The following is a 56,049-nucleotide window of genomic DNA, read 5'->3' as shown; positions in this document are numbered from 1 at the left end:
TCGTCCGCCTGCTGCCGGAGGGCAGGCCCGTCTACGGGCTCGAACGGATCGACGAAGAAGACACGGTCGAGGACAAGGCCGACTGCTATCTCGAGCTGATCCGGGAGATCCAGCCGCGGGGCCCGTACCGGCTGGGTGGCTGGTCGTTCGGCGGCTGCCTCGCCTACGAGACCGCCCGGCGGCTGACGGCGGCGGGGGAGCGGGTCGACCTCGTGTTCATGATCGACAGCATCCTGCCGCTGCCCGCGCCGGGGATACCGGCGCAGGAGATCCTGCTGGACCGGTTCGACCGCTTCGCCGAACATGTCGAGCGGACCTACGGTGTCCCGCTGGACATCCCGCGTGAAGACCTCGTCCGGCTCGGCGACGACGAACAGATCCGGCTGGTGATCAGTACGCTCGCCGCGAAGGTGCCCGGGATGGGGCACGGCGTGCTGCGGCACCAGTACGAGTCCTATGTGGACGCGCGGGTGGCCGAACGCTACCAGCCGGAGCCGTATGCCGGGCCGGTGCTGCTGCTGCGCGCGCAGGACCCGCATCCGCTGACCACCACGCTCGACCCTCGGTATCTGCGCACCGACGAAACGCTGGGCTGGGACGCCTTCTGCACGGATCTGGAGGTGGTGCGGGTGCCGGGCGATCACCTGTCGATGATCGACCCGCCGCACGTCGAAGTGGTCGCCGAGGCGCTCGCGTCCCGGCTCGGCGCGCCCAAGGCGGCGCGGCCATGACCGACACGACGGCGTTCCGGATCGCCGATCTCGCTGCCCGGCGGGAAGATCTCCGTACCGCCGAGAAACGGGCCGTCGACCGGCAGCACGCCAAAGGCAAGCTGACCGCGCGCGAACGGGTCGAGCTGCTGCTGGACGAGGGTTCCTTCGTCGAACTCGACCAGTTCGCCCGGCACCGGTGCGCCGAGTTCGGGATGGACGCCAACCGGCCCTACGGCGACGGTGTGGTGACCGGGCACGGCACCGTCGACGGCAGGCAGATCTGCGTGTTCTCCCAGGATTTCACCGTGTTCGGCGGCAGCATGGGCGAGGTCTTCGGCGAGAAGGTCCTCAAGGTGATGGACCTGGCGATGACGCTGGGCTGTCCCGTGGTCGGCATCAACGACTCCGGCGGCGCCCGGATCCAGGAAGGCGTCGTCTCGCTGGCCTACTACGCCGAACTCGGCAGGCGCAACGCGCTCGCGTCCGGCGTCATCCCGCAGATCTCGCTGATCATGGGACCGTGCGCGGGCGGGGCGGTGTACTCGCCGGCGATCACCGATTTCACCGTGATGGTGGACGAGACCGCGCATATGTTCGTCACCGGCCCGGACGTCGTGCACGCCGTCAGCGGCGAGCGGGTCACCGCCCAGCGGCTCGGCGGCGCCGCGGTGAACAGCGAGGTCTCCGGGAACGCCCACCACCGGGCCGCCGATGAGCACGACGCCATCGACTGGGTGCAGACCTTGCTCGGCTATCTGCCGTCCAACAACCTCGACGCCGCGCCGGAGTACGCCGACGAGACCGATCCCGAGCTCACCGCGGCCGATCTCGAACTCGACCGGCTGGTGCCCGATTCGCTGAACCAGGCCTACGACATGACCGAGGTGATCTCGCGGCTCGTCGACGACGGCGAGTTCACCGAGATCCACAGTGCCTTCGCGCCGAACATGATCTGCGCGTTCGGCCGGGTGCGGGGCCGCACGGTCGGCGTCGTGGCGAACCAGCCACGCCACCAGGCGGGCGTGATCGACATCGACGCCTCGGAGAAGGCGGCGCGCTTCGTCCGGTTCTGCGACGCCTTCGGCATCCCGATCCTCACCCTCGCCGACGTCCCCGGCTACCTGCCCGGTGAGGCGCAGGAACGGCACGGGATCATCCGGCGTGGCGCCAAACTGATCTACGCGTACGCCGAGGCGACCGTGCCGAAGGTGACCGTGGTGATCCGCAAGGCCTACGGCGGCGGCTACGCGGTGATGGGGTCGAAACACCTCGGCGCGGACGTCAATCTGGCGTGGCCCACCGCCGAGATCGCGGTGATGGGCGCCGAGGGCGCGGTGCGGGTGTTGCATCGGAACGAACTCGCCGCGCTGCCACCGGAACAGCGGACCGCCGAACGAAAGCGGCTCACCGAGGCGTACCGCGAACGGCATTCGAACCCTTACCTGGCGGCGGAACGCGGCTACGTCGATCAGGTCATCGCGCCGTCGCAGACCCGCCTTCAGGTGGCGAGGGCCCTGCACGCGCTGCGGACCAAACGGCAGACCCTCCCGGCCAAGAAACACGGAAACATCCCGTTGTGAGCGAGGAGAAGTGATGAAGCGAAGGAGGCGGTGGGGTCTGCTGGCGCTGGCCATGGTGGCCCTGCTCGGAAGCCCGGTCCCCGCGAGCGCGGCACCCGCGCCGGTCTCCGCCGACAACGGGGCGAAGGTCGTCGAAGAGACCTGGCTGGACGCGCGCACGGTCGACCTCAAGATCAGTTCGCCCGCGCTCGGCACCACCGGCATGGTCCGGCTGCTGGTGCCGGCCGGCTGGGCCGCGCAACCCACACGGACCTGGCCGACGCTGTACCTGCTGCACGGCTGCTGCGAACCGGTCGACTACCGGTCGTGGGATCAGTTCACCGACGTCAAGGCGTTCACCGCCGACAAGGACGCCCTCGTCGTCATGCCGACGGGCGGCCCGGCCGGCATGTACACGAAGTGGTGGAACTTCGGGCTCAGGAGCACTCCCGACTGGGATACCTTCCACACGCTGGAGGTGCGGCAGATCGTCGAACGCGGTTACCGGGCGGGCACCCGCCGGGCGGTCGCCGGGCTGTCGATCGGCGGCTACGGCGCGCTCGCGTATTCGTACAAGCACAAGGGGATGTTCGCCGCGGCGGCGTCCTACAGCGGGGTACCGAACACCCTTAACCAGGGAGCGCCGCTGTTCATCCAGGGGATCCTGGCCCGCGCGGGGATCTTCAACTACCTCGAACTCTGGGGCGACAGCTGGGGTATGCGGCCGATCTGGACGGCGAACAACCCGTACGACAACATCGACGGCCTGCGCGGCACGGCGTTGTACATCTCCTGCGGTAACGGGAAGACCGGCCCCCTCGACCCGCCGGGCCAGTCCGACATCTTCGAACCCCAGGCGCTGGCCTCGTCGGTCACCTTCACGGACCGCTTGAAGGCCAAAGGAATCCCGGCGACCGTCGACTACTACGGCGACGGTACGCACAGCTGGCCCTACTGGCAGCGGGCCCTGCGGAACTCGTGGCCGGTGCTGGCCGGCGGCCTAGGCCTGTGATTGCAGGCGGAACTCGCGTGATCAAAGCCGGATCTCGCGTGCTTGGCGGCGTAACTCGCGTGATCAGACACGGCACAGCGAGTCCCGCCTCCAATCACGTGAGTTACGCCTGCAATCACGCGAGTTCGGCGTCTGATCACGCGAGTCACGCGTTCGGCCCTCGCCGAGGCGTTGCGAAAGCCACTTTCGCAACCTTCAACGTTCCGAAAGTGGCTTTCGCGACACCAGCACCGTGGGTCCTTCACGGCCTGCCGCATTTAGAGGACGAAATGCGGAGAGGTCAGCCGGCGATCAGTTCGGCGAAGCGTTCCGGGCTGACGTTCCCGCCGCTGATGATCACCCCGACCCGGCCAGAGGCGGAGACCTGACCGCTGAGCAGCGCGGCGAGACCGGTGGCCCCGCTCGGCTCCATGACGAGCTTCAGCCGCTCGAACGCGAACCGCATCGCGTCCCGGATCTGCTCGTCGGTGACCAGCGCGACGTCGTCCACGAGCCGTCGGTTGATCGAGAACGTCAGTTCGCCGGGGATGGAAGCGGCCTGGCCGTCGGCGATGGTCCGCGGCACCGGGATCGACACGCGTTCCCCGGCCTCAAGCGAGCGTTTGGTGTCGTCGCCCGCGGCGGGTTCGACGCCGACCACCCGGATGCCGGGCCGCAGGGCCTTCGCGGCGGTCGAGCTGCCCGCGATCAGGCCACCACCGCCGATCGGGACGACGAGGGTGTCCAGGGAATCGGTGTCTTCCAGCAGTTCCAGCGCCGCGGTGCCCTGGCCGGCGATCACGTGCGGGTGCTCGTAGGGCGGGATGAGCGCGAGACCGCGGTCGGCCGCCAGTGCCTCGCCGATGGCGACGCGGTCACCGGTGTAGCGGTCGTAGGTGACGATCTCGGCGCCATAGCCCGCGGTGGCGTCCTTTTTGGACTGAGGGGTGTCCTCCGGGATCAGGATGACCGCGCCGCTCCCGAGTTCGCGCGCGGCGAGCGCGACGGCCTGCGCGTGGTTGCCGGAGGAGTACGCGGCGATGCCCTTGGCCAGCTGCTCCGGCGAGAGCCGGGAAGCGGCGTTGTACGCGCCGCGGAACTTGAACGCCCCGACGCGCTGGAGGTTCTCGCACTTGAGGAAGACCTCGGCGCCGACGAGGTCGTCGAGGGTGCGGGAACGCACGACCGGGGTCCGGTGCGCGACCCCGGCCAGGCGGGCGGCCGCGTCGCGGATGTCGTCGATGGTCACGGGGGCGGTCATGATGCTCCTTGCTCACGGATTTCGGCGAGATAGTTGTAGGCGGAGGCGCGGGAGATCCCGATCCGCGCCGCGACCTGGGGCACGGCCCGCCGCACGGCGAACACGCCACGCGCGTGCAGGCTGCGGAACAGGTCGAGACGTTCTTCGCGGCTGAGGGCGGTCCACGGTTTGTTCAGCCGGAGTTGATGCTCGTCGACGATCGCGTCGACCACGGCGTCGACGTCGTCGCCGAAGGTGGTGGTCGGCGTTTCGGTGGCGGTGCCGACATCGGCGAGCTCGCCGACCAGCGTCCGCAGCTGGCCCAGCGCGGTGACGTCGAGGTTCACGCACAGCGCGCCGAACACCGAGCCGCCGCTGTCGCGCAGCAGCATGGTCGAAGACTTCACGAGTTTCCCGGACGCCGTCCTCGTGACGTAGTTCAGCTGGTCTTCGGCGTCGTCACCGCGGGCGAGCAGGCCCATGCCGATCTCGCTCATCGACCCGCCAACGGATCGGTCGGTGACCGATCCGGCGATCGCGACCACCGACTTCTCGGGGCGGCGGAAGTCGTGGACCACGACCTCGCAGAAGGAGCCGAGCGTGGCCGCGATGCCGTCGGCGACCGGGGCGAGCGCGTCGAGGATCGCGTCCTGCTCAGACATCGCGTACTCGGGCGAGCGCCTCGACTTCGACGACCCCGCCGTAGGGAAGGGACGCGACCCCGACACAAGTACGGGCGGGCCTTGGCTCGGAGAAGAACTCCTCGTAGACCCGGTTGAGGCCGTCGCGGTCGGCGATGTCGGTCAGGTAGACGACGACCTTCACCACGTCCGCCCGTGTCGCGCCCACCGAACGCAGTGCGGCGTCGAGGTTGGCGAAGGCCTGCGGGCATTCGGCGTCGAATCCGCCGGGTGCCAGTCGCCCGGTGCCGGTCACGCCGAGCCGCCCGGACACGGAAACCAGGTCGCCGCTGCGGAAAGCGGGCGGATACGGATGCTCGTTGGTCACGAGACCGACTGTATAAGCGTTGGACGGAATGTCCAACCGAATTAGAAGTGACCTACCGCTCAGGCGCGACATCGGTGATTGATATACCGTATACAGACAGGAGGGTCCGTATGACCATGAGTTCCGTGCAGGACGAGGACGGCCGGATCGTCGCGCCGCCGAGCATGGCCGATCTGGCCACCCAGGCACTGCGCGCGATGATACTTTCCGGCGAACTCCCGCCCGGTACGCGTTTGGTCGAGGCCAAGCTCACCGAGCGGCTCGGGGTGTCCCGCCCGCCGCTGCGCGAAGCGTTGCAGGTCTTGGCCTTCGAGGGGCTCGTCGTGCCCCATCCGCGGCGCGGCGTCATCGTCCGCCCGCTGACCCGCCACGACGTCTACGAGATCGTCACCCTGCGCGAAGAACTCGAAGCCTTCGCCGTCCGGATCGGGATCCCGGTCCGTTCGCCGGAGCGGTTGCAGGCGTGCCGGGACGCTCTCGTGGCCTTCGAGCAGGCGGGCCGCGATGGCGACGAAGGTGTGTTCACGCAACGGAAGTACGACTTCCATCAGTCGATCGTCGCGCTGGCCGGGCACGAGCGGGTGACCGAGGCCTATCGCGCGCTTTCCCTGCAGATGCAGCTGTGCATGGCGCTCAACCGCAGCGCCCGCCGCGACACTGAATCGCTGATGCAGAACGTCGAGCGGCACCGCGAGCTGCTCGCGATCATCGAGGGCGGAGACCCCGAAGCGGTGCTGCGGGCGCTGACCGATCACGGGCATGGCAGCTTCCTCGACGCGGTGGTGGACCAGCTCGACGGCGGCACCCCGGATTCGGAACGCTGGCTGGCCGAACGCCGGAGCCGGTGAAGGGAGCTTTCCCCCGCGTGTGACGCGAGGAAAGCTCCCTTCACCGCGTGAGATGCGGCGAAAGCTCCTTTCAGCCCCAGCCGGGCAGGATGAACAGCAGCCAGGTCGCGATCGGCGCGATCGCGCACATGCTGAACCCCCAGATCATCAAGCCCCGGAACACCTTGTCGTTCTGGCCGGCGGGCGCGTTGGCCACGACCAGCGCGCCGCTGGTGGAGAACGGCGACGAGTCGACGACCGAAGACGAGATCGCCAGCGCGACGATCATCCCGACCGCGCCGACCTCGCCCGCCAGCAGGAACGGCACCGCGAGCGGGATGAGCGCGCCGAGGATCCCGGTCGTCGACGCGAACGCCGAGACCACGGCGCCGATCGCGCAGATCAGGATCGCGGCCAGCAGCGGTGAACCGATCCGCGTCACCAGGTTGCCGAGCCAGTCGATCGTGCCGACCCGCTCCATCAGCGAGACGAACGTGACGATCCCGCAGATCAACAGCACCGTCGGCCACGCCACCTCGCCGATGGCCGCCTTGGCCGAACCCGGCGAGACCAGTGACAGCACCGTCGCCACGGTCAGCGCGGTGAAACCGACGTCGAGTTTGAACACCAGCGCGCCCACCGCGAGTGCCGCCAGCCCGATCAACGTGAACACGTGGTCGCGAGTGAGCGGAAGTCGTTCTTCGGGCTCTTCGGTGCCACCGCTGGAAGGTGTGCTGGTCAACGTGGTCACCCCCGAGGAACCGCTGTGCGCGAGCGCGGCGACCTTGGCTTTGGCCGACGACCGGCGGATCAGTTCTCGGCCGCCGAAGAGGAGGAACACCACGACACTCAGCACCAGGTTGAAGGCGAAGGAAGACGCGAACAGCAGTCCCGGATCGCTCGGCAGGTTGTCGCGGGCGACGACGCCGTTGACGATGCTGCCGAAGATGCTGATGGGGGAGAAGCCGCCCGCGCTGGCGCCGTTGATGATCAGCAGGCCCATCAGCATCGGGTTGATCGAATAGCGGCGGGCGAATCCCATGCCGATCGGCGCGATGATCGCCACCGCCGCCGGTACCACCGCGCCGACCGCGGTCAGGGCGGCGGTGACCACGAACATCACCCACGGGATCAGGGCGATCCGCCCGCCGACGGCTCGTACCACCAGGTGTACGAGCCGGTCGACGGTGCCGTTGCCTTTGGCGATCGCGAACAGCAGCGTCACCCCGACCAGGATGACGAAGAGATCGCCGGGAAAGCCCGAGACGATGTCGTCGGTGCTCTCTCCGGCGAAGGCGGTGCCGATCACGAAGGCGGCGACGAACGCCAACGCTCCCATGTGGACGGGAAGCACGGTCGCGATCAGGAAGACCAGGGCGAGCGCCACGACTGTGACGAGTTGTATGGACATCGGAATCCTCTGCGGTCGGCGCTGACACATTCAGGGAATCGGGTCGAAGTTCCGGGTACCCCCTCGACGGAGTTCGGTACACGGTATACCGTTCAACCGGCGAGACCAAGGTTTCGCCCGTGGAACATTTCGAAGCCGAGCGTGGAGGCGCATATGACGTACGCGGCCGGACGGCATTTCCTGCAGATCCCGGGTCCGACGAACGTGCCCGACGTGGTGCTCCGGGCGATGTCGGCGGCGACCATCGACCACCGCGGCCCGGAGTTCCAGGACCTGGCGACGCGGCTGCTGCGCGACATCAAGCCCGTGTTCGGCACCACGAACCCGGTCGTCATCTACCCCGCCACCGGGACCGGCGCGTGGGAGGCGGCGCTGACCAACACGCTCAGCCCCGGCGACACCGTCCTGGCCTTCGAGACCGGGCATTTCGCCACGCTGTGGCAGGAAATGGCGCGAGGGCTGGGCTTGCACGTCGACTTCGTGCCGGGCGACTGGCGGCACGGAGCCGACCCCGAGGCGGTCGCCGACAGGCTCTCCGCCGACACCGCGCGCCGGATCAAGGCCGTCTGCGTGGTCCACAACGAGACCTCCACCGGTGTCACCAGCCGAATCCCGGAAATCCGGGCCGCGATCGACGCCGCCGGACATCCCGCGCTGCTGCTGGTCGACACCATCTCGTCGCTGGGTTCGATCGACTATCGGCATGACGAATGGGGCGTCGACGTCACCGTCGCGGGCTCGCAGAAGGGCCTCATGCTCCCGCCCGGCATGAGTTTCAACGCGATCAGCGACAAGGCCCTCGACGCCGCCAAAACCGCGAGCCTGCCGAAGATCTTCTGGGACTGGGGCCCGATGCTCACCGCGAACGAACGCGGATTCTTCCCGTATACCCCCAATACCAACCTCATGTACGGCCTGCGGGAGGCTCTCCGGTTGCTCTACGAAGAGGGCCTCGAGAACGTCTTCGCGCGCCACGCCCGGCACGCCGCCGCCACGCGTGCCGCCGTTCGCGGCTGGGGCCTGGAGGTCCTGTGCCAGGACGAGCGCGAGCATTCCGGCGCGCTGACCGCGGTCCTGATGCCCGAAGGGATCGACGCCGACAAGGTCCGCGCGATCATCCTCGACCGGTTCGACATGTCCTTGGGCGCGGGATTGGGCAAACTCGCCGGGAAGATCTTCCGGATCGGGCATCTCGGCGCGTTCAACGATCTCACCCTCGCCGGCACCCTCGCGGGAGTCCAAATGGGACTGACGCTCGCCGGCGCCCCCGCCGATCCACGCGGGCTGCAGGACGCCCTCGACGTGCTGCGGAACGACTGAGGGCCCGGCGATGACCAGTCTTCTCGAAGAAGCGTTGCGCACGCGGCTCAAGGGGGACGTCGCCTTCGACGACTACACGCGCCACCTGTTCTCCCGCGACGCGAGCATGTACTCGATCATGCCGCGCGGGGTCGTGTTCCCGGTCGACCACGAAGACGTCGCCGCCGCCGTCGCCACCGCGGCGGAGTTCGGCATTCCCGTCGTCCCGCGCGGTGCGGGCACCAGCCTGGCCGGGCAGACCGTCGGCCCCGGTCTGGTACTCGACCTGTCGCGGCAGCTGAACCGGATCATCGCACTCGATCCCGTCGCGCGGACCGCCGTCGTCGAACCCGGTGTCGTCCAGGACCAGCTGAACAAGGCGGCGGCCGCGCACGGGCTGATGTTCGGGCCCGACACCTCCACCAGCAACCGCGCCACGATCGGTGGCATGGTCGGCAACAACTCGGCGGGTTCCGGGTCGCTGACCTTCGGGATGACCATCGATCACGTCCGCGCGCTGGACGTCGTCCTCGCCGACGGCTCCACCGCCCGGCTGGAGCCGGTGAGCGAGACCGAACGCTCGCGGCGTGCCGAGGCGGACACCCTGGAGGGGCGTATCTACCGCGACCTCCCCGCACTCGTCACCGCACACGAGGAGGCCATCGCCAAGGGCATGCCGGTGTTCTGGCGGCGCGCTTGCGGTTACCGGCTCGACCGCCTCGCCGGATATGGCGACGGCAAACCCTTCGACCTGGCCAAGTTCGTCGTCGGCGCGGAGGGCACGCTCGTGCTGGCCACCAGGATCGAAGTCGATCTGGTACCCAAGCCGGAGAAGACCGTCTACGCGGTCGGGCATTTCGCGACGACGCACGGCGCGATCTCGGCGACGCTCGACGCGCTCAGCTGTGAGCCGCATCAGGTCGAGATGATGGACAAGACGATCCTCGATCTGTCGCGGCGGAAGATCGAGTACGCCGATCTCGGCGACCATCTCGTCGGTGATCCGGAAGCGCTGCTGTTCGTGTCCTTTTCCGGCGACGACGAGACTCGGCTCGCGGGCAAACTCGACGAGGTCGCCGCGCTCTGGCAGCGCAACGGCCACGGCTATCACACGCTCAAGCTCGTCACGGCCGCCGAACAGGCGGCGCTGCTCAAGGTGCGCAAGTCCAGTCTCGGGCTGCTGATGGCGGCAGGGGAGGGGACCAAGCGGCCGCTGGCGTTCATCGAGGACACCGCCGTCGCTCCCGAGCACCTCGCCGAATACACCGCGCGGTTCAAGGAAATCCTCGACGAGCACCGCCTGGAAGCCGGGTTCTACGGCCATTGTTCGGTCGGCTGCCTGCACATCCGGCCGTTCGTCGACCTCACCGACCCCGCCCAGGTCGACACGATGCGCGCGGTCGCGGAGAAGATCAAGGATCTCGTGGCCGAATTCGGTGGCGTGAACTCCTCCGAGCACGGCGACGGCCTCGCCCGTTCGGAGTTCAACCGGGAGATCTTCGGCGACGAACTCTACGAGGCCATGCGCCAGGTCAAGAAACTCTTCGATCCCGCGGGCACGATGAATCCCGGCAAGATCGTCGACGCGCCCCCGATGACCGAGAACCTGCGCGACCGTGACGCCCTGCCGCCCGCGCCGCCGCTGCGGACGATGCTGTCGTTCGAGGTCGTCGGCGGGATGCGCGGCGCCGCCGACCGCTGCATGAACATCGGGCTGTGCCGCAAGACCACCGGCGGCGTGATGTGCCCGTCGTACCAGGTCACGCTGCAGGAGGAGCATTCCACGCGCGGCCGGGCCAACGCGCTGGTCAAGGCTCTTTCCGAGCCGGACCCGAAGGCCGCGCTCGGCGGGGAACGTCTGCACGAGATCCTCGATCTGTGCCTGATGTGCAAGGCGTGCAAGAGCGAATGCCCGATGAGTGTCGACATGGCCTCGCTCAAGGCCGAAACCCTGCACCAGCACCACGAGGAGCACGGCACGCCGTTGCGGTCGCGGATCTTCGGCTCGATCCGGTTCCTCAACCGGCTCGGCTCGGCTACCGCGCCACTGTCCAATGTGCCCGGACGGATCCGGCCGCTCCGCAAGCTCATGGAACGGACCGTCGGCATCGAGGCCGAACGTCCGCTGCCGAAGTTCGTGCGGGACAACCTCGTGCGCTGGAACCGCCGCCGGGTGACGGCGCCGGGGACGGCGGGCACGGTGAACTGGCTCGCGGACTCCTTCACCACCTTCACCGAACCGCGGATCGGCAAGGCGGCCATCGAGCTGCTTGAAAGCGCGGGCTGGGCGGTGGAACTCGCGTCCGGGGGCTGCTGCGGACGGTCGAGCCTGTCCAAAGGACTGCTGGCCGACGCCAAGAAGAAGGCAGCCGGACTGGTCACGGCCTTGGCACGCGACACCGAACCGGGATCGCCGATCGTCGGCTGTGAGCCGTCCTGCGTGTTCACCCTGCGCGACGAGACTTTGGCGCTGCTACCGGATCTTCCCGAAGCACGGCAGGTCAAGGACCGCGTCCGTCAGGTGGAGGAGCTGCTCGTCGAGGCCATCGACGACGGCAGGCTGAACCTTCCGGAACGCTCGTGGCTGAGCGGGCGGCGGGTGGTCTTCCACGGCCACTGCCACCAGAAGGCGGAGGTCGGCACCGCCGCCACGATGGCGCTCTTGCGCCGAATCCCGGGCCTGGAGGTCGCCGAGATCGACTCCGGATGCTGTGGGATGGCGGGCTCGTTCGGTTTCGAGGCCGAGCACTACGAGACGTCGATGGCCGTCGGGCGCGACCGTCTTTTCCCCGCGCTGGAACAGGAACCGGCGGGCACGCTGGTCGCCGCCACCGGGGTTTCGTGCCGTCAGCAGATCTTCCACGGTGCGGGCCGCACGGCGTGGCATCCGCTCGAACTGGTCCGTGAGGCGCTCGGCGGTCCGGCATGAGGCTGATCCGCTTCGACGCCGGCGGAACCGCTCGGACCGGGTGCGTGGACGGCGATCTCGTATTCGCTTACGACCCGGCCGCCGGCGCGGGTGAGGTCGTCGGCCCGCTCGCCGGGGTCCGACTACTCGCGCCGTGCGAGCCGCGCACGATCGTCTGCGTCGGCAGCAACTATCCCAGCCAGCTGAAGGAAAAAGGCCGCCCTTGGCCGGAGCGGCCCGCCCTGTTCCTCAAGGCGCCCAACGCCGTCACCGGCCCGGGACAGCCGATCCTGCATCCACCCGAGGTCGAACGCCTGGAGTACGAGGGAGAACTGGCCGTCGTCATCGGCAGGACCGCACGGAACCTGACCGTCGAGAACGCTTTGGTGCATGTACTGGGCTATACCTGCGCCAACGACGTCACCGCGCACGACTGGCGGGCCGACGGCCAATGGGCGCGGGCCAAGAGTGCCGACACGTTCCTGCCGCTCGGGCCCTGGATCACCACCGGCATCGAGAACGGAGACCTCGAAGTGACCACGCGGATCAACGATCGGCTCGTCCAGCGGGCCGACATCCGGGAGATGATCTTCGGGGTGCCGGAGATCCTCGCTTGGGTGACCCGCTGGTTCACCCTGAGCCCCGGCGACGTCGTGCTCACCGGCAGCCCGGCCGGGGTCGGGCCGATGGAGCCGGGGGACGAGGTCACCGTCGCGATCGAGGGCGTCGGGGAGCTGACCAACCCCGTCCGGTCTCGTGAGTGGTAAGGACGGTTAGAACCGTCCTTACCACTCACGAGCGGGGCACCTGCCGCACCGCCGTCAGACCACCTCGAAATTCGCCATCATCGCCATGTCCTCGTGTTCGGCGTTGTGGCAATGGAAGACGTAGCGGCCGCGGTAGCCGTCGAAGCGCGCGATCACCTCGGCCGACTCGCCCGGGGCCAGATCGACGGTGTCCTTGATACCGCCGTCGAACGGCCCCGGCGGCCGCCCGCCGCGCGACAGGATCCGGAATCCCACCAGATGCAGATGCACGGGATGGTGGATGTCGGCGACGAACCGCCAGATCTCGGTGTCGCCGAGGCGCGGGCTCGCCGACATCAGATCCGGTGAGAACGGTTCCCCGCCGATCACCCAGCCCGCGCGACCGTGGACGGTGCCCGCGCGGAACGAGAAGTCGCGCGTGGTCGTGGCCTGCTCGCGGGCGAGCGGCGGGATTTCGCTCAGCTTCGCGGGAACACGGCTGTCGTCCGCCGCGCGGCGCGCGACGACGAACCGCATGACCCGGGCGGTCGAGCCGGTGCCGAGCCGGTTCACGAGGGTGACTTCGGTGCCGACCGGATACCGGCCGAAGTCGACGACGACGTCGTACCGTTCCGCCGGTGCGATGGGGAGGTGGTCGTGTGCGCGCGGGGCGTCGAGCAGGCCCTGGTCGGCGCCGATCTGCACGAAACCGCCGCCGCCGGGTGGTGGCGGGTCGAACGCCAGGTCGTAGCGACGGGCGTTGGAGCCGTTGAGGAAGCGCAGCCGGTACCGCGCGGCCGCGACTTCGTGCACCGGCCACGGCGCGCCGTTGACGAGGATCACGTCACCGAAAACACCCTCCACGTAAGCACTTTCGACGCCCGGCGTGGTCCGCAGCGTCCGGTCGAGGGAGGGATAGGCGAACTCGCCGTGCTCGTCGAAGGAACGGTCGGCGATCATCAACGGCAGTTCACGTTCCCCGGACGGGAGCCCCAGCGCGTCTTCCTCGTCGTCGCGGATCAGCTGGAATCCGGCGAGGCCCCGGTACACGGCCGGACCGGTGAAGTCCATGCGGTGGTCGTGGTACCACAGGGTCGCGGCCCGTTGCCGCAGCGGGAAGACGTAGTCGCGCTCCCCGTTCGAGATCCGGGCGCGGGCGTCGACCATGCCGTGCCCGGTGTGCGCGCCGCTCCAGCCGGACCGCGGCAGGACGAGATCGGTCGGGTAGCCGTCGGATTCGGCGGGGGTGTGCCCGCCGTGCAGGTGGACGACGGTCGGCACGGGAAGTTCGTTGCGATGGTGTGCCACCACCGTCCGATCCCGTCGGGATTCGATCGTCGGACCGGGGAATATCCCGTCGTAGCCCCAGATCGGCGTCCGGACACCGGGCAGGATCTCGGCCGTCGCCGCCCGCTGGGTGATCGTGTAGTGATCGGCGTCGGCGGTCCTTTGTGGACGCAGGACCGGCGGGATCGGCAACGGCACCCGGAAGGGTTCCGGCAAGGGGAGCCCGCTGCGCAGCAACTCACCGGTCCCCGGCGCGCCTTGCGCCAGCAGACGGGGTGCCGCGATCCCGGCGGCGGCGAGGACACCGGCCCCGCCGGCGAGCCCGAGAAAGGTCCTGCGGGGAAGGCGGCGGCTCATCGGCCCGCCCGCCAGGTCTGCGGCCGCCAGACGGCGATTGTCGTCAGCACCGCACCGGTGACCAGCGCGACGCCGAGGGGGATGTGCAGATCGAGCGCTCCCGCCATCCCGGCGAGGTACTGCGCGGTCTCGCCCGCCGCGAGCAGCAGGCTGATCCAGAGCAGCCAGCGCGGTCCGCGGACCAGCCAGAGGACCAACGCCGCCAGGATCTGCGCGTACGCCAGGTACGACACCGCGTCGGCGCCCCAGCGGTGCAGCCACAGCATGTCGTAATCGCCGCCGAGATAGCCGCCGGCGAACACCGGCTGGCCGATGATCGCGACGGCGTGGGCGCTCACCAGCACCCGGTTCACCACCAGCGTCCCGTTCGCCTTCCGGCTCGGGCTGGTCAGGGTTTCACTCACGCGATCGAACGTAAGAGCCGAGGCCTTATGCTGTCCAAGACAAGATCGGTTATCTGTTCATAACAGGCGAGGTATCAGCAGTGGATCTTCTGGCCCTCCGGTACTTCCAGACCGTCGCCCGGCTCGAACACGTCGGCCGCGCGGCCGAGAAGCTAAGGGTCGCGCAACCCTCGCTCAGCCGGACCCTGGCCAGGCTCGAAGCCGATCTCGGCGTACCGCTGTTCGACCGGCACGGCCGTCGGATCAGGCTCAACCGGTTCGGCACCGCGTTCCTCCGCCGTGTCGACCGGGCGCTGGCCGAACTCGACGACGCCCGGCAGGAGCTGGACGACGCCGCCGGGCTGGAACGCGGCACCGTCACCGTCGCGGCCGAAAGCCTGCTCGCCCTCACCGAGCCGCTTCGCACCTTCGTTCCCGAGCACCCGTTGGTGGACGTGCGGCTGTCCCAGGCGTCGGCGGAGGGGATGGCGGAGAAGCTGCGATCCGGCGACGTCGACCTGTGCGTCACATCGCAGCCCTTGGCGGGCGACGACATCCGCAGCCGCGTGCTGCTCGACGAACAGGTGTTCCTCTGCGTGCCCTCCGGGCACCGGCTGGCCGGGCGTGGCCGCGTCGGCCTGGCGGACCTCGAAGGCGAGCCCTTTCTCACCACGCGCCCCGGATACTGGCAGCGCGCCCTCGCCGAGCGCCTGTTCGCGAAGGCCGGGCTCGAACTCCGCATCGTCTGCGAGGGTGACGAGGCCGCGGTGCTCTTCCAGCTCATCGACGCGGGCCTCGGGCTCGCGTTCGTGCCTTCGCTCGGACTGCGGCCGGAAACGAGCCGGACGGTGGTCTGGCTCGACGTCGACGATCCCGATTGCCGCCGCGTGCTCAGCGTCGCGTGGCGCGAGGACACCTATCTTTCCGCCGCGGCACGGCGGTTCCGTGATCACGCCGTCGAGCACTTCCACGCACAGGCCGGGCCCCGGTCGCGGTGACCGGGGCCCGGGAGGTGCCTACGGGTTGAGCGTGACGCTGTAGGCGCTCAGCGCTTCGCCGATCGGCTGGAAGTACGAGGTGCCGCTGCCCTTGCCGGAGGTGATGCCCAGTCCGACGCTGCCGGAGAACAGGCAGCCGCCCGAGTCGCCGGGGTTGACCAGCGCGTTGGTCTGGATCAGCTGGTACACCGAGCCTTCGGCGTAGTTCACCGTGACGTTGAGCCGCTGCACCGAACCCGAGGTGAGCCGGGTGGTGCTGCCGCTCTTGCTGATCCGCTGCCCGACGGTCGCCGAACCGGCGGACGCGATCCGCTGGGTGGAGCCGTTCCACAGGGTGACCGCACCGGGCGCGCTGCCGGTGGTGTTGCGGATCAGGCCGTAGTCGTTGGTCGGGAAGCTGGCGCCCTGCGACGGCCCGACGTTCCACTGCGACACCGCGCGGGTGCAGTGGCCGGCGTCGAGGATGTAGTTCTGGCCGCCGCGGTTGGTGTTGAACCCGGCCGAGCAGCGGGTGCCGCCGCCGGTGATGGCCTCGCCGTTGTAGATCGCGGTGTGCATCTCGCCGGTGGTCCGCTCCACGCGGACCCGGTCGCCGAGCGCTTCCGCGGCCTTCACGAGGGCCTCGGAGCCCTTCGCGGCGTCGGAGATGGTCAGCACGACCTGGTTGGCCTTGGGGTCGAGCCCGATCGAGGTGTGCGCGACCGTGGGCAACGCCTGCAGGGCGTTCTGCGCGCTCGCGAGTGCCGCGCTGGAGTGCTTGACCACTCGGGCCCGCGCGCCGGTCGCGGTCACCTGGTCGGCGGCGGCCTGGTCGAGCACGTTCACCACCGGTTTGGCGGCGTCGTCGAGGTAACCGTCGGCGGCACGGGAGCCGAGCGACGCGGTGACCTTCCGCAGCGTTTCGACGCTGGCCGTCTGCGTCCGGAGGAACTCGACCGCGGCGGCCTGGCTGATCCCGGCTTCGGCGGCGAGGGACGTCACGGCCTCGTGCTGCACCGTGGGGGAGTAGCCCGCGATGGTGGTGGCGGTGGCCGTGGACGGGGCGAGGAAGCCGACGGCCGCGGCCGCGGCCACCAGTGTGGTGGCGGTACGGGCCAAGGGGGTTGTGCGCATACCGGTGACTCACTTTCGCGAGGGAGGATCCAGCGCGAGGGGTGGCCGCACTGGACACAGTGGGGTCGCCGGGCACGGCCAAGGCGACCCGGCACCGGTGATCCGGTGCCGATCATGGTGATCCGCCGCACCGGTGGCGGATACCGACTTTCGTTGGACAGGAAGAAAAATAGGTACCCGCAAACGGGGCTACCGAGGTATACGCGCACAGTAACCGATGGGGCTCGTGAGTGGTAAGGACGGTTCTAACCGTCCTTACCACTCACGAGGCGTCGAAAGCCAAGCGGGCGAAGCGTTCCCCGATGAGCCGGTGCGTGGCCGCGTCCGGATGGAGGTGGTCGGGAAGCGGGAGCTCGGCGTGGTCGGCCTCGCCGTAGAGTTCGAGGCCGTCGAGGTAACGAAGGTGGGGATCGTTCGCGCTCCGTTCCTTGACGATGCGGGCGAGTTCGTCGCGGATCACGGTGAGCGTGAGCTTTCCCGCGGCGGTCTCCTGAGGATCACCGGTCGCCCTGAACCGCACTTTTCCTTCCCGCAAGGCGTCCGGGTCGAACTCGCCGGGCCCCGGCGTGTGCTCGTGGATGGGGCAATAGAGCGGCGAAACGACCAGCAACGGCGTGGCGGGATGGCCTTCCCTGATGGTGTCGAGGAAACCGTGCACTGCCGGGCCGAACGCGCGCAGCCGCATCAGATCCGCGTTGACGACGTTGATCCCGATCTTGAGACTGACGAAGTCGGCGGGCGTGTCCCGCATCGCGCGGGCGGTGAACGGGTCGAGCAACGCGCTGCCGCCGAAACCGAGATTGACCAGCTCCACGCCGGCGATGGCCGCGGCACTGGCGGGCCAGATCCCGGTCGGGGTCGCCGCGTTGGACCCCTGGCTGATGGAACTGCCGTGGTGCAGCCAGGTCTTGCGATCGGATGACTGGACACTGTGGACGGTCGCGTCGGTGCGCAGGGCGACGAGCCGTGTCGTTTCGTTGTGCGGCAGCCAGATCTCGACGGTCTTCTCGTGCGCGGGCAGCCCGTCGAACCGCAGGGTCCGGACGGGGCCGGGCTGGTGCCGCGCGGTGCCGGTGGCCAGGTCGACGGTGATCGTGTCGCCCTCGGTCACGCTCGCGTGCCCGGCGAGCACGCCGTCGACGTACAGCTCGTAGACGCCGTCGGGCCGGGGCGGTATGCCGGCGAAGACCCGTTTGGTGGCAAGGACGTCCAGTTCGATGAGCGACGCCGTGCTGCGGAAGACCAGCCGCACGCCGGACGGCTGCGCTTCCGCCATGGCCAGCTGGCCGTCGGGGATCTGCTGCCTGGCCCTGGCGGGCAGCCGGTGGGGGAGCACGCCGCGCTCGGTGTACTCGAGGTCCAGCGCGCCGCGGACGAGGTCGGCGGTGATCGGGGTGGTGGGCATTCTTCCGTTCATTTCGTTCGTGGCCAAGCGCGCAGCAGGACGTCGAGCGCGTCGAGGATCTCGGTCCAGCTCTCCTGTGAGCCGGGGGTGCTGTGGCTGAAACCTCCGGCGGCCTCCAGGCCGACGAAGCCGCTGAACACACTGCCCAGCAGCCGGATCGCGTGCGTCCGGTGCGGCTCGGCCAGGTCGTAGCCACGCAGGATCGCCCGCATCAGCTCGGCGTGCCGGACACCGGCGCTGGTGGACGCCTGTTCCGGGGCGAGCCGGAATCTCGCGGCGGCGAACCTGCCGGGGTGTTCGAGCGCGTAGTCACGGTGGACGTTCGCCAAGGCGATCAGCGCGTCCTTGCCCGCCAGTCCCGCCACCGCGGCGGCGGCGAGATCGGCGAGTTCGGCCAAGGCCAGCAGGGCGATCTCGGTCTTCAGCTCGTGGGCGTTCCGCACGTGCGAATACAGGCTCGCCGTCTTGACGCCGCACCGCTTCGCGAGCTCCGTGGGGGTCACGTGCTCGAAGCCGATCTCGTCGGCGAGCTCCGCACCCGCTCGGACCACACGTTCCGTGGTCAGTCCCGCTCTCGCCATGACAGCCACCGTACCATAGTCCATTCTGGATTTGCCTAATGAGATTAGGAAGTCGAAACCTGGGTTCGGTAGCGCCAGGTACGCCCAAGACTGACCGGACCCGTCCCGGAAGTCTGGAGTCACGCCCATGCCGCTCGCCCTCGCCCGCGGATTCCTGACCGGGATCATCGCCGGGACGACCCTGTGCGCGTTCATCGTGGGGATCGTCATCGAGTACGTGCCACTGATGATCACGGGCGTCGGACTCCCCATCGCCTACGGAATCCTGCTCCATCTCGCCGGAGCGCCACGGCGTGCTCGTGAGGCGAGGGTCGCGCCGGTGATCGCGCTCGCGAAGATCGAGGGCCTCCGCGCGGGCGGCACCGAGACGGGCGACATCCCGGTCTACTTCGACCTCACCGTCGCCCCCGACGGCCAGGCGGCCTACCGTTCGAAGGTCACTCACAGCATCAACCTGGTCGACCTCCCGGATTACCGGCCGGGCGACGTCCTCGTCGTGCGGTACCAGCCGGACCGGCCGTGGAAGGCGGAGGTCGTCGAGCGGCTGTCACCGGAGTGGGAACGCCGCGTGGCCGAAGCGGTGATCGAATCCGCCCCCGAATCCAGCCTGGTGAAGGAACCGGAGGAGGGCTGCGCGTTCGGCGCGCTCGCGGTCCTCGGGTTCGCCCTCGGCGCGGCGCTCGTGCTGTTCCTGTTCCGCGCGGAGCTGTTCGCGCCGGAAGCGCCCGCCCGGGCGGAGGAAACCCAGTCGAGCACGACCACGTCCTCCTCGGGATCCGCGACCGTGAACGTCGACAGGTCGCTTCTCGGCGAAGGGGAGTTGCGCCGGGCGATCGACTCGCTGGCGCTGGCAACGGATGTTTCCCGAGTGATCACCGCGGTGGTCGAGGACCGGCGGCTGACCGTGGTCTTCGCCCCGACGGACGCCCAGGTGCCGCGGTTCGACCTCCGAGAGCTGGCGGTCGACCGCGTCCCTGCCCTGGTCCAGCGGGCGAACGCGACCATCCACGTCGGGGAGCCGCGGACGTGGCAGGTCACGATCATCCCGTTCGGGACCGCGGTGAGCAGCCGGGTGATCGTGACCGGCCCCGATGGCAGCGGCTCACTCGCGGACGGTGGCTGACGCCGTGGTCAGGCTCCGTGCTTTCCCGGCGCGGCGCTGCCGGAGTACTCGCCGAGGTCGGAGATCAGCCGGGTCAGCTCGGCATCGTTGTCGTAGCGGCGCTGGTGCAGTTCGGCGATCTTCGCACCCATCTCCGGATCCGGGTCGTCGGTGACGTCGAAGGACGCGAACCGGTCGACCAGCGGGAGGCCGACCCGGTCGGTGTTCCGGTGCGCCGGGTGCATGAGGTACTCCCAGTACCCGTCGAGGTCTTCGATCGCGAAAACCGCACCCCATTCGTAGTCGCCGCCGAAATCGCGGCCGACGACGAAGGACTTCACCGCCGGGATGACCCGGCCCTGGTTACGCAGGCTCTCCAAGGCCTCCTCGACCTGCTCCGGGGAGGCATCGGACCGCAGGGTGAAACGGTTGCCGTGGTAGATCATCGTGTTTCCTTTCCGTTGTTCCGGTTCGAGAGAAGAGCGGCGAGTGCCGCTCCGGTCCCCAGGGCGACGCCGGTCCAGGTGAACGCGCCGGCGATGCCGATGCCCTCGACGAGTGGCTGGACGACGAGCGGGGACAGGAACTGGCCGAGGAAGATCCCGGCGACCAGTCCGCTGAGCACCCGGCCGCGCCGCGCGGGATCGGCGAACCCGGCCAGGCGCAGGTTCAGGTTCGGGACCACGAAACCGACGCCGAGCCCGCCCACGAGCAGTCCCGCCACGACCTGGGCGACGGTGCCCGCGGTACCGATCACCAGCCAGCCCGCGCCCATGAGCGCGACGCTGACGGTGGTGATCGCCGCCGGGCCCATACGCCCACGCAGCCGGGGGAAGGCCAGCGCGCCGGCGGCGCCGGTCAAGGTGCTCCCGGCGACCACGACGCCGGTGACGACCGGCCCGCTGCCGAATCCCGCCAACAGGAACGGCAACTGTGTCGGCGCCATGTAGAAGACCAGCGTCACCACCAACGCCAGGACGTACACGCCGAAAATGCGAGCGGGCAGCCGCGCCCGGCTCTCGTCCCTGACCGAGGGGCTGTCCCGCACCGGTTCGCGCAGGGACACGATCGCGAAGACCGCCACGATCGCCGAAACCGAGTAGATCCAGAACGGCGCCTGCCAGCTCACCGTGGCCAGCAGCCCGGCCAGCGGCAGGAAGACGACGCCGCCAAGGCTCGCGAAAGCCTGCTGCAGACCGAGGAACGAGGCACGGCGTTCGACGGTGAACCAGTCGGTGATCAGGGTGCTGACCGCGGTCATGATCCCGCCGACGGCCAGCCCGAGCCCCGCCCTGGTGATCAGCAGCAGGTGGAGGTCGTCCACGAAGAACCCGGCCGTACCGGAAACTGCGTAGAGCACCAGCCCCGACAAGAGCAGCGGACGGCGTCCGACACGATCCGCGACGAGCCCGGAGAGGGGCGCGCTGATCGCGATCGCGAGCGAGGTCACGGTCAGCGCCAACCGGACGAGAAGCCCCGAACCGGGCGTATCGGCGAAGTCCTCCCGCATCGCGGGCAGGCTGGGCGCGATGATCGCCGCGGCCATGATGGTCAGCGTCGCCGCGGCCAGCACGGTGCCGCGGGCCTGCCGCGTCGGTGCCAAGGTGTCCGTCACGCCACCAACCTCGCAGCAGGACGCCGGGGTTCGCGTCGGTGAAAATCGCCTATGTGCGCCCACGCTCGGTAGCGTGCGATCATGACCGACGAGATCCTGCCCGCCATCGCCGGAGAGATCCTCACCGGAGAAGCCGCCTTGTCCGTCGCCGGCAAGGACTGGGGGAATCTGATCCATGCGAGGCCCGGCCTGGTGGTGAGGCCCGCTTCGGCGACCGATGTGGCGGTCGTGCTCAGGTTCGCCGCCGCGCGAGGACTTCCGGTCGCCGCCCGGGGCGCCGGGCATTCGCCGTACGGGCAGGGGCAGGTCGACGGCGGGATCGTGCTGGACATGACCTCGCTGCCGCCGCGCCGGGTGGTCACCGGTGATCTGGTGTCGGTGGACGCCGGTGCCCGCTGGCGGGAGGTACTGGAAACGACGTTGCCGCACGGGCTGGCACCGCCGGTGCTCACCGACTATCTCGAGCTGACCGTCGCGGGCACGCTGGTGGTCGGCGGGATCGGCGGCGCGACCCACCACCACGGCACGCAGACCGACGGCGTGGCGGAACTGGAGGTCGTCACCGGCACCGGCGAGGTGCGCACCTGCTCCCGCGACACGAACGCGGATCTGTTCGACGCCGTCCTCGCCGGTCTCGGGCAATGCGGGGTGATCACCCGCGTGACACTGCGGCTGACCCCGGCCCCGGCCCGCGCCCGCCGGTGGAAGCTCTACTACGACACGCTTCCGGCGTTCCTTGCCGATCAACGCGCCGTGGTCCGTGACGGTCGTTTCGACTACGTGGAGGGGCAGCTGATCCCGGTCGAGGGCGGCTGGCGGTACATGCTGGAGGCGGTCGCCTACTACACACCGCCCGCCGAGCCGGACGAGTCCGCGTTGCTGGACTCGCTCGACTTCGACGAATCCGAAGACGAGGACACGGCCTATTTCGATTTCCTGAACCGGATGGCCGACGGGGAGGCGGCGCTCCGGGCGGTGGGAAGCTGGTTCCATCCGCATCCGTGGCTGAACGTGTTCCTCACCGACGACACGGTCGAGCGGTTCGTCGCCGAAACCCTCGCCGCCACCGGCGAACCCGAACTGGGCGCCACCGGCCTGATCCTCCTTTACCCGGTGCGGAACGACCGGTTGAAGACCGCCCTGTTCAGCGTGCCGCCGGGTGAGGTCTCGTGGCTCTTTTCCCCGCTGCGGGTCGGTTCTCCCGAGGATCCGCTGCACAACGCGCGCCTGCTGGAGCTCAATGTGGACCTCTACCGGAAGGCGCGCGGCCTTGGCGGAAAGGTCTATCCGTCGAACGCGCTGCCGATGTCCACAGAGGACTGGCGCGCGCATTTCGGCGACGCCTGGCCGAAACTCGCCGAAGCCAAGGCCCGGTACGCGCCGGGGAACCTGCTCAACCCGGGCCAGGGCCTGCACTGGTAGAAATGTCCGATGCGGGATTTCTTCAAGGGTATCGGGATGTTCGGGCGAGGCCTCGGCATCCTGGCGCGGTCGCCGAGGCTGCTGCTGATCGGCGCGCTGCCCGCGTTGCTGACCACGGTGCTGCTGATCGGCGGGATCGTCGCGCTCGCGTTCTGGATCGACGATCTCTCGCTGCTGATCACGCCGTTCGCCGACGACTGGTCACCGGGCTGGCAGACGACGGTCCGGGTGGCGGTAGGCGTCGCCGTGTTCGGGGCGGTGCTGGCGATCGCCATGATCGGTTTCACGGCGATCACCCTCGCCGTCGGAGGGCCGTTCTACGAGCACATCGCCGAGAAGGTCGAGGACGACCTAGGCGGCGTGCCCGGCGCGGTGGACCTGTCGTGGTGGCGGTTGCTGGTGATGGGGCTGAAGGACGGCCTGGCGCTGGTGCTGCGTTCGCTGATGTTCACCATCCCGCTGCTGATCGCGGGCTTCGTCCCCGTGGTGGGGCAGACCGTGGTGCCGGTACTGCTGGCCTTGGTGACGGCGTGGTTCCTGGCGCTGGAACTGATCGCCGTGCCGTTCTACCGGCGCGGGATGGGTCTGAAGCAGCGTCGTCCGCTGCTGCGGCGGCACCGCGCGCTCGCCATCGGGCTGGGGCTTCCCGTGTCACTGCTGTGCCTGATCCCGTTCGCCGCGCTGATCGTGATGCCGGCCGGTTTCGTCGGCGGCGTGCTCGTCGCGCGCGATGTCCTGGCGGCGGAGGCGGCAACTCCGTGAAGGCCTCCTTGAGGGACCCAGGGTCCCTCAAGGAGGCCTTCACGGACAGTGCCGAAGCTAGGCGATGGGTTCGATCCAGATGTTGCGGAACCGCGGGTTCTCACCCGGATCCCCGTGGTCCTGCAGGCGGATCGCGCCCGGTGCCGCGCTCTCCGGGATGCTGTCGCCCGTACCGCCGTCGATCGCGACGTCGTTGTGGACCACGACGCCGTTCCACACCACGGTCACGCGGGCGTTGTCGGTCTTGTTCCCGGCACCGTCGAACCGGGCGGCACGGAAGGTGACGTCGTAGGTCTGCCAGGTCCCCGGCGCCGTCGCCATGTTCCGGTCAGGTGCCTTCTTCGAGTAGATCGCGCCAGCTTCGTTGTTCGCGAGCGTGGTGTCCCCGAAGGATTCGAGCACCTGCAGTTCATAGCGTTCCTGGAGGTAGACCCCGCTGTTGCCCCTCTGCTGCCCGGCGACCTCCGGCGGATAGTCCGGCTCGTTCCACTCGACGTGCAGCCGGAAATCGCCGAACTGCTGCTTCGTGCGGATGTCCCCGCCGAGCGACTCCATCGCACCGCCGGACACCGGCCAGGTCGCGGCGCCGCCCGCACGTTTCTCCCACGCGTTCAGATCGGTGCCCTTGAACAACTGGATGCGCCGGGATTCGGTCAGCGTCAGGCTGTCCAGATTGACGTTGCCCGCGTCACCCGCATCGTAGCGATAGGAGATCGTGTTCGACCCGGCTTTGAGGTTCAGCGTCTCGGGCTGGGTGTTCCAAGTGTCCCAGTTGCCGGTGCTCGCGAGCCTGACCTGTTTCACCTTCGTCCCGTTGACGTAGACGGTCACCGATTTGGTCCCCGGCGCCGGATCCGGGCCGTTCGAGTAGCGCAAGGCCGCGTTGTAGGCGCCGGACTTCGGCGCGTTCACGGTGAACGTCGTCGCGGCCCCCTGGTTCCAGTAGCCGTCGACGAACCCGGTGCCCGTGTAGCCGGCGTGGTTCGTGTTCGTCCCCGCCCCACCGCTCAGCGCGGCCCGCTCCGCCTCGTAGGTCGTGCTCGCCGGAGGACCGCCGACCAGGGAGTTGAGCGTGTACCAGGCTTCGGTGCTCCACAGCGCCGCACCGGACTCCGAGGCGAACGGACGCGGCGACCGCAGGTGCACCACGTGCCCGGCCTTCAGCCCGGCCACCTGCAGCGTGACCTTCTTGCGGTCGGCCGACAGGCTCGCGGAGGTGACGGACAGGGTCTGTTCGTCGATCTTCGGGCCGCCGTAGGCCGGCGTGGGCTGGTAGCGCCACTGCTGTGCCTGGTACTTCGCCGCGAGGTTCTGCGCGGTCTCGGCCGACAGCGGCTGGGTGTACTCGAGTTCGAATCCGCCCGCGACGGCCCGCATCGCCCGGATGTCGAAGGCGTTCGTGCCGTTGGGCGTCACCTTCTGCAGGCCGTAGGCGAGTTTGCCGGGCTGGCCCCAGTTCCCGCCGCCGTCGATGCCGCCGGTGTAGATCGCGCCGTCGGGGCCGAGGCTGATCCGGCTGACGCCCGACTCGAGCCCTTGCGTCATACGGAACACCGCGCCCTGATACTCGCCGTTGACCTTCTCCAGGAACGCTCGCTGCAGCCCGCCGTAGGTCACGTCGCCGTACACCATCTGCCCGGCGAACGGGCCGTTCGGCAGCATGACCATGTTGCTCGGTGAGTTCGCGATCTCGTTGTGCGGCAACCACAACACCGGCGCGGTCACCGGCTTCGCGTCGAACGGTCCCGCGGGATTGGTGTAGTGGTTGAAGAAACGATCCTGTTTGACCCGTACGAGCTTGTTCGCCGGAAGCCAGCCGCCCTGGTTGTCGGTGACGAAGACGTCGCCTTCCGGTCCCCAGCCGATGCCGTGCGGAGTGCGCAGCCCACCGGCGATGTAGGAAACCTTGCCGGTGGCCTTCTCGACCTTGATCGTCGTGCCGCGGTTGGGCGCGGGCTGCGGGTTGGTCGTGGCGCCGCCGTAGTTGATGGACACGGAAAGGTTGGCGTAGAAGAAGCCGTCCTTGTACAGCAGGCCGAACGCGAACTCGTGGAAGTTGCCGCCGAACGGCCAGGTGGCGACCGTGCGGTAGTCGTCGGTCACGCCGTCGCCGTCGGTGTCGTTCAGTTCGACCAGGCGCGTCTTCTCCGAGACGTACAGCTTGCCGTCGACGTACTTGACGCCCATCGGTTCCTTGAGCCCGCTGGCGACGCGCTTCGTGCGGACCTTGCTCGGGTCGGTGTTCCCGCTGACGTTGCTCAGCAGGTGGACCTCGCCGAGGACCTTGTCGGAGCCGCCCCAGGTGGCGATGGCGAGCCGCCCGTCCGGCAGCCAGTCCATGCCGGTGACCTGCGGCTGGAATCCCTCGGGACGCAGATTCGTCAGCGTGAAGCCGGGATGGACGCCGTTCAGCGGCAGGCCGTCACCGGGGGAGTCCGTGGCGCCCTCGCATTCCTTGCGCCCCGGCGAGGTCACCCGCACGACGTCGGCGTCGGTGCTGAGCACCGAATTCGGCACGAGCGCGAAATCCGCCGCGCCCGGCGGCCGCCATTCGAGGGTGACCTGCTGGTCGTTGGTGTTGTCGAAATGGTCGATCCGCAGCGCGTGGTAGCCGGTGCTCAGCTGCACCGACCCGGTGGCCGGGGTCGCCCCGTGCAGGCCGTCGTGGTTGATCACCGGCTGGCCGTCGATCCGGAGCCGGGAGCCGTCGTCGCTGGTGAGCCGGAATTCGTACTGGCCCGCGGTGGCGATGTTGATGTTCCCGATGACCTCGGAGACGAAGCGTTCGTCGAGCCCGAAGTCGGCGGTGGTGGTCCAGTTGATCGTCGGCATCAGCTTGTCGACGTTGGGGGTCTGGCCGGATTTGATCGCGCAGAGCTTGGTGAGCTCGCGCTGGAGGTCGTACGTGCGGAGCGTGACACCGGGTTGCTGGGGTGGGATGGCCGCTTCGGCCGGGGCTGTCGTCAGCCCCGACAGTGCCGTGACCAGCGCCAGCGAGGCGACGATGGACCGGTTGAAGCGCTTGCGGACAAACGGAAGCATCGTTGCTCCTCGGGTCGGCGGCGGAGCACCTCTGTGACGCCGCTGAACCTAAGAGGACTTTCGATCGAAGTCAACGAAAGTATGTACAGAACGGACGAAAGTTAGTCCGAACGGTCGTGCCTCACCGAATGAGGCGGCTGTCATAGAGTCTCGGCGTGGGGAACCTCGATGACCTGATCCGGCTGATTCCACCGCCGGAGGATCCTGTTGCCGATGGCGATTGGCAGGCGGCCGAGAAGGCGCTCGGGCTTGTCCTGCCCGGCGAATTCAAAGCGCTCGCCGCGCGCTACGGAGCAGGGAGTTTCGACGATATCTCTTTGCTGGGCCCCGATGATCTGGTCGAGACCGCGCGCGATCTCCTCGGGGCGGCAGGGGCGTTCCGAGACGAGTTTCCCGAGGCTGTGCCGTTCGCACTGTGGCCCGAGCCCGGCGGCGTGCTGGAGTGGGCTCGGACCGGGAACGGAGACTCGCTGTGCTGGCTCACCGGAGATGAACCCGGCGACTGGACGACCGTGGTCTGGAATCCCCGCGCCGGTGCCGAGCGCCACGCCCTGGGCGCGGTGGCGTTCCTCTGCGCCTACTTCGGCGGGCGGCTCGACGTGCCCTTGCTCGGATCTCCACCCTCGGATCCGTGGTTCGACCCACGCCGCGACCGAACCCATGTCTACGTGAGGCTTTCCGGCGGTGAGTCGTCTTTCGAACGGCGTCTCGGAATTCTTCGCGACGCCGTCAGCCCGACCGCGGGCCGAGGGGGCCACGACGAAGGGGAAGGCAACCGCCAGTACCACTTCAAGGCCGTCGCGCGGGACTGGTTGCTGACTTACGAAGACTGCTACGGGCACCAGATCCGGGTCGCGTTCCCGCCGGAAGACGATGGCGAGGCGCGTGCGGTGATCCTCGCCGCCACGAAGGCGATGGGGTGTCAGGTGCTCACGGTGACGACGATCGAAGGGGAATCCGTCTGGCTCGGATAGGCTGGCGACAGCGCGAGGGGGAGGGCGAGTGACGACGGGATCGGGCGAGCTGCGGTCGGCCGTTCTCGCGCAGGCGTGGCAGCGCATCGACGGTGTCGAGGTCCTGTCCTCGGCCGACGGCGGGCCGCTGACCCGGACGATCAAGAAGATCATCGACCCGCTGGTGATCCGCACGGCGGCGCGTCCCCGGCTCGGCCGTCCCGTACTGGACCCGGCCACGGCGGCGGAGCTGACGGAACTCCTGCTCGCCGACGCGGACAGGCTGCGCGCGACGGCCGCGTGGTTCACCCATCTCAAACGTCAGCGCCGCGCCTTGCGCATCACGGCGGGCAACGTGCAGGACGTCTGTTTCCCGCTGGCGTACGAACTGGCGACGGGTTTCGGCTCGCCGGGGCCCGGCGCGGCGGAGACGGCCGCGGCGGCGTTGCGGGATCTGCACGGCGAGGGCGGCACGGCGGGTGTGGATCAGCTCACCGCGTATCTCGCGGACCCGCGGCACGAGGCGCGGCTGACCGCGGAGTTGCGTCGCCGCTGGCACGCCGAATCCGCCGTACCGCAAGACATCGCCGCGCTCCGGGCGTTCGTCGACGATCTTTCCGACAGCGCTTGGCACGCCCTCGCCGATTCGGCCACCGGGCACGCTCTCGGGCTCAGGTTGAGACAGCCGGGAGGGACACGGGCGCTCGGCGAGATCGTCCGGGAGATCTCCGGGCTGCCCGCACCGGATCTCGGTCTGCAGCGCGGGGAACGCACCGCCGTCCCGCCCTTGAGTCGCCGCGACGAAACCGGCGCCGAACTCCTCGAACGCAGTGTCGAACGCCGCGTGCGCGCCACTTTGCGCCGTCTTCCCCCGGACGAACGGGCGCCCGTCGAGGACCTCGTCGACGACGAACTCACCCGGGCCGCCGCCGGATTCGGGCTCGGCCTGCCCGCGCTGGCCGCCTGCTTCGCGCTGGGCGTCGTCCTCGCCCCCGCGCTGCGGCCGCTCGACGGTGCGGCACCCGCCGTCGTCCCCGAGTTCGCGCGGCGGCTCAACGCGCAAGTCGCGCGCGAGGGTTACGTGTTGCACGCCCGCCGCGCTCTGGCCGGGGCCACACCGCTCACCCCGAGGCCCGACGCCGAACTCCTGCGCGATCTTCGCGAGTTCGCCAAGCACTTCCTCGGCAGGCTGTGGATCCGGCTGCACGGCTTCGACGTCCGCGGCGATCTGCCCGCCGATGCCGCCGACGTCCGCGACCTCGTCACGGGCGTGGTCCGCTCGACGTCGCTGGATCTGCGGACGAAGGTGCGTCGCGCGCTCATGGCCCGCCTGCCCGATCTGGAGGCCGTGTCGTGACGCATCCGGTGCACACCCCCGTCGTCGCGGCCGACGGCGGTCTCATCAGCTTCGCCCTCTCCGACCTCCTCGCGGGCCGGACGACCACGATGCGCGTCGAGCTCAGTGACGCCGGGGCCGCCGAACCGTGGCTGACCCGGCTCGTGGGCGCGGAAGCGAGCCTCGCCGCCCTCGGCCAAGGCCAGGCGGATCTCCCCGCCCGGCCGGAATTGGGCAGGCTCGCGCTGCTGCTGTGGCTCCGTCGCTGGTGGCCGGCCGGTCCGTCGCTCGGAGTCCCCTCGCTGGACCCGGCGTTGCTGGACCTCGAAACGGCGGTCGCGACGGCCGACGTGGAAGACCTGGCCGAAGGGCTGCTCGACGGTTTCGAAGCCTCCCCGGCGGAGCTGTTCGACGCGGCGATCGCGGACGGTGCCCTCGCGGCAGTGGCGCGGCCGGTCGCCGAAGACGTACGAGGACTGTGTGCCCGCCTCGCCGCCTGGTTCGACGCTCAGGACGACGTCGTCCGCGCCGAAGCCGCGGCACGCTGGGAAACAGTGGCGCCGGGACAGCGTGCGTACGCGCTGGCCGCGGGCTCCGATCCGGTCGCCCCCGGTGAAGGCGTACTGGCGAGCGGACGTGCGAGCGTCGACTGGGCGCGGGTTCCGCCGGGGATCCTGGACGCCGGTGAGGACACGGTGAGCTGGCGGATCGTCGCCGCCGCGGCCGCCACCCGGCTCGAAGTCGTCGTCGCGGGCGCGTTCGCCGACGCGGACATCAGCGCGTTCGCGAGCCACGAGGGCGAGCCGTTCGCGGAGGTGCCGCTGGAGCTGGGCGCCGGGCGGTTCACCGGCACGGCCGACTTGGACGAGGCCGCGGCCCGGCTCGCGGTGCGTGTCCATAGTGGACAGATCGCCGTCGTCGTCGGGGTGGCGGACGAGAGTGTCGCCGGGACGACGGCGGAAGACCGGGCGGAGGTGGTCGCGCTCGTGCGGGCCCGCCCGCCCGAGATCAGGACGCTGGCCGAACGGGCGGCGGCCGCTTCCGCCGACGAGGAGTTCTGACGTGCTCGTCGGCATGCCCCCGCCCCGCAATCCGCCGGATCGCCCGCCGCCGCCCGAACTGGGCCCCGCGAGCTCGCACGGATACAACTGTCGTTGCGTCGCACGGTATTTCGGTCTCGACCCGGCACCGTACGGCGAGCTTCCCGCATGCTCGCTGTCCGAACGCCAGTACCGGAAGCTGCTGGTGGAGGCGGGCAAGGTCCAGGACGAGGCCAAACGACTGGCCGTCACGCGGAATGTCGCGGACGCGCAGCGGAAGTACGCCCGGATGCGGGAGATCGCGCAGCGGCTCGACCGGACGGATCTCGAAGTCGCCGCCGTCAGCGATCTGGCCACGCTCTGCTATTCGGCGGGCGATCTGCGCGGCGCGCGGCAATGCGCCGAAGCCGTGCTCCACGTCTTCAAGGTGAGCGCGGCCGCCATCGTCCACTTCGGACAGTACGCCGAGGCGCGGATGATCGAAGGCTCCCGGGAGGTCGCCGAGCGCGTGCTCATCTCCCTGGCCACCGAGGAAGGCGACGTCGCCAAGGCGCGCGAGCTGATCGCCGGGCAGCGGCGCCGGGCGGCGTTCCGCAAGGAGGCGGGGCCGGACCAGTATCCGCCGGAGTTGCTCGACGTCCACGGAGCCGACGAGCTGGAACTGCGGATCCTCGACGTGCGCGTGCAGATCGCCGCCGGGGATTTCGCGGGCGCGCGGACGGCGGTCGAGGAGATCCTGGCGGAGTTGGACGCGCTCGCGGACAACGACGAAATCCGCGAGCGGGTCGTGCACCAGCAGGCCATGGTCAGGGCCGAACGGGCCCGGATCCGCCAGGCGGGTGGTGAAGACGCCGAGGCGCGGGCGGACCTGCTGAGGCTGACCGCTCAACACGGGGATGGTCCGCTGGCCGCGAAGATGGGCATCGGGCTGGCGGAGGCTCGTGCCCTCGCAGGTGATTTCCCCGGCGCGGTCGCCGCGATCGTCGCCGCCCGCGACGAACTCGCGGCGGCGGGCCTGACCGGCGATGTCGCGGAGGCGAGCCACGCGCTGGGCATGTTGCTGCTGCACGTGGGCGACGTCGCGCAGGCGAGAGCGCAGTTCGAACACGCGGGGACGATCCGGGCGGCCAACGGCGACGGCCCAGGCCTGCGTCTCGTGGACACGGCATTGGCCCGTTGCGCGGCGGCGGAACGCGACTGGGCGACGGCGGAGGACCACGCGAACCGCGCGAGGGAATCGGCGCGGTCGTCGGGGGACTGGTCGGATCGCCTGCACACGGATTTCGTCGCGGCTTCGATCGGGTTCGCTCGCGGAGAAGACCTCCCCGCGGTGCTGGATCTGCTGCTCCCGCTGGCGCTCGCGGCGGCGGAGTACCGGTTCGAGTTCGTCTCGCCGGAGGCGCGCACGGCGTGGGCACGCGACATCGCGGCCCCGACGATGGGGATGGCGCTGGCGTTGCTGGCTCGGCTTCAGGAGCCGAGGCTGGCGGCGGAACTCGTCGAGCGCGCCTGCGCCGTCGGCGCGTACACGGGCACGGAGGAACGGTCGCTTGACCTCAGCGGCGCGCTTCCCGCGTTCGAAGTGGGGCCGGTCGCCGAGGGACTTCCGTTGGCGGCACTGGGTTCCGTGACCGCGTCGCTTCCGCTGCGGCTCGCCCCGCCGCCCGCGCTGCGCTGGTCGCCCTCGTCGCCCATGGAGCTGGACCGATGGCTCGCCATCGCCGCCGAGCGGTATCGGCTGCCCGGCACGGTCGCCGAAACCGTCGAGACCTGGCCTGCCGCGAAGCCCGGGCGTGAGACGTTCCTCCTGCGCTTCGCCGACGCCGGGCACACCTTCCTCACCTGGCGGACCACCGAGGACCTCGACACCGTCCACGCGCACCCGATCGACTTCGCCCTGGTCGGGACCGCTCGTCAAGTCCTGGACGCCGCGTCCCCGACACCGCACGAAGGCGAAAGCGTGGCCGACGCGGTCCGGCGCTCACTGGGCGAAGACGCGTTCGGGAGCTTCGCCGGGGAACAACGCCTGGCGCGCGCCCTCGCGCTCAACCTCCTGCCCGCGGATCTGGTCGATCGGCTCCGGCGTGCCGCCGCCGGCGGAAACCGCCCGCTCCTGCGGATCCAGCCGTCGCCGAGCCTCGCCGGTGTCCCGTGGGGGCTGCTGGCGCTGCCCGACCGGCGGGCCGATCGTGTGCTGGAGATCGACGAGATCGGCTTCTGCTTCGACGGTGACGAGCGCGTCCTCGACGTCGCCGACGTCTCGCTGCTCGCCCCGGCCGCGATCCCGCGCCGCCCGACCTCGGCCGGCGGCCCGCCCGTCTACCTGCTCGACCCGCGAATCCCCGGCCAGAGCGCGTTCGGCGAACTGGGTTCCGTGCTCGGCAAACAGGACGCGACCTCGCCGCTGATCCGCCATCTCGACGAGCGGCTCGCCGACGGCCCGGTCCTTCCCGCCGCCGAACGCGCGCTCGATCTGGTGCGCCGCACCGACACCGACCGCCGCCTGCTCGCCGAACTGCTGGCGGAGCCCTGTTCGCGGCTGGTGTTCGCCGGGCACGTCAGCCGCGTCCGCGACGAGCACGGCGCGCAGACCGCGCTGCATCTGTCCTGTCCGGCCGATCTGCCGGGCACGGCCGCCCCGATCGGGACGCACCGGCCGTTCACCGCCGCCGACCTCGCACTGTCCGAACTGGACATGCCCGCGCGGGTGGCGCTCATCGGTTGTGCCAGCGCGAGCGATTTCGGTCTCGCCGAACCGTTCGGCGTGCTGCTCGCCGCCGTCGCGGCCGGAGCGGGCCTGGTCGCCGCCACGGTCTGGGCGCTGCCGACGTCGGCCGCCGTGCCCGGTGCGGACCCGATGTCCGAACTGGTCATCGCTGTCGACACCGCGCTCGCCGGTGCGGATCCGGTCACCGAGCTGTGCGCCTGGCAGCGGTCGAAGCTCGCCCGCTGGCGCGAGAATCCTGAACCGGCGGCCTCTCCGGTCTTCTGGGCGCCGCTGACCTGCCTCGACGCGACCGACGACGGGAAAACCTGGGTTCGGTAGCGGAACGCCCGGCCGAAGCTGTGTCCAGCAAGAACGACACGGCGAAAGGCGGCACCCGATGTTCAAGAAGATCCGCGACAAGATCAACGACGCGACGCAGCAGGGCATGGCGCGGGGCGAACAGGACTTCCGGCGCCACGCGGAGCAGTTCCGGCAGGCCGCCGCCGCGCAGGGCCACGACATCACCCCGCAGCTGCCCACTCCTCAGCTGGCCGCGCAGGCGTTCCGGAACCTCGACGCCGATCCGGACATGGCGGCGTTCCTGGCGCTGCCGATGGACGAGCAGTTGCGTCAGCAGCAGGAACTGCAGGCCTACGGCACCGAGCTGCGGCGGCTCTACGACACCTGCGAGCCCGCCACCCTGATCGTCCGCGAGCTTGAGCCGACCGGCCGGAAGATCGCCGGGCAGGCGCAGTACACCGCGACGCTCGAGGTCACCCGCGCCGACGGCACCACTTACCGGACGGTGACGCGGCTGATCACGCCGCTGGCGACGATCCAGCAGTACGCGCCCGGCACCCGTCACGAAGCCCGCGTCGACCCCGCCGACCCGGCGAAGGTCGCCGTGTTCGGGCCGATCGGTTAGGCGGGGCGATGTTCGGGACCTTCGAGTTCGGCCTGCCGGACGAACCCCGCCGTCCCGGCCTGCGGCTTTGGCTGCTCGGCGTGCCCACGACGCTCGCCTGGGCGGTCGCGGGCTGGTCGGGCGCCCTCGGCCTGCTGGACGGCTTCCGGTCGATGTCGCTGAACCGCGTCGATACTTGGGGGGCCGACGCGGGCCCGGCGGTCTCCCTCGTCCTGCTCTTCAGCATCTCGATCACGGTGGCTTCGTCGCTCGGCTTCGCGATGCTGTGGGGCGGGATGTCCGGGATGTCACTGCGCGGGATGGGCGTCGGCTTCCGGGCGAGCAGCCTGGCCGCGTCCCTCGGTATCGCGCTGGGCACCGGCGCCGCGATCCCGTCCTGGACGCCGCCGGAGTCGGTCGGGAAGCGGCTGCCGTCCGAACCCTGGACCGAGGTGGACTGGATCGTCTACTACGAGCCGTATCTCGTCCCGGCGGTGGCGGGCGTGACCGCGCTGGTCATGATCATGGTGCTGGGACGGGCGTTCGTCACGAAGGCCGAAGCGGACGACCGCGCGCAGGCGCTGGCCCAGACCGGCCGTCAGGTACTGGGTCACGTGCTCGGCGTCGAGTTCACCAACGTCTGGGTGATGGGGAATCCCCGGTTCACCGTACGGGTCCGGTTCCCCACCGACGCGGGGGAGCGGACCGTCGTCGCCACGATGATCACGCCGCCGCTGCAGGCACCGGCCCGCGGCTCGACGGTCAAGGTCACCTACGACCCGCGTGATCCGGACTCGGTCCGGATCGATCCGGATCCGGCGGATCGGGCGGCCGGCGGAAACCTCGGTGCCTTCCTGCCCCCGATGTTCTGATCGCCCTCTACACTCCCGCGGATGGACGAACAGACGGCAGAGGTGTCCACCGCGCAGGCGGTCCGCAAGGCGATGATCCGGCTGGTCCCGTTCCTCGGGCTGCTCTATCTGCTCAACTATCTCGACCGGGTCAACGTCGGGTTCGCGGCGCTCACCATGAACGTCGACCTCGGCATCAGCTCGGCGGCCTACGGGCTCGGCGCCGGCCTCTTCTTCGTCGGGTACTTCTTCTTCGAGGTGCCCAGCAACGTGATCCTGCACAAGGTCGGGGCGAGGGTCTGGATCGCGCGGATCATGGTCACCTGGGGCATCGTCGCCTCGGCCACCGCGTTCATCCAGGGCGAGGTCAGCTTCTACATCGTGCGGGTGCTGCTCGGTATCGCCGAGGCCGGGTTCTTCCCCGGCATCATCCTGTACCTGACCTACTGGTTCCCGCGGAAGGTGCGGGCCAAGATCGTCGCGCTGTTCTTCCTGGCGGTCCCGCTCTCGTCGGTCATCGGCAGCCCGATCTCCGCCTTGCTCATCAAGCACGGCGACGGGGCGCTCGGCTTCGACGCGGGCTGGCGCTTCATGTTCTTCGCCGAGGGCGTTCCTTCGATCCTGCTCGGTATCGCGGTGCTGTTCCTGCTGCCGAACCGGCCGAAGAACGCGAAATGGCTGACCCCGGACCAGCGCACCGCGCTGCAGACGACCCTCGACTCGGAGGACACCCGCGAGGTCGGCCACGAGGTGAGCACCCGGTCGGCGCTGACCGATCCGCGTGTGCTCGCGCTGAGCGCCGTCTACTTCGGCATCATCTTCGGCCTCTACGTGCTCGCGTTCTTCCTCCCGCAGGTGATCAAGGGCTTCGAGCAGCAGTTCCAGACCAAGTACGGCATCGTCGAGATCGGGCTCATCACGGCGATCCCGTACGCCATCGCCGCCGTCGCCATGGTGCTGTGGGCACGCCATTCCGACCGCACCGGCGAACGGGCCGGGCATGTCGCCATCGCCGCGTTCGTCGGCGCGGTCTCGATCGCCGCCGCGCTCTACCTGGGCTCACCGTTGCTGGTGATGGCCGCGGTGACGCTCTGCGCGGTCGGTGTGTTCACCGCGGTCCCGGTGTTCTGGCAGCTGCCGAACGCCTTCCTCACCGGAGTCGGCGCGGCCGCCGGGATCGGCCTGATCAACTCCTTCGGCAACCTTTCCGGTTTCGTGGGCCCGTACCTCGTCGGCTGGCTGCAGGGGCTGACCGGCAGCTTCCGGCCGGGTATGTGGGCCGTCGCGTTCTTCATGGGGATGGCGGGCTTCATCGCGTTGTTCTTCCGCCGCAAGGAGAAGGCGAAGGAGAAGGTCGCGGTCAAGTGAGGTGGTCGAAGTCGCCGTTCACCCACCGGATATGGGTCTCGGCGCTTCGGCGCACGACGGCGCGGGCGTCCCGATCGATCGTGTCGCCGCCCAGGGTGTAGAGCCGGTCGTAGGTGAAGTCGTCGAGCCGGTCGACGACGCGGCGGACCACGGCCGCCGACAGCGGGATGTGCTTGGGGAAGTTGCGCTGGAACGACACCCAACCCGGCGCGAGCCCACCCGAGATCGTGTCGCCCGCCAGGATGCTGCCGTCCGGTGTCCTGGCCACGGCGCTGCCGCGCATATGCCCGCCGAGCCGGATCAGTTCGAGGCCGGGCAGGGGTTCCACGTGCTCGTCCCAGAACTCGAACGCGGGATCGGGTGCGGGCAGCCATTCGCGGTTGCGTTCGTTGACCAGCACCGGGACCCCGCCCAGCGCGCGGCTCCAGCCGAGCTGGGCGCCGAACATGTGGGGATGGCTCGTGGCGATCACGGCGACGTCGCCGAGGCCGCGTACGACGTCGAGCACCTCGGTGTCCAACCAGGACGGCGGATCCCAGAGCAGGGTGCCCGCCGGGGTCGTCGCGATGAACGACCAGTGCCCGATCGCGAATTGCGGGTCTCGTTTGATGCTGTGCAGGCCGCGGCCGTGATCCCGGTGCAAGGTCTTGTGCGGCAAGGAGATCAGTTCTTCGTGCGTCCACCAGCGGCCGGTGTGCGCGCCGAGGTCACCGGCTTCCTCCATGCCGACCTCGCCGCGGTCGAGCACGCATCGGGGCGGCTCCGGGGTGGCTGGGTGTTCGATACCGCACCTGTCGCAAATCCACATGATCGAGAGCATGCGACCTCCAGTGCGCTGGAGGTCAAGACGCGTCTTTCCCCCGGCTCGCCGAGCCGGGGGAAAGACGGGTGATCAGCTGACGGTCGTCTTGCCGAGGACGGCGTCCTGGTCGGGCGGGTCGAGGGTGAGGTTGACGTCGAACTCGCCGAGCGAGCTGTCGGTGACGATATGCGAGGTCGCCGCGGCGTCCACGCTGCTGGTCGCCTCACCGGCGGGGGTCCCCGCCGGGATGGTGAAGTCGACCTTGCCCGTCGCGGTGAACTTCAGCGAACCCTCGGCGGGCACCTCGGTGTCCGGGATGGGCAGATCGATCGGGATCGACACCTTCTGCTCGCCGAGCGCGATGTTCACCTTCGAAGCGATGGTGCCGGAGAGCTTCTTGGCGCCGACCAGCCGGAGCCCGTCACCGGCGGCCTGGCCGGAATCGACGTCGAGGGTGAACGGCACCGAAATCGGCTCACCCGCCTTCGCCGTCGCCGGGATTTCCGCCTTCACCACCACCGCGACCTGCTGGTCGCCGATGATGGGGAAACCGCCCTTGTAGGTGAGATTCTTTTCGACGGCGGCCGCGGTCCCGGCCGCGGTGAGCATTACGGTTCCGGCGACCACGGCCGCGATCCCGGCCGCGCAGAATCGCCGGACACCCTTCCGTACGAGGGTTTCCGTCATGTCAGGTCCTTTCGTCGTTGAATGGGCTCGAAACCGAATGTAGGTGGAAAGTCACCAACGAGGAAAGGAAAAGATCTCTCGCGTTTTCTTTACGCTTCGATCTTGTCACGTGTATGTGGAATTCACCGGAGGCCCTTTGTCATTCGAAGGCGGAAAGGGGAAATGCCGTCCGCATTGTTGTCACCGTGGTGACAGGTGCGCCGTCCGCGCGGCGAACGACTATCGTCTTGATCGTGACCGAACGACCTGAGCCGTGGCACCTCCGGACACGCAGGTTCCTGCGCGCGACGGACCAGCGCCGGGAACTGGTGCGCGGCGCGCGGTTCCTCCGCGGCCTCGTTCCCGGGGACGCCGACCCGCCGGTGCTGTCGACGGGCCGCTCGTCCGACCGGATCGCCCGGCTGCTCGCCGAGGCGGGCGCCGACCGGCCCAGCGCCACCCGCGAGCTGGGGCTGGCCGCGGTCCAGGCGTGGCAGGCCGTCCGCCGTTCCGGCTCGCCGCCGCTGTCCGCGGACGGGATCACCGTGCTGTTCACCGACCTGGTCGGCTTCTCGACCTGGGCGCTGGAGGCCGGTGACGATCGCGTGCTGGAGCTGCTGCGGGAGGTCTCCAAGGTGACGGATTCGATCGTCGCCGGGCATCGCGGCAGTGTCGTCAAGGGGCTCGGCGACGGGGTGATGGCCGTGTTCGCCGACCCGGGCGAGGCGGTGAACGCCGCCTACGAGACGTGTTCCGCCGTGAGCGTGATCAAGGCCGATGGCTATCTGCCCCACCTGCGCGCGGGGCTGCACCGCGGGAACCCGCAGCGCGTCGGCGACGACTACCTCGGCGTCGACGTGAACATCGCCGCCCGGATCATGGCCGCCGCCGACGGCGACGAGGTCCTGGCCAGCGCCAGCGTCGTCGAAGAACTCGACCAGGACACCTTCACCGTGCGTCCGCGCCGGAACTTCCGGGCCAAGGGGACCCCGAAGGACCTGCGGGTCTTCCGGGTCGTTCCCCGATACTCCTCGTGAGTGGCAAGGACGGTTAGAACCGTCCTTGCCACTCACGAGGCAGTACGGCTAGCCGGGCATCTCCGAAGGCTGAGAGTCCAGGCCAGGTCGGGCCTTCGTCCAGCCACCGCGCGTGAAGTCCGGCACCGCCACCGGTTTCCCGCCGCGCGCGAGGGAGACCACGCTCAACGGCACGGGGGAGCACCAGGCCGCCGAGTCGTAGACGTCGATGTCCGGCACCAGCCCGGCGCGCATCTGCTGCACGATCCGCCACTGCAGCACGTAGTCCATGCCGCCGTGCCCGCCGAGATTCGGGTCGTCCTTGAGTTTCTTCCACAGCCAGTGGTCGTGGCGGTCGCGGTACGGCCCGAAGTCCTTCCACGCGTGCCCGCTGTGGTCGGGTTCGACGTAGATCCGGGCCGGGTAGTCCTCCACGATGCCGCGGCTGCCGGCGAGGCTGTTGATGCGGCTGTACGGACGCGGCGAGCTGACGTCGTGCTCGGCGCGGATGATCCTGCCCTGCTCGGTTTCGATCAGGCAGGTCACCAGGTCGCCGTTGATGTAAGTCTCTTTCCACGACGGGTGGCCCGGCGGCATGTGGCGTTCCCGGTAGTCGGCGAGCCCCTTCGGCTCGGTCGCCGTGGCGCGCAACGTGGCGAACCGGTCGCCGCGGTTGACGTCCATGCAGGCGGCGATCGGCGCGAGGCCGTGCATCGGGTAGAAACTCGCCGTACTGCGGGTGTGCCACTTCCGGCGCCACGCGTCGGTGTAGTACGTGTCGGAGAACAGCAGCTCGCGCAGGTCGTGCAGGTAGCCGCCGTGCCCGTTGGTGACCTCGCCGAAAACGCCCTGGTGCGCCATCTTGAGGATGGCCAGCTCGTTGCGGCCGTAACTGCAGTTCTCCGCGAGGAACAGGTGCTTGCGGGTCTGCTCGCTGGTGTCGACGAGATCCCACAGCTGGTCGAGCTCGGTGGCGATGGGCAGTTCGACGCCGACGTGTTTGCCGGACAGCAGCGCGGCCTTGCCCTGCGGGTAGTGGAACTCCCACGGCGTGGCGATGTAGACGAGGTCGATGTCGTCACGCGCGAGCATCTTCTTGTACGCGTCGGCGGATCCGCCGTACTCGGCCGGACGCGGACGCCCGGCGGCGGCGAGCTTGTCCGCCGCGGCCTTCGCGCGTTCGGCGCGGATGTCGCAGACGGCCGTGACCGCGGCACCCGGCACGGCGCTCCAGCCGCCGATCATGGACATCCCGCGGTTGCCGAGTCCGATCATCCCGATCCGGACGGTCTGGTGCCGCTCGAACGGGACGCCGATCATGCTGCGCTGACCAGGACGGCGGGGCGAGCTCGCGGCTTCTTCCGCGGCGGTGGCGGTCGCCGGGATCGCGGCGAGCGCCCCGGCGGCGAGCGCGCCACCGAACAGTGTCCGCCGGGAAACGGAGGGCAGGTCGTCGGCCATGAAGAACACTCCTTCGTGTCGCCTTCGGTGCCCAGACCTTGTCCAATCGCCGCCGGATATGTCAAGAGATGCGTCAAAGTAAGCAGTAAACTGCACTAATGCGCAGTTTGACTGTGTGTTCGCGGTCGATTCGCGCAACCCGGGTGCGCACACACCCGGGTCGCGCTCGGCGTCACCGGCGGATCATCACCTGGTCGATGGACTTGCGCACCAGGTTCGGCACCACGCAGTCGTCCGCCGGATAGCCGACCGGGATGACGGCGAACGCCTTCTCGTTCTGTGGGCGCTCGAGCAGTTCGCCGAGGAACCGCATGGGTGACGGCGTATGCGTCAACGCGGCCAGCCCGGAGAGGTGCAGCGCCGTGAGCAGCATGCCCACCGCGATGCCCACCGACTCGTCGACGTAGTAATGCTTGTGCTTGGTGCCGTCCTCGTCGAGGAAGTAGCGCTGCTGGAAGACCACGATGAGGTACGGGGCGTCGGTGAGGTGGGTCTTCACGGCGTCGGTGCCCAACGGGCGCAAGGCGGACAGCCATTCCTCGCCGAGCCTGCCCTCGTACGAAACGCGTTCCTCCTCTTCGGCTGCTTCACGGATCCGTTTTTTGGTCGCGGCGTCCTCGATGAGCACGAACGTCCACGGCTGCTGATGCGCGCCGCTGGGCGCGGTCGAGGCCACCGCGATGGCGTCGACGATCACCTGCTCGGGCACCGGGTCGGTCGAGAACATCCGCACGGTGCGGCGGCCGTCCATGCGACGGCGCAGATCGGCGGCGGTGGCCAGCGATTCCTTCGCGGGCATCCGCGCCGGACGATAGGGCACCGGCTCGAAGGGGTCGCCGTAGGTCGGGGTCCACTGTGCTGCGGTCATGGTGGCGATTCTGTCGGCGGAAAGGGCTTTCGGGAAGACCCGGCGCCGGGTTATGTCCCTGGAGTTATGCCGCCATCTGTCTCAAGTGGACGGACGCCGGGTGTCGTAACCGGCGGGTGGTTCCGGTACCTAGAGGGGCACTTAGCGGTGGTCGTCGCGAAGAGATAAGTACCTACCGCACGACTTTCGGCGGTGTCCGGTTTCTCTTGCCGCGCCCCAGAATCAGCACACCCGTCCCCATCGCGCGGCCGAATCCGGGCCGCAGAAATGAGTCGGAACCATGCGACTGCGCTCCTTCGCACTGATCGCCGGCACCGCCTTCGCGGCGCTGCTCGGCGTCACCGCCCCCGTGGCGTCCGCCGCGGAACCGTCCTCCGACGTCCAGCCGATGATCATCGGTGGCCAGTACGCGTCGAGCGGCCCGTGGGCGGCCAGGCTTTTCGCCAACGGCAGGCAGACCTGTACCTCGACGATCATCGCGCCGCAGTACATCCTGACCGCGAAGCACTGCGTGGCCAGCGGTGGCACGTTGACCTTCCGGATCGGCAGCCTCGACCAGCAGAGCGGCGGCACCATGGCCACCGGCTCCACCGTCACCCGCCACCCGAGCGCGGACCTCGCGATCGTGAAGCTGACGACTTCGGTCAACGCCACCTACTCGCCGCTGGGCACCACCGCCAACGTCTCCGTCGGCCAGACCGTCCAGGTCTACGGCTGGGGCGCGACGAGCCAGTGCGGCTCGGAGATCAACTGCCAGTCGCGCTACCTGAAGGTCGCCAACGTCTCGGTCACGTCGGTCTCCTGCCGTGACTACAACGGCGGCATCGCGGTGTGCGCGCGCCGCGGCGACGGCATCACCGCCGGCGGGGACTCGGGCGGCCCGATGTTCGCCTCCGGCCGCCAGGTCGGCGTCGCGTCGACGAGCGACCGGCAGACGACGACCGCGTACACGAACATCACGCGGTACCGGCCCTGGATTCAGCAGATCGCCGGCGTCTGACGTCCGGTTGTGGCGGGGCCCTCCTCGGCGGTTGCCGGGGAGGGCCCCGTCGGGACAAGCTCTGTTTCGCCGGCACCGCTGGAGCCTGGACACCGCAAGCCTGCCGCTCCGGAATCCCCCTGGCCGGTACCCGCTCGTCGAGGGGAGTCACCGGGCAAGGCACTTCCGGCGATCACGTCGAGGTCGTTTCTCCGACCGTGTGCGAATTCGGTGACGAAGACATTTTCGGGCAGGTTGTGCCGGATCCTGGCGGTGATCCGGTCGATGTCGCCGTGTTCGGCGGCCGGTAGTGGCGCTCCCGCTGCTTTTCTGAGTGCGGCGGCCGCGCCGAGCAGGCGGGCGGCGTGGTGGTGGTGATGGCCGGTGAGCGAGTGTGCCCCGGCCAATCCTTCCAGCGCGAGCGCGATCGCCCGTTGGTCGCCGGTGGCCTGTGCCGCGGCGTAGCCGTCGAGATGGAGGTCGAGCGCCGCCGGGGCGTCGCCTCGTTGTTCCGCGATGAAGCCGAGTTCGGCCAGGATCAAGGCGAGGCCGGGGGTTCCGTTCCAGCGTCGGCACCAGTCGAGCCAGTTTCGCAGATGTGTTTCGGCGGTATCGAGTTTGCCCTGCCTGCGCGCGCCGAGCCCGAGGCCGACTTCGGCGTGTTGGACGCCCCACTGGTGGGACTGTTCTGCGGCCAGTCGCATCGCTCGGGTGTGGAACTCCTCGGCTGTGCCGTAGTCGCCTGCCAGCAGGGCGCTGCGTCCGAGTCCGGACAGTTCGTACGCCGCTTCGGTCCATAACCCGAGTTCTTCGGCGTTGCGCAGGCCCTCACGGCGAAGACGTGCGGCGTCTTCGTAGTCGCCATTGATTTCGGACAGTGTGGCGAGGCGCTGCCTGGCTTTCATCTGCCCCCAGCCGTCGCCGAGTTCCTCGAAGAGGGTCAGGCTTTGACGGCCGAGCCGCCCGGCTTCGGCAATGTCGCCCTTGGCGAGAGCGAACGTGTGCGTGCTCAGGACGGCCGCGACGCCCCAGTCGTCGTCGGCGGCGCGGTAGGCCGACAGAAGCCGATCGATCCGGTCACCGGTCGTTGCCGGGGTGTCGAAACCGCTCTGCGCGAAGCTGAGGAACCACTCGGCCCACGCTCGCACGGCAGGGTCGGCGACGGTGTCGTTCACCGTGTCCAGTACGCCGCTCGGCACGACCGCGTCCGGATCGGTGGCATCGCGGATCAGCAGTGTGATGCCTGCTTGCCATACGGCAGCCACGGCCCGCGTCGCGGCAGGTGCTTGCCCGTGGAGGGGCAAGACGAGGTTCAGCAATCGGCGTGCTTCGCCGAGCCTGCCGCGCAGGAACCAGTACCAGCCCAGCGCGTTGACCAGCCGGAGAGCCACTTCCGCTTCGTCGTGCTGGATCGCGTCGTCCAGCGCCCGGTGGAGATTGGCGGTCTCGATGTCGAGGCGCCGCAACCAGTATTGTTGCTGTCTGCTTCGCAGGTGTGGCTCGGCGCGTTCGGCGAGTTCGGTGTAGTACCGGCGGTGCAACTGCCGGATCCGTTCGGACTCGTCCGCCTCGTCGAGCCGTTCGTGGCTGTAGGCCGCGACGGATTCGAGTAGCCGGTACCGAGGCCCGTCCGCGGTCTCGGTCATGACGACCAGCGAACGGTCCACCAGCCGGGCAAGCAGATCGAGGACCTCCCTCGCCCGCACTCCCTCGCCGGCACAGGTCGTTTCGGCCGCCTCGATGGTGCAGCCTCCGGCATGGACGGAAAGCCGGCGCAGCACCAGACGTTCGGCCTCGGTGAGCAGTTCCCAGCTCCAGTCGATCATCGCCCGCAATGTCCGCTGACGAGCAGGAGCTCCTCGTTTCTCGCCTGCCAGCAACCGGAACCGGTCGTCCACTCGTGCGGCCAGCTCCCGCGCGCCCAAGGCCCGGAGCCGGGTGGCGGCCAGTTCCAAGGCGAGAGGAATCCCGTCGAGCCGCCGGCAGATCGTGGCGACGGCGTCCGCGTTGTCCGCGGTCAGCTCGAACCCGGGTACGGCGGCGCTCGCTCGTGCCAGGAACAGCCTGACCGCGCTGGACTTGCGCACGGCTTCGATCGAGGCCCCGGGCGCCGGTGGCTCCAGCGGCGACACGGGCCACACCTGTTCCCCGTCGACCGCGAGCGGCTGACGGCTGGTCGCCAGGATTCGCAGCCCCGGCGCTGTCGACAGCAGCTGTTCGGCGAGTTCGGCGGCCGGCTCGGTCACATGCTCGCAGTTGTCCAGGACCAGCAGGAGTTGCTTCGTCCGCAAGGCACCGGTGAGCCGCTCGAGCGAGGAAACGGGACCAGAGGAGGGGAACGAGGCGGTTGTGGCGTCGTCGCGGAGGCCGAGGACCGCGGCGACCAGGTCGGTCAGTTCCGCTGACGTCCGCGGATCATCTTGGCGGTCCAGCATGGTCAGTTCGACCAGCCAGACGCCGTCGGGGAAGGCATCGACCAGACCGCCCGCCGTCTCCACGGCCAGCCGCGTCTTGCCGACACCGCCGGGGCCGGTCAGCGTCACCAACCGGGCCGTGTCCAGCGCCGAGCGCACCGCGCCGACGACGTCCGCTCTGCCGATCAGAGCACTCAGCGGGATGGGCAGGGTGGTGCGCGGCGCGGCACGGGAAGTGAGGCTGAGGTGGGTGGCCTGCTCCAGGATCGACTGGTGAAGGGCGGTCAGCTCGGGCCCGGGGTCCAGGCCCAGGTCCTCGGCCAACCGACGGCGGAGCCCGCTGTAGGCGGCCAGTGCCTCGGCTTGGCGCCCGGCGAGGTAGAGCGCACGCATGTGGACCGCGCACAGACGTTCTCTCAGAGGGTATCGAGCCATCAGTTCGCCGAGCTCGCCGGCGAGTGCGGCGGCGAGCCGGCCATCCGACTCCAGCCTCGCCTCGGCCTGCTCCTCCAGGACGACCAGCCGCTCCTCCTCAAGACGCCGGGCGAGATGCCCGGCGAACTCCGCGTCCTGGAAGTCCGCGAACGCCGGCCCCCGCCATTGCCGCAGGGCATCCGACAACAGCTCCGCCCGTGTGCGGGCGTCGCCGCTGATTCGCGCCTGCGCGGTCAGGTCCCGGAACCGGCCCATGTCGACCCTGGCCGGATCGACCCGCAGCAGGTATCCAGGCGGCTGGGACACCACCAGGTCCCGCCCTCCCGGCTCGGCGTCTTCCAACGCCCGCCGAAGCTGCCAGACCCTCGTCTGCAAGGTCTTTCGGGGGTTCAGCGGAAGCCGATCGCCCCACAGGTCCTCGATGAGCCGATCAGCCGACACCGGCCGTCCCTCGTAGACCAGCAGGGCCGCCAGCAGGGCACGGACCTTCGACTCCCGGACGTCGACCCGGGTCCCGTCCGCCGCCCACACGGCCAGCGGACCGAGCACTCCGAAACGCACGCCACCACGGTAACCGGCGGGCCGGCGGCCGGGGCGAGGCGCACCCGACCTAGACCGGACCTAGACCCGGCCTGGGGTGCCCCCTCCCAGAGTGGTGGTCACAGACCGAATGGAGTTGTAAATGATCGAGCACGAACCACCCGTCCCGGTGACGGTCATCGGCCTCGGCGCGATGGGCAAGGCGCTGGCCGCCGCGTTCCTGGCCGCCGGCCACCCCACCACCGTCTGGAACCGCTCGGCGGGCAAAGCCGACAGCCTCGTCGCGGACGGCGCGACGCGGGCGGCCACGATCACCGAGGCGGTCACGGCCAGTCCTCTGGTGGTCGTCTGTCTGCTGGACTACCCGGTTCTGCACGAGATCCTCGATCCGGTCGGCGACGCCTTGACCGGTCGAGCACTGGTGAACCTCACCAACGGCACTCCGGACCAGGCCCGCGAGACCGCTACCTGGGCGGCCCAGCGCGGCGCCGACTACCTCGACGGCGGCATCATGGCCGTGCCTCCGATGATCGGCCGACCGGAAGCCTTCGTCCTTTACAGCGGCTCACGGCGCGTCTTCGACCAGTACGAGCAGGCGTTGAACCGGCTGGGCATCGCCAAGTATGTCGGCGCCGCCGCGGGGTTGGCGTCGCTCTACGACCTGGCCCTGCTCAGCGCGATGTACGGCCAGTTCGCCGGAGCGAGCCACGCACTCGCCCTCGTCCGCACGGAGAAGGCCGATCTCACGGAATTCGCCTCGTCCCTGCTGGCCCCCTGGCTGACCGCGACGACCGTCGCGTTCCCCCTGCTCGCCGAACAAAACGACACCAGCACACAGGCGGGCGAGGAATCCGCTTCCCCGCCGGACATGCAGGCGGTGGCCATCGCCAACATCGTCACGACCAGCAACGCCCAGAACGTCGACAAAGCCCTGCTCTCCCACCTGCTCATCCCTCTGCGGGACCTCATCGGCCAGCCCGCACACGACCGGGACCTCGCCGGAATGGTCGACCTGATCAGAAACCCACGGAGTAAACGATGAACGAGTATTCGGGCAAGAAGGCCGTCGTCGCGGGCGGAACGCACGGCATGGGACTCGCCGTCGTGAAGGCGCTACTCGACGGTGGCGCGGAAGTCGTGCTGACGGGCCGCAACGAGAAGAACATCGAAACGGCGCGGACCCGACTCGCGCCCCCCGCCGCACACGTGGTCCGATCCGACGCCACCAGCATGGCCGACATCCACGCGCTCGGCGACCTCGTCGAAGAAAAGCTCGGCCGGATCGACTTCGTATTCGTCAACATCGGACTCGCCAGGCTCGAACCCTTCGACCAGGTAACCGAAACGTCCTACGACCAAAGCTTCGACACCAACACCAAGGGCGCGTTCTTCACCACCCAGCGGCTGGCTCCTCTCATCCGCGATGGCGGCTCGATCGTCTTCACCGCCTCCATCGCCGACGAAGGCGGAACAGACGCCCTGACCGTCTACTCCGGAGCGAAAGCCGCGGTCCGGGCGTTCGCCAAAGGAATCGCCCACGCGCTGCTGCCCAGGAACATCCGGGTGAACGTGGTCAGCCCCGGCTTCATCGACACCCCGACAATGGGTATCACCGGGCTGACCGACGAGAGCCGGGACGCCTTCATGAAAATGGGAGACATGGCAACCCCGATGCAGCGGCACGGCAGCGTCGAGGAAGTCGCCGCGGCCGTGCTGTTCCTCGCCTTCGACGCGACCTTCACCACCGGAGCCAGACTGACCGTCGACGGCGGGATCGGCCAAGGAATCCCCGCACCCCAGTAAGGACGGCATCGCGCGGACGAGAGCGGCGGGTTCCGACGCGATTGCCGGCGAGCAACATTTCGCTTTGAGCCTGACCGCGGACGGGTGGCTGATGGGGGCCGGTGCTCTCACCGGCCCGGGGCGCCGACCGCCGGCAGAGTGCGCATCGCTTTGACAGCAAGCATCGTGAGCGGCGTCGCTATCACCAGTACCGCCGCGGCCTGCACGGCGGCGATCGCGATCATGACGTCCAGGTCCGCGGTGCGCGCGGCGAACTGGAGGTAGTCCAGCAGCGTCACGACACGCTGTCCCAGTGCGGTGAGCGCGAACAGTGCCAGTGTCGTCGACCAGGACACCGTCGCGCTTCGCCAGCTCATCCCGGGCACGCTCAAGTACATGACGGCGGCGACGAAGACAGCGGTGCAGACCACGCCTGGCCAGTCCACCAAGCCCGGAGCACTGAAATAGGTAAGCAAGAGCGGGACCGTCAGGAGGGAGACACCGACCGGCAGCGCGATGAGCCACGGCCGTGCTTTCACCGGTGAAGCCAGCCGGTGGAACGCGGCCAGCGCCAGCACCGGCACCGCGTCCACGAGGAGCCCGGTGACCCGAGAGAGGCCGTACACCCCCTCGACGGTCGCGAAATCCACGGTGAAGAAGACCACGGATTGGGCCAGGGCCAGTGCCGCGAGCGAGCGCGCCGAGCGCCATCGCCCGGTCACCAGGGACAGATAGGCCGCCACCCACACCAACCCGAACAGGGCCTGCACGTCGGCGGCCCGATCGACGGCCACCACGTTCGTCACCCAGGGAGACCACAGCCACGCCCCCAGACCGGCGAGAGCCGCCACCGCTTGCACGAGCAGCCCCACCAGCGCGAGCCGCCGCACCGTCTCGCCCCAGGCGAGGTAACGGGGCGGCGAACCGTCACCCCCGAGCCGCAGTCGCACCGCCAGCGCCACGACACTGGCGACTTCCGGCAGGCTCGGCCGACCGTAGTCGGCGGCGAACTCCGCGTCTTCGGTGTCCTCAGGTTGCTCGCTCTGCAGGAATGTGGCGACCATGTCCTCTTCCCACGCCTGCCGGTAGGAGGCGGGAAGCAGTCGCAGAACCCGCCGGTACCGGTCCTCCAGGCGGTTCATGCCAGGCCCCCGGTGTCCGCGGGCCGCCACGCGCGCAGCCGTTCCGAGGCGGCACGGGCGTTGGCAGCCTGCCGCTGGACCTCGGCCGCGAGGGCTGTGCGCCCGTCCTCAGTCAGCCGGTAGTACCGGCGGAGCCGCCCGTTGGCGACCTCTTCCCGGTCCGGCTCGACCAGGCCGTCCGCGACCAGCCGGTCCAGCACGCCGTACAGCGTTCCGACCTTCAGCCGCACACGGCCGTCCGAAAGATCGCTCACCTCGCCCACGATCCCGTACCCGTGACGCGTCGTGTCCACCAGCGCGGTGAGGACGAAGAACGCCTGCTCCGTCATCGTTCGACCTGCCATGGACCCAATATATCGTGAATCGATATATTGTGCCATGCGCAAACCGGTGTCACCGGTCGTCGCCGGCCGCCGGATCGAAACCCGGCGCCGACGGTTCATGCAACAGAGCCGATGACGGCGCCCCAGAGCAGCCACTGCTCAGATGGTGTAGTCGGCGGACCTTTCAGTCCTCGGCCTGTGACCGAACTTCGACTCATACGCCTTGATGAGGGCACGGTCGGTGACCTTCTCGCCCGCCGCGAGCCGTGCCAGGTGTGGCACCAGCCACCGGGCCTTGCAGGCGTCGAACTCCTCGGCGTACGTCTCGTCCAACTTGCCGTCGAGGATCACCTGCGTGACGGCGCGCTGCCCGCCGACGTTGACGATGTGCGGCCCCATCGAGAAGTTGAGCAGTGTCGTCTTGCCACGCGGGTAGACGCTGATCGTCACCGGGTGCGGCCAGCCAGTGGCGCCTTCGGGTGAGTGGCCGAGCACCAGGAACTCCAGTTGTCCGCTTATGTGGTCAGCCATGAGCCTCTTTCGCAGTCGTGGTCACGCTCCTCGGTAGGGCCGCATCAGGCACCAGTCAGGATGGCGCGGACGTGCGTGATCCATGGGCGTCGAGTCTGCCACGTCCAGCCGCGCGGCAAATGGCTCGACAGCAGTTCAAGGCGGTGAGCACACTGTCCCGGTGATCAGTTTCCACTTCCGGCTGAGGCCGCTGGCCGAGGTCGAGCCATGGGGTGATCGCCGTCTGCACTGGTTCGCTTTGACCGACGGCTGGTACTGGATCGAAGTGGCCGGACACAAGCTGTTCCACCACCCATCGAATACCGTTGTGGGACAGTCGGCTTCAGTCGACTACTACGTCGCCCGGCTGTGGGAAGACATTCAGGAAGTGCTGCCGTCCTTGCTGGAACCGGTGCCCGCCGACCTCGTCGACCGAATGACCCGCGATCAGGATGCCTGGTGCGGGGCAGGTGTCGAGGACTCGGAGACAGCTCTCGACTGGTACAGCAGCCACGTCATGCACACCAGCTACCTCGCCGCCTCACCACTCATCATGTGGTGGCGGTCGATCGTCGGCCAGGACACGATCACCGTCGACTGGCGGCACACCACCGAACACGGACTTGACTGCACTGTGCCAAGGCAAGGACAGGCAAGCGTCCCCACCGAGCAGTTCCTGCGCGCCGTGGAGGACTTCGACCGAGAACTGATCGACGCGATGAACCAGCGCATCACCGAGATCGAGGCCCACGGGCTGGATACAGGCACCCAACTCGACCTCGAACAGTTCCGCCACGAACACCAGCAGCGTTCACGATCCCTGGCCGCCACGCTGCGGCACGTACCCGCGACGGACTGGACAGCTGTTCGCGAAGGTGTCGCGCGCATCTTCCCAACACGAACTCCGACGCCACCGTCCGTGGCCACGGACCCTGGTCACTGACTGCACTTTCGTAGCCGCTCAGTGGCATGAGCGGACCTTCCGAGCTCCTCGCGTCATGAAAGACATTGGCGACAAGACTCACGTAGTAGGCTCTAATTTCCGTAGAAGAGTCGAAGCCACCCGGACGCTGTGAACTCCTTCGTCGTTACCTCGACGTGAGTGAAATCTGTCAGATCGAGGTAACCGGGGCGGATGACCTCGTCGCGAATGGTATCGGCGAGTATGAGTGCAAGGACCACATCCTCGTTGTCCATGATCGCGGCGCGAAGGACAGTGCTATCCACCATGCGGTGGAGATCTGTGACCAGTTCACCCGTGTAGCCGGGTGGGTCGGTGCCGATGGCGCCGCTGCCGATGGCAATCCGCAGCCGCATGCGGTCGTGGTATCGGCGGTTGTCCTGGGCAAGGCGTTCGGTCAGTGCCGAAATCAGTCTTGGCACCACGCGTGACGACGTCACTCCTTCCGGCAGGAACACCACTTTCGAATCGCCAGCGTCGACGCTATTCACGTCCGCGTCGGAAAAGCCCAGGTCGGCGATCACCTGGTCTGCCAGGGTGTCAATCCGGTGGTACAGGTTCTTCTGCTCTTCGACGCCGCGTCGCCCGAAACCGGCGACGTCCACCACAAACCCCAGCCTCGGCTTATTGCCACTAACCGGAGCTGGTTTGACCGGACCCACCGCGTCGGTGTGCCTCTCAGACGAAGATGTGGAGCCAGGCTCGGTGCTGGCCGCGGTCGGCATCTCAAGATCAAACCTTGAACGAAGTGTGCCTATCGCGCGGGTCAAGTTCGGATCACGGCGAAGGAGACCCTTCTGCTCCAGTGAGCGCAACACATATGCCACCGAGGACGTCGACGTGAGCCCGACTGCCTCCCCAATCTCACGTATACTCGGTGGATACCCGAGACGTTCCACCGAGCTTCGGATCACCTCGACAACCTTACGTTCTCGCACGGTCAGTTTTGCGGCCGACGAAGTCAATAGCGACGCCTGTTCTGGTTGACGGTCCGCGGGAACACGGGTGTCGGTGACGCTCTGCGTACGTCGCGTCGCGTGACCACGCGGTCGACCATCCGATGTCTGTGGTTCCGTATTTTCCTCGGTGGCCAGCGCCCTGATGGACTCCACGTCAAATCCTGCGGACGAAGCGGGAGCTGCACCTGCTCCTTCCTCCTCGTCATCGGCAGACATCCGGGCCAACTCCGCGACTATGGGCAACGTTGGCCGTCCGATCCTTCGATCCAGAACAACTCGAAGGCGGGCCGCGGCGATCTGTTCCGCCGTGGGACGTAGCGACTCACTCACGCTGGGCACCCCCGTCGTCCACGTGCACCTCGGTGTGCCCTTCAAGCTCAATCTCCCTGAGCAATGGCTTCAACACCCGGTCTGCGAACACATCCATTAGCTTCAACTCGTCCGGACCAGCAAGGTCCGATTCCGCCAGCGCCGACATGAGATGGAGACCCGCAACGCGCTTCCGCGGCGACTCGTCAACCGCATACGCCAAGATTTCGTAGAATCGCTTAGACCACTCCTCACGGCGACCCTGTTCCTCGCGCTGCTCGGTGGCTCGATCTCCCACCCTTCCGTTCATTCGCACACCCAGAAGTGCGCCAGTCGCTGTTAACACCCCCACCAGAAATGTCGCACACACCTGCAGCCACGGACTCATGCACACCTCCCAACCGCCAGACGCACATCGATCGTACGCACGTCGTGGGTTGAGCTGGCAAGAAAGGGGCGACTCAACCTGCGCCGCCGAACTTGTCCCAGATGCGGCTTCCTGACTGACTCAGAGTGAACGCGGCACGCAGATTCGAGCACGAAGGTCACGCCCGCTCATCGGCATGAGCGCGCCCCGACAGGTGCGTGCTCATGCCGATGAGCGGATGTTCGGCGACTGCTGTGGTGGTACTCGCCTCGGGAGCAGTGCGGTTCGTCGCCGCCGTCCCCGAGCCGCTGGACTGGCGGCGCGTGCTCGTCGGAGACGACATCGTCATGCGATGCTCGGCTCATGACCGGCCGCGGTGACGAACTTCCTGTGCTCACGATCGACGGAGCCCGCTTCTCGGACTTCGACGGCTTCACCCAGGAGTTTTCACGACTGCTGACCAACCACGCCTGGCGAGGGAATCTGGACGCCTTCAACGACGTGCTCCGAGGTGGCTTCGGCACACCAGAAGGCGGATGGGTTCTACAGTGGCTCAACTCCGCGACGTCCCGTTCCGCACTTGGCTACGCCGAGACGATCCGGCACCTCGAAGACCTTGTTCTCACCTGCCACCCGTCGAACCGACCGGACATCGAGGCAAGGATCGATGACGCACGACGGCGGGAAGGGCCGACACTCTTCGACGACATCGTCCGCATCATCCGCGACCACGGCCCAGGTGGTGACGAATCGGAAGACGGCATCCTCCTGACGTTGTCGTAGATGACCATGCCTTGACGACAACGTCGATGACTCGCGCCCGACGAGCGAGCTCGGATGCGGTTCCCGTCAGCGTTCGTTGGGCAGGCTTCGCATGAGGTGGTCGATCAGGTCGACGAACAACGCGAAGGTGCGGTCGACGCGTTCCCGGTCGCCGGTGGCGAGCAGGTCGAGCTGCAGGCCGCGTGCCTGGGCCACGATCATCGTCGCCAGCAGAGGCGCTTGCTCACGTGCACACCCGTCCGCGACGACCAGGCCTTCCATTAGCGTCAACGAGTCCCGCACGACCTCCTGCAGGAAGCGCTCGTAGCGGCCGGGGTCCCGCGCGGCCTGAGCGAAGACCTCGAACAGCAGCCGGTAGACGGGCAGGCGGTCCGCTTTCGTCGAGTCCCGCCACCAGGAGACGAGGCTCGCCAGGCCGGCAGGCGAGCCGGCCAGGCTCGCCGCGTCCTTCAGCCGTTGACGCAAGAGGTCGACGACCTCGGTGACCAGGTTCTCCTTCGAGCCGAAGTGGTGCAGCAGCGTCCCGTGGCTGACCCCGACGGCCACGGCCAGCGGCCGCATCGCCAGGCCTGCCAGCCCGTGCGACAGGACGTGGTCGGTCACGGCCTCCAGCAGTTCGGGGCGTCGGTGCTGATAGCGGGCGCGTCGGCCGTCGATGTGATCCGCGCTCATTGACGGGACAGTACGCCCGAGCAAGATAGATTGACCACTTGGTCGAGCTACTTCTACAGTGGCCGCCATGGCCACCGAGATCACCCGCCTGCACCACGTCGGCCACGTCGTCCGCGACATGCCCGCGGCGCTCGACCTCTATCGGTGTCTGGGTTTCGTCACGCCCGCGCCCGGCTATCCCGCGATGCCGCCGCGGGAAGGGGGCGCGCCCGAGCCGTTCGGTGCCGCCAACACCCACGCCGACTTCCCGGGCGACTTCCTCGAACTGGCCACCGTCGTCACCGCGGACGGCCGCGTCCCGGCCGATGCCCAGCTCGTCCCGCTGCAAGCCCCGCCCGACGTGCTGCCGGCGCTGGTGGAGCGGATCAACGCCACCCGCGCCAACCTGGCGGAATGCCTGGAACGGTTCGAGGGCCTGCACATCCTGATGTTCTCCTCGTCCGACATCGACGCCACCGCCACCCGGTTGACCGCCGCGGGTGCCGGGCATGGGGGAGTGAACACGGTGCGGCGTCCGGCGGGTGGCGAGGTCGAGACCGTCCGCTATCTGGAGATCGACGGTGCGCGGCCGGGTTCGGCGGCGGAAGGCAGGATCGGCGTCGTCGCGGACCTGGACCCGCGGATCCAGGCCACCCGGCTGGTCGACCACCCCAACGGCGCGATCGGCCTCGTCGACGCCGTTCTCTGCGCCGCCGACGCCGAACTGGATGCCGTCCAGGCACGATACGAGCGTTACCTCGGGCGGGCACCCCGAGCACAAGGGGCCGCCCGAATCTTCGACCTCGATGGGGCGACACTGACCCTGGTGCCCGCCTCCGCTCTCGCCATGCTGTTTCCCGGCGAGCAGGCTCCGGCGCTTCCCGCCCTGGTCTCGTGCACCGTTGCCGTCCGCGATCTGGCCGCGGTGGAGAAGCTGGTGCGGAACAACAAGGTTCCACTGGTGCGGGCGTCGTCCGGAGATGTCTTCGTGCCGGCCGCGGCCGCGCTCGGCACCGCGATCGCCTTCCGGCAAGCGGAAGAATCCGCTGGTCAGGGGGCGGCCACGACCGTACGGTGAGCCCATGTATGCCGGGCTTACGGAGCGCATTGAGGCGAACTTCGCCGAACATGCCTGTCATCTGCATCGCCGTACCGACGGGATGTCCGTTACGGAAACCGACGATCTGGTGATCGCCGACAGCGGTATCGAAGGCGATGTCGGTACCGGTGCCGGCATCTTCAACATCGTCGCGAACGCTCGTTTCGCGCCGGACGAGATGAAGAACCGCCTTTCCCTCACGGCGTTCAAGCTGCGTTTGACCGGCCGCGTCTTCTCGTGGTGGGCCGGTCCGAATTCCGTGGACATGCCGTTCGGCTCCGTCAAACTGACGGCAGGGAAGAGGGAAGCCGCGATGTGTGCCCGCACCGCGGACATCTCGGGCGCGGGCCCGCACCCGGAGCTGGAAATCCGCCGCGTCCGCACCCCGGAGGAACTCGCGGATTACGCCCGAATCCTGGCCGCCGACTGGAATTCACCAGCCGTCGCCGTTGTGGAGTTCTACGATCGTGTGGCTTCGTACGCCCTCGCCGAGGACTGCCCGGCGCACTATCTGATCGGTTACCACCATGGCGAGCCGGTGAGCGCGGGCGAGATTTTCCCGCACGCCGAGGTCGCCGGCATCTACAACATCTCCACTCCGCCCGCCTTCCGGCGCCGGGGATTCGGCGGCGCCATGACCTTGGCCGCCGTGGACGGTGCTCGCGCCGCCGGATACGACACCGTGGCGATCCGAGCATCCGCCGAGGGCGAGCCGGTGTGCCGCAAGCTCGGTTTCCGTGTCGGTGGCTGGTACACCGAGTACCCCGTTCCGATCGTTCCGTTGGAGGACCGCGGCTACACCACGCGGGAGCAGCTGATCTCCATCGGCTTCGAACACGTCCACGTGGAAAACGAGCGCTACGACGGCCCGCAAACCGGTGTCGCCGACATCTCCGGCGTTCCCCACTACTTCGTCAGGCTGAATACCTTGTTCGAGGACGGTGATGAGTTCTCCGTCTGGCCGATCGGCGACGAGAGTCTCGCCCTCGAACAGGAAGCCTGGCGTCTCTACGTGAAAGCGTGGGACGCGGGGGACCATAGGCCCGCGCGCCTCATCGAGCTCGAAGCGTTGCTGGACGCTCGCCGTGCCACGCCGCCCGCCACTTCACGAAAGATGTTCGCGCAATGGCGTTTCGACGAACGCGATGCGCGCCACGACGACAGCGGACCCACCTACATGATGCGCTGGCGCTAGTACCGCATTCGGCTGCTCACTCGGCCTGGTTGGGGTGATCGGACGCGCAGCTGATCAACAGCCGGGCGGTGTGCGCGATGTGGTCGCGCAACAGTTCCTGCGCGCGGTCGGCCTCATGCGCGAGAACGGCGTCGAGCAGCGCTCGATGCTCGGCGGCGACATCGCGGCCGGGTTCGTTGCCCAAGGACACCGACCACTGCCGGTACAGCTCGGCCTCCTGCCGCAACGACCGCGCCGCGTCGAGCAGCCGCTGGTTGCGGCAGCCGGCCAGCAGTGCGTGGTGGAAGGCAGCGTGTGCCTGCGACCACTCGTCGGACAGGTGGTCCGGATCCGCCGGGTCGCGGTACGGCGTGCGTTCCAGAAGGTGGTGCGCGGCAACGGCATCGGCCTCCCAGCGCGTGTCGCCTTCCCGTATCGAGAGCCCCAGCACCAGTGCTTCGATCTCCGCCCGCGCCTGCGTCAGCTCGGCCAGGTCCTGATGGGACAGCGGCCGGACCAGGTAGCCCTGACGCGGCCTCGCCACCACAAGCCCTTCGGCGACCAGTCTCGTCAGCGCCTCGCGGGTGACGCCGACGCTCACTTTGTAGCGGTCGGCCAGGTCCGGGAACTTGAGCCGTCCTCCCGGCGTCAGCCGGCCCGCGAGGATGTCGGCGCGTAACGCCTGGTGGATGCCGTCGGTGCGGGTCGCTCCGCCGCTCTTGGTCATGCCGCACACCCTAGCAGCTTACGAATCCAGGTTGAACTTTCGAAAGTATTGCCATAGTTTCGAATTACCCGGTCCGGCCTGCCGGCGATACGAGGAGCACCGATGTCCGCGAACGACCTCCGCCCGACCGTCTTCCGCGCCGGGAGCGTCCTC

General features: G+C 68.9%; 52 protein-coding genes (2 of these 52 only partly in view). 28 read left to right on the top strand and 24 right to left on the bottom strand.

Annotation, left to right across the window (positions count from 1 at the left end):
• The 3 genes in view from ACFWIW_RS10480 to ACFWIW_RS10470 are tightly spaced (at most 13 nt apart) and all read left to right on the top strand, a layout consistent with a single transcriptional unit that may run on beyond the window.
• On the top strand, positions 1–731 hold the end of the coding sequence (locus ACFWIW_RS10480; RefSeq protein WP_378368173.1) for an SDR family NAD(P)-dependent oxidoreductase. The gene continues 5,689 nt to the left of window position 1, outside the view; only the last 731 of its 6,420 coding nucleotides appear in the window; the start codon falls outside the window, past its left edge; the stop codon is at positions 729–731.
• Complete coding sequence (locus ACFWIW_RS10475) at positions 728–2,293, top strand: acyl-CoA carboxylase subunit beta (protein ID WP_378368172.1); 1,566 nt, start codon at positions 728–730, stop codon at positions 2,291–2,293. The genes ACFWIW_RS10480 and ACFWIW_RS10475 overlap by 4 nt, the downstream gene beginning before the upstream one ends.
• A gap of 13 nt (positions 2,294–2,306) precedes the next feature.
• Entirely contained in the window at positions 2,307–3,284 is a 978-nt protein-coding gene (locus ACFWIW_RS10470; protein ID WP_378368171.1) for an alpha/beta hydrolase, read from the top strand.
• A 280-nt stretch (positions 3,285–3,564) separates the two neighbouring features.
• Here the strand turns inward: ACFWIW_RS10470 and ACFWIW_RS10465 are convergent, their stop codons facing one another.
• The 3 genes from ACFWIW_RS10465 to ACFWIW_RS10455 are packed head-to-tail and all read right to left on the bottom strand — an operon-like array spanning position 3,565 to position 5,511.
• Positions 3,565–4,524 carry a pyridoxal-phosphate dependent enzyme gene (locus ACFWIW_RS10465; RefSeq protein WP_378368170.1) on the bottom strand — a complete coding sequence of 320 codons (960 nt, stop codon included), beginning with the start codon at positions 4,522–4,524 and terminating at the stop codon, positions 3,565–3,567.
• Positions 4,521–5,165 (bottom strand): transcriptional regulator, encoded by a 645-nt coding sequence (locus ACFWIW_RS10460; RefSeq protein WP_378368169.1) that lies wholly within the window; start codon positions 5,163–5,165, stop codon positions 4,521–4,523. The genes ACFWIW_RS10465 and ACFWIW_RS10460 overlap by 4 nt, the downstream gene beginning before the upstream one ends.
• A complete protein-coding gene (locus ACFWIW_RS10455) occupies positions 5,158–5,511 on the bottom strand; it encodes a RidA family protein (protein WP_378368168.1) in 354 nt (117 codons plus the stop codon). The genes ACFWIW_RS10460 and ACFWIW_RS10455 overlap by 8 nt, the downstream gene beginning before the upstream one ends.
• 110 nt (positions 5,512–5,621) lie before the next feature.
• Between ACFWIW_RS10455 and ACFWIW_RS10450 the strand changes: the two genes are divergently transcribed.
• Positions 5,622–6,359: a GntR family transcriptional regulator gene (locus ACFWIW_RS10450; protein ID WP_378368167.1), complete on the top strand. Its 738-nt coding sequence runs from the start codon at positions 5,622–5,624 to the stop codon at positions 6,357–6,359.
• Positions 6,360–6,429: 70 nt separating this feature from the next.
• On the opposite strand, the gene ACFWIW_RS10445 is transcribed toward ACFWIW_RS10450, so the two are convergent.
• A complete protein-coding gene (locus ACFWIW_RS10445; protein ID WP_378368166.1) occupies positions 6,430–7,749 on the bottom strand; it encodes an SLC13 family permease in 1,320 nt (439 codons plus the stop codon).
• Between the two features lie 153 nt (positions 7,750–7,902).
• On the opposite strand from ACFWIW_RS10445, the gene ACFWIW_RS10440 reads away from it, so the two are divergent.
• Genes ACFWIW_RS10440 through ACFWIW_RS10430 form a run of 3 tightly spaced genes read left to right on the top strand, consistent with a single transcriptional unit; the run spans position 7,903 to position 12,723 of the window.
• Positions 7,903–9,069, top strand: coding sequence for a pyridoxal-phosphate-dependent aminotransferase family protein (locus tag ACFWIW_RS10440; RefSeq protein ID WP_378368165.1), 1,167 nt, complete (start codon positions 7,903–7,905; stop codon positions 9,067–9,069).
• A gap of 10 nt (positions 9,070–9,079) precedes the next feature.
• Positions 9,080–11,977 (top strand): FAD-binding and (Fe-S)-binding domain-containing protein, encoded by a 2,898-nt coding sequence (locus ACFWIW_RS10435; protein WP_378368164.1) that lies wholly within the window; start codon positions 9,080–9,082, stop codon positions 11,975–11,977.
• Positions 11,974–12,723 (top strand): fumarylacetoacetate hydrolase family protein, encoded by a 750-nt coding sequence (locus tag ACFWIW_RS10430; RefSeq protein ID WP_378368163.1) that lies wholly within the window; start codon positions 11,974–11,976, stop codon positions 12,721–12,723. The genes ACFWIW_RS10435 and ACFWIW_RS10430 overlap by 4 nt, the downstream gene beginning before the upstream one ends.
• Before the next feature lie 54 nt (positions 12,724–12,777).
• On the opposite strand, the gene ACFWIW_RS10425 is transcribed toward ACFWIW_RS10430, so the two are convergent.
• Both ACFWIW_RS10425 and ACFWIW_RS10420 read right to left on the bottom strand, forming a co-directional pair.
• Entirely contained in the window at positions 12,778–14,346 is a 1,569-nt protein-coding gene (locus ACFWIW_RS10425; RefSeq protein ID WP_378368162.1) for a multicopper oxidase family protein, read from the bottom strand.
• Entirely contained in the window at positions 14,343–14,750 is a 408-nt protein-coding gene (locus tag ACFWIW_RS10420) for a hypothetical protein (protein WP_378368161.1), read from the bottom strand. Before ACFWIW_RS10420 ends, ACFWIW_RS10425 begins: the two co-directional genes overlap by 4 nt.
• An 80-nt stretch (positions 14,751–14,830) precedes the next feature.
• Between ACFWIW_RS10420 and ACFWIW_RS10415 the strand changes: the two genes are divergently transcribed.
• A complete protein-coding gene (locus tag ACFWIW_RS10415; RefSeq protein ID WP_378368160.1) occupies positions 14,831–15,727 on the top strand; it encodes a LysR family transcriptional regulator in 897 nt (298 codons plus the stop codon).
• Positions 15,728–15,745: 18 nt separating this feature from the next.
• On the opposite strand, the gene ACFWIW_RS10410 is transcribed toward ACFWIW_RS10415, so the two are convergent.
• From ACFWIW_RS10410 to ACFWIW_RS10400, 3 genes are all read right to left on the bottom strand, one after another.
• On the bottom strand, positions 15,746–16,840 hold the full coding sequence (locus tag ACFWIW_RS10410; protein WP_378368159.1) for a trypsin: 1,095 nt from the start codon (positions 16,838–16,840) through the stop codon (positions 15,746–15,748).
• A 262-nt stretch (positions 16,841–17,102) separates the two neighbouring features.
• Positions 17,103–18,245, bottom strand: coding sequence for a GDSL-type esterase/lipase family protein (locus ACFWIW_RS10405; RefSeq protein WP_378368158.1), 1,143 nt, complete (start codon positions 18,243–18,245; stop codon positions 17,103–17,105).
• A gap of 8 nt (positions 18,246–18,253) precedes the next feature.
• Positions 18,254–18,826 carry a TetR/AcrR family transcriptional regulator gene (locus ACFWIW_RS10400; protein ID WP_378368157.1) on the bottom strand — a complete coding sequence of 191 codons (573 nt, stop codon included), beginning with the start codon at positions 18,824–18,826 and terminating at the stop codon, positions 18,254–18,256.
• A 127-nt stretch (positions 18,827–18,953) separates the two neighbouring features.
• Between ACFWIW_RS10400 and ACFWIW_RS10395 the strand changes: the two genes are divergently transcribed.
• The gene (locus ACFWIW_RS10395; RefSeq protein ID WP_378368156.1) at positions 18,954–19,949 is read left to right on the top strand and encodes a hypothetical protein; all 996 of its coding nucleotides are present in this window, start codon (positions 18,954–18,956) and stop codon (positions 19,947–19,949) included.
• An 8-nt stretch (positions 19,950–19,957) separates the two neighbouring features.
• On the opposite strand, the gene ACFWIW_RS10390 is transcribed toward ACFWIW_RS10395, so the two are convergent.
• A complete protein-coding gene (locus tag ACFWIW_RS10390) occupies positions 19,958–20,374 on the bottom strand; it encodes a Dabb family protein (RefSeq protein ID WP_378368155.1) in 417 nt (138 codons plus the stop codon).
• The gene (locus ACFWIW_RS10385; RefSeq protein ID WP_378368154.1) at positions 20,371–21,543 is read right to left on the bottom strand and encodes an MFS transporter; all 1,173 of its coding nucleotides are present in this window, start codon (positions 21,541–21,543) and stop codon (positions 20,371–20,373) included. Before ACFWIW_RS10385 ends, ACFWIW_RS10390 begins: the two co-directional genes overlap by 4 nt.
• 81 nt (positions 21,544–21,624) lie before the next feature.
• Between ACFWIW_RS10385 and ACFWIW_RS10380 the strand changes: the two genes are divergently transcribed.
• Together ACFWIW_RS10380 and ACFWIW_RS10375 are read left to right on the top strand one after the other, a co-directional pair.
• Complete coding sequence (locus ACFWIW_RS10380; protein ID WP_378368153.1) at positions 21,625–22,965, top strand: FAD-binding protein; 1,341 nt, start codon at positions 21,625–21,627, stop codon at positions 22,963–22,965.
• 9 nt (positions 22,966–22,974) lie between these two features.
• Positions 22,975–23,727, top strand: a complete 753-nt coding sequence (locus ACFWIW_RS10375; protein ID WP_378368152.1) for an EI24 domain-containing protein — start codon at positions 22,975–22,977, stop codon at positions 23,725–23,727.
• 57 nt (positions 23,728–23,784) lie between these two features.
• Here the strand turns inward: ACFWIW_RS10375 and ACFWIW_RS10370 are convergent, their stop codons facing one another.
• The gene (locus ACFWIW_RS10370) at positions 23,785–26,769 is read right to left on the bottom strand and encodes a family 16 glycoside hydrolase (RefSeq protein ID WP_378368151.1); all 2,985 of its coding nucleotides are present in this window, start codon (positions 26,767–26,769) and stop codon (positions 23,785–23,787) included.
• A 155-nt stretch (positions 26,770–26,924) separates the two neighbouring features.
• On the opposite strand from ACFWIW_RS10370, the gene ACFWIW_RS10365 reads away from it, so the two are divergent.
• The 7 genes from ACFWIW_RS10365 to ACFWIW_RS10335 are packed head-to-tail and all read left to right on the top strand — an operon-like array spanning position 26,925 to position 35,928.
• On the top strand, positions 26,925–27,743 hold the full coding sequence (locus ACFWIW_RS10365; RefSeq protein WP_378368150.1) for an SMI1/KNR4 family protein: 819 nt from the start codon (positions 26,925–26,927) through the stop codon (positions 27,741–27,743).
• A gap of 28 nt (positions 27,744–27,771) precedes the next feature.
• The gene (locus ACFWIW_RS10360; RefSeq protein WP_378368149.1) at positions 27,772–29,079 is read left to right on the top strand and encodes a hypothetical protein; all 1,308 of its coding nucleotides are present in this window, start codon (positions 27,772–27,774) and stop codon (positions 29,077–29,079) included.
• Positions 29,076–30,119, top strand: a complete 1,044-nt coding sequence (locus ACFWIW_RS10355) for a hypothetical protein (RefSeq protein ID WP_378368148.1) — start codon at positions 29,076–29,078, stop codon at positions 30,117–30,119. The genes ACFWIW_RS10360 and ACFWIW_RS10355 overlap by 4 nt, the downstream gene beginning before the upstream one ends.
• Position 30,120: 1 nt before the next feature.
• Positions 30,121–33,144 (top strand): hypothetical protein, encoded by a 3,024-nt coding sequence (locus tag ACFWIW_RS10350; protein WP_378368147.1) that lies wholly within the window; start codon positions 30,121–30,123, stop codon positions 33,142–33,144.
• A gap of 58 nt (positions 33,145–33,202) precedes the next feature.
• Positions 33,203–33,730, top strand: a complete 528-nt coding sequence (locus tag ACFWIW_RS10345; protein WP_378368146.1) for a hypothetical protein — start codon at positions 33,203–33,205, stop codon at positions 33,728–33,730.
• An 8-nt stretch (positions 33,731–33,738) separates the two neighbouring features.
• Entirely contained in the window at positions 33,739–34,581 is an 843-nt protein-coding gene (locus tag ACFWIW_RS10340; protein WP_378368145.1) for a DUF3592 domain-containing protein, read from the top strand.
• Positions 34,582–34,602: 21 nt separating this feature from the next.
• Positions 34,603–35,928, top strand: a complete 1,326-nt coding sequence (locus ACFWIW_RS10335) for an MFS transporter (protein ID WP_378368144.1) — start codon at positions 34,603–34,605, stop codon at positions 35,926–35,928.
• Here the strand turns inward: ACFWIW_RS10335 and ACFWIW_RS10330 are convergent.
• Both ACFWIW_RS10330 and ACFWIW_RS10325 read right to left on the bottom strand, forming a co-directional pair.
• Positions 35,921–36,748, bottom strand: a complete 828-nt coding sequence (locus ACFWIW_RS10330) for a hydrolase (protein WP_378368143.1) — start codon at positions 36,746–36,748, stop codon at positions 35,921–35,923. The two genes, ACFWIW_RS10335 and ACFWIW_RS10330, sit on opposite strands and share 8 nt — an antisense overlap.
• Positions 36,749–36,820: 72 nt before the next feature.
• Positions 36,821–37,417 (bottom strand): DUF6801 domain-containing protein, encoded by a 597-nt coding sequence (locus ACFWIW_RS10325; protein WP_240599127.1) that lies wholly within the window; start codon positions 37,415–37,417, stop codon positions 36,821–36,823.
• Positions 37,418–37,644: 227 nt separating this feature from the next.
• Here ACFWIW_RS10325 and ACFWIW_RS10320 point away from each other — a divergent pair, with 227 nt between their 5' ends.
• On the top strand, positions 37,645–38,433 hold the full coding sequence (locus ACFWIW_RS10320) for an adenylate/guanylate cyclase domain-containing protein (RefSeq protein WP_378368142.1): 789 nt from the start codon (positions 37,645–37,647) through the stop codon (positions 38,431–38,433).
• Positions 38,434–38,481: 48 nt separating this feature from the next.
• On the opposite strand, the gene ACFWIW_RS10315 is transcribed toward ACFWIW_RS10320, so the two are convergent.
• Both ACFWIW_RS10315 and ACFWIW_RS10310 read right to left on the bottom strand, forming a co-directional pair.
• Positions 38,482–39,873, bottom strand: a complete 1,392-nt coding sequence (locus tag ACFWIW_RS10315; RefSeq protein ID WP_378368141.1) for a Gfo/Idh/MocA family protein — start codon at positions 39,871–39,873, stop codon at positions 38,482–38,484.
• Positions 39,874–40,045: 172 nt separating this feature from the next.
• Positions 40,046–40,741: a nitroreductase family protein gene (locus ACFWIW_RS10310; RefSeq protein ID WP_378368140.1), complete on the bottom strand. Its 696-nt coding sequence runs from the start codon at positions 40,739–40,741 to the stop codon at positions 40,046–40,048.
• A 280-nt stretch (positions 40,742–41,021) separates the two neighbouring features.
• On the opposite strand from ACFWIW_RS10310, the gene ACFWIW_RS10305 reads away from it, so the two are divergent.
• Positions 41,022–41,741 carry a S1 family peptidase gene (locus ACFWIW_RS10305; RefSeq protein WP_378368139.1) on the top strand — a complete coding sequence of 240 codons (720 nt, stop codon included), beginning with the start codon at positions 41,022–41,024 and terminating at the stop codon, positions 41,739–41,741.
• On the opposite strand, the gene ACFWIW_RS10300 is transcribed toward ACFWIW_RS10305, so the two are convergent.
• Positions 41,720–45,130 carry a BTAD domain-containing putative transcriptional regulator gene (locus ACFWIW_RS10300; RefSeq protein WP_378368138.1) on the bottom strand — a complete coding sequence of 1,137 codons (3,411 nt, stop codon included), beginning with the start codon at positions 45,128–45,130 and terminating at the stop codon, positions 41,720–41,722. The genes ACFWIW_RS10305 and ACFWIW_RS10300 overlap by 22 nt on opposite strands.
• Positions 45,131–45,251: 121 nt before the next feature.
• On the opposite strand from ACFWIW_RS10300, the gene ACFWIW_RS10295 reads away from it, so the two are divergent.
• The gene (locus ACFWIW_RS10295) at positions 45,252–46,151 is read left to right on the top strand and encodes an NAD(P)-dependent oxidoreductase (protein ID WP_378368137.1); all 900 of its coding nucleotides are present in this window, start codon (positions 45,252–45,254) and stop codon (positions 46,149–46,151) included.
• Positions 46,148–46,912, top strand: coding sequence for an SDR family oxidoreductase (locus ACFWIW_RS10290; RefSeq protein ID WP_378368136.1), 765 nt, complete (start codon positions 46,148–46,150; stop codon positions 46,910–46,912). Before ACFWIW_RS10295 ends, ACFWIW_RS10290 begins: the two co-directional genes overlap by 4 nt.
• A gap of 107 nt (positions 46,913–47,019) precedes the next feature.
• Here the strand turns inward: ACFWIW_RS10290 and ACFWIW_RS10285 are convergent, their stop codons facing one another.
• From ACFWIW_RS10285 to ACFWIW_RS10275, 3 genes are all read right to left on the bottom strand, one after another.
• The gene (locus tag ACFWIW_RS10285) at positions 47,020–48,033 is read right to left on the bottom strand and encodes a hypothetical protein (RefSeq protein ID WP_378368135.1); all 1,014 of its coding nucleotides are present in this window, start codon (positions 48,031–48,033) and stop codon (positions 47,020–47,022) included.
• Positions 48,030–48,377 carry a PadR family transcriptional regulator gene (locus ACFWIW_RS10280; protein ID WP_378368134.1) on the bottom strand — a complete coding sequence of 116 codons (348 nt, stop codon included), beginning with the start codon at positions 48,375–48,377 and terminating at the stop codon, positions 48,030–48,032. The genes ACFWIW_RS10285 and ACFWIW_RS10280 overlap by 4 nt, the downstream gene beginning before the upstream one ends.
• A gap of 138 nt (positions 48,378–48,515) precedes the next feature.
• A complete protein-coding gene (locus tag ACFWIW_RS10275) occupies positions 48,516–48,887 on the bottom strand; it encodes a hypothetical protein (RefSeq protein ID WP_378368133.1) in 372 nt (123 codons plus the stop codon).
• 160 nt (positions 48,888–49,047) lie between these two features.
• Here ACFWIW_RS10275 and ACFWIW_RS10270 point away from each other — a divergent pair, with 160 nt between their 5' ends.
• Positions 49,048–49,809, top strand: a complete 762-nt coding sequence (locus ACFWIW_RS10270) for a DUF5984 family protein (protein ID WP_378368132.1) — start codon at positions 49,048–49,050, stop codon at positions 49,807–49,809.
• A gap of 92 nt (positions 49,810–49,901) precedes the next feature.
• Here the strand turns inward: ACFWIW_RS10270 and ACFWIW_RS10265 are convergent, their stop codons facing one another.
• Positions 49,902–51,002 (bottom strand): hypothetical protein, encoded by a 1,101-nt coding sequence (locus tag ACFWIW_RS10265; RefSeq protein ID WP_378368131.1) that lies wholly within the window; start codon positions 51,000–51,002, stop codon positions 49,902–49,904.
• Positions 51,003–51,108: 106 nt separating this feature from the next.
• Positions 51,109–51,483: a hypothetical protein gene (locus tag ACFWIW_RS10260; protein WP_378368130.1), complete on the bottom strand. Its 375-nt coding sequence runs from the start codon at positions 51,481–51,483 to the stop codon at positions 51,109–51,111.
• Between the two features lie 203 nt (positions 51,484–51,686).
• Between ACFWIW_RS10260 and ACFWIW_RS10255 the strand changes: the two genes are divergently transcribed.
• Both ACFWIW_RS10255 and ACFWIW_RS10250 read left to right on the top strand, forming a co-directional pair.
• On the top strand, positions 51,687–51,842 hold the full coding sequence (locus ACFWIW_RS10255) for a hypothetical protein (RefSeq protein ID WP_378368129.1): 156 nt from the start codon (positions 51,687–51,689) through the stop codon (positions 51,840–51,842).
• Complete coding sequence (locus ACFWIW_RS10250) at positions 51,826–52,245, top strand: barstar family protein (RefSeq protein WP_378368128.1); 420 nt, start codon at positions 51,826–51,828, stop codon at positions 52,243–52,245. Before ACFWIW_RS10255 ends, ACFWIW_RS10250 begins: the two co-directional genes overlap by 17 nt.
• 66 nt (positions 52,246–52,311) lie before the next feature.
• Here ACFWIW_RS10250 and ACFWIW_RS10245 read toward each other — a convergent pair whose 3' ends face one another.
• Complete coding sequence (locus tag ACFWIW_RS10245) at positions 52,312–52,917, bottom strand: TetR/AcrR family transcriptional regulator (protein ID WP_378368127.1); 606 nt, start codon at positions 52,915–52,917, stop codon at positions 52,312–52,314.
• 67 nt (positions 52,918–52,984) lie between these two features.
• Here ACFWIW_RS10245 and ACFWIW_RS10240 point away from each other — a divergent pair, with 67 nt between their 5' ends.
• Both ACFWIW_RS10240 and ACFWIW_RS10235 read left to right on the top strand, forming a co-directional pair.
• Entirely contained in the window at positions 52,985–53,974 is a 990-nt protein-coding gene (locus tag ACFWIW_RS10240) for a VOC family protein (RefSeq protein ID WP_378368126.1), read from the top strand.
• Positions 53,877–55,190: a GNAT family N-acetyltransferase gene (locus ACFWIW_RS10235; RefSeq protein ID WP_378368336.1), complete on the top strand. Its 1,314-nt coding sequence runs from the start codon at positions 53,877–53,879 to the stop codon at positions 55,188–55,190. The genes ACFWIW_RS10240 and ACFWIW_RS10235 overlap by 98 nt, the downstream gene beginning before the upstream one ends.
• 16 nt (positions 55,191–55,206) lie before the next feature.
• On the opposite strand, the gene ACFWIW_RS10230 is transcribed toward ACFWIW_RS10235, so the two are convergent.
• Positions 55,207–55,896 carry a GntR family transcriptional regulator gene (locus tag ACFWIW_RS10230; RefSeq protein ID WP_378368125.1) on the bottom strand — a complete coding sequence of 230 codons (690 nt, stop codon included), beginning with the start codon at positions 55,894–55,896 and terminating at the stop codon, positions 55,207–55,209.
• Positions 55,897–55,998: 102 nt separating this feature from the next.
• Between ACFWIW_RS10230 and ACFWIW_RS10225 the strand changes: the two genes are divergently transcribed.
• On the top strand, positions 55,999–56,049 hold the beginning of the coding sequence (locus ACFWIW_RS10225) for a hypothetical protein (protein ID WP_378368124.1). 441 nt of this gene lie beyond the right edge of the window; only the first 51 of its 492 coding nucleotides appear in the window; the start codon lies at positions 55,999–56,001; its stop codon lies off the right edge, out of view.

Origin of the sequence: Amycolatopsis sp. NPDC058340 (assembly GCF_042723975.1) — a bacterium.
GTDB lineage: Bacteria > Actinomycetota > Actinomycetes > Mycobacteriales > Pseudonocardiaceae > Amycolatopsis.
This window is presented reverse-complemented; position numbering and strand designations above follow the sequence as displayed.

Coding starts and splice junctions, on each gene's coding strand:
- ACFWIW_RS10475 (WP_378368172.1), top strand. CDS start 728: ATGACCGACACGACGGCGTTCCGGATCGCCGATCTCGCTGCCCGGCGG.
- ACFWIW_RS10470 (WP_378368171.1), top strand. CDS start 2,307: ATGAAGCGAAGGAGGCGGTGGGGTCTGCTGGCGCTGGCCATGGTGGCC.
- ACFWIW_RS10465 (WP_378368170.1), bottom strand. CDS start 4,524: ATGACCGCCCCCGTGACCATCGACGACATCCGCGACGCGGCCGCCCGC.
- ACFWIW_RS10460 (WP_378368169.1), bottom strand. CDS start 5,165: ATGTCTGAGCAGGACGCGATCCTCGACGCGCTCGCCCCGGTCGCCGAC.
- ACFWIW_RS10450 (WP_378368167.1), top strand. CDS start 5,622: ATGACCATGAGTTCCGTGCAGGACGAGGACGGCCGGATCGTCGCGCCG.
- ACFWIW_RS10445 (WP_378368166.1), bottom strand. CDS start 7,749: ATGTCCATACAACTCGTCACAGTCGTGGCGCTCGCCCTGGTCTTCCTG.
- ACFWIW_RS10440 (WP_378368165.1), top strand. CDS start 7,903: ATGACGTACGCGGCCGGACGGCATTTCCTGCAGATCCCGGGTCCGACG.
- ACFWIW_RS10435 (WP_378368164.1), top strand. CDS start 9,080: ATGACCAGTCTTCTCGAAGAAGCGTTGCGCACGCGGCTCAAGGGGGAC.
- ACFWIW_RS10430 (WP_378368163.1), top strand. CDS start 11,974: ATGAGGCTGATCCGCTTCGACGCCGGCGGAACCGCTCGGACCGGGTGC.
- ACFWIW_RS10425 (WP_378368162.1), bottom strand. CDS start 14,346: ATGAGCCGCCGCCTTCCCCGCAGGACCTTTCTCGGGCTCGCCGGCGGG.
- ACFWIW_RS10410 (WP_378368159.1), bottom strand. CDS start 16,840: ATGCGCACAACCCCCTTGGCCCGTACCGCCACCACACTGGTGGCCGCG.
- ACFWIW_RS10405 (WP_378368158.1), bottom strand. CDS start 18,245: ATGCCCACCACCCCGATCACCGCCGACCTCGTCCGCGGCGCGCTGGAC.
- ACFWIW_RS10400 (WP_378368157.1), bottom strand. CDS start 18,826: ATGGCGAGAGCGGGACTGACCACGGAACGTGTGGTCCGAGCGGGTGCG.
- ACFWIW_RS10395 (WP_378368156.1), top strand. CDS start 18,954: ATGCCGCTCGCCCTCGCCCGCGGATTCCTGACCGGGATCATCGCCGGG.
- ACFWIW_RS10390 (WP_378368155.1), bottom strand. CDS start 20,374: ATGATCTACCACGGCAACCGTTTCACCCTGCGGTCCGATGCCTCCCCG.
- ACFWIW_RS10380 (WP_378368153.1), top strand. CDS start 21,625: ATGACCGACGAGATCCTGCCCGCCATCGCCGGAGAGATCCTCACCGGA.
- ACFWIW_RS10375 (WP_378368152.1), top strand. CDS start 22,975: ATGCGGGATTTCTTCAAGGGTATCGGGATGTTCGGGCGAGGCCTCGGC.
- ACFWIW_RS10370 (WP_378368151.1), bottom strand. CDS start 26,769: ATGCTTCCGTTTGTCCGCAAGCGCTTCAACCGGTCCATCGTCGCCTCG.
- ACFWIW_RS10345 (WP_378368146.1), top strand. CDS start 33,203: ATGTTCAAGAAGATCCGCGACAAGATCAACGACGCGACGCAGCAGGGC.
- ACFWIW_RS10340 (WP_378368145.1), top strand. CDS start 33,739: ATGTTCGGGACCTTCGAGTTCGGCCTGCCGGACGAACCCCGCCGTCCC.
- ACFWIW_RS10335 (WP_378368144.1), top strand. CDS start 34,603: ATGGACGAACAGACGGCAGAGGTGTCCACCGCGCAGGCGGTCCGCAAG.
- ACFWIW_RS10330 (WP_378368143.1), bottom strand. CDS start 36,748: ATGCTCTCGATCATGTGGATTTGCGACAGGTGCGGTATCGAACACCCA.
- ACFWIW_RS10325 (WP_240599127.1), bottom strand. CDS start 37,417: ATGACGGAAACCCTCGTACGGAAGGGTGTCCGGCGATTCTGCGCGGCC.
- ACFWIW_RS10315 (WP_378368141.1), bottom strand. CDS start 39,873: ATGGCCGACGACCTGCCCTCCGTTTCCCGGCGGACACTGTTCGGTGGC.
- ACFWIW_RS10310 (WP_378368140.1), bottom strand. CDS start 40,741: ATGACCGCAGCACAGTGGACCCCGACCTACGGCGACCCCTTCGAGCCG.
- ACFWIW_RS10305 (WP_378368139.1), top strand. CDS start 41,022: ATGCGACTGCGCTCCTTCGCACTGATCGCCGGCACCGCCTTCGCGGCG.
- ACFWIW_RS10295 (WP_378368137.1), top strand. CDS start 45,252: ATGATCGAGCACGAACCACCCGTCCCGGTGACGGTCATCGGCCTCGGC.
- ACFWIW_RS10290 (WP_378368136.1), top strand. CDS start 46,148: ATGAACGAGTATTCGGGCAAGAAGGCCGTCGTCGCGGGCGGAACGCAC.
- ACFWIW_RS10285 (WP_378368135.1), bottom strand. CDS start 48,033: ATGAACCGCCTGGAGGACCGGTACCGGCGGGTTCTGCGACTGCTTCCC.
- ACFWIW_RS10280 (WP_378368134.1), bottom strand. CDS start 48,377: ATGGCAGGTCGAACGATGACGGAGCAGGCGTTCTTCGTCCTCACCGCG.
- ACFWIW_RS10275 (WP_378368133.1), bottom strand. CDS start 48,887: ATGGCTGACCACATAAGCGGACAACTGGAGTTCCTGGTGCTCGGCCAC.
- ACFWIW_RS10265 (WP_378368131.1), bottom strand. CDS start 51,002: ATGTCTGCCGATGACGAGGAGGAAGGAGCAGGTGCAGCTCCCGCTTCG.
- ACFWIW_RS10260 (WP_378368130.1), bottom strand. CDS start 51,483: ATGAGTCCGTGGCTGCAGGTGTGTGCGACATTTCTGGTGGGGGTGTTA.
- ACFWIW_RS10255 (WP_378368129.1), top strand. CDS start 51,687: ATGCCGATGAGCGGATGTTCGGCGACTGCTGTGGTGGTACTCGCCTCG.
- ACFWIW_RS10250 (WP_378368128.1), top strand. CDS start 51,826: ATGACCGGCCGCGGTGACGAACTTCCTGTGCTCACGATCGACGGAGCC.
- ACFWIW_RS10245 (WP_378368127.1), bottom strand. CDS start 52,917: ATGAGCGCGGATCACATCGACGGCCGACGCGCCCGCTATCAGCACCGA.
- ACFWIW_RS10240 (WP_378368126.1), top strand. CDS start 52,985: ATGGCCACCGAGATCACCCGCCTGCACCACGTCGGCCACGTCGTCCGC.
- ACFWIW_RS10235 (WP_378368336.1), top strand. CDS start 53,877: ATGTCTTCGTGCCGGCCGCGGCCGCGCTCGGCACCGCGATCGCCTTCC.
- ACFWIW_RS10230 (WP_378368125.1), bottom strand. CDS start 55,896: ATGACCAAGAGCGGCGGAGCGACCCGCACCGACGGCATCCACCAGGCG.